This window comes from Vreelandella sp. L-15, assembly GCF_056857635.1.
The window spans coordinates 1-55,743 of record NZ_JBSXNN010000024.1 but is presented as its reverse complement, the minus strand read 5'-3'; the positions used below and the strand labels follow the sequence as shown (position 1 = coordinate 55,743).

General features: G+C 56.5%; 53 protein-coding genes, 3 tRNA genes and 2 pseudogenes (1 of these 58 only partly in view). 41 read left to right on the top strand and 17 right to left on the bottom strand.

The window, feature by feature from the left end; all coding sequences use genetic code 11:
* Positions 1 to 927: the 5' portion of a tartrate dehydrogenase gene (locus AC13CY_RS02320; RefSeq protein ID WP_483052250.1), read on the bottom strand. The gene continues 147 nt to the left of window position 1, outside the view; 927 of the gene's 1,074 nt are visible here — the first part of the coding sequence; it begins with the start codon at positions 925 to 927; its stop codon lies off the left edge, out of view.
* Between the two features lie 131 nt (positions 928 to 1,058).
* Between AC13CY_RS02320 and AC13CY_RS02315 the strand changes: the two genes are divergently transcribed.
* Positions 1,059 to 1,976: a LysR family transcriptional regulator gene (locus tag AC13CY_RS02315; RefSeq protein ID WP_483052249.1), complete on the top strand. Its 918-nt coding sequence runs from the start codon at positions 1,059 to 1,061 to the stop codon at positions 1,974 to 1,976.
* 10 nt (positions 1,977 to 1,986) lie between these two features.
* Here the strand turns inward: AC13CY_RS02315 and AC13CY_RS02310 are convergent, their stop codons facing one another.
* Positions 1,987 to 2,550, bottom strand: a complete 564-nt coding sequence (locus tag AC13CY_RS02310; protein ID WP_483052248.1) for a lipocalin family protein — start codon at positions 2,548 to 2,550, stop codon at positions 1,987 to 1,989.
* Between the two features lie 160 nt (positions 2,551 to 2,710).
* On the opposite strand from AC13CY_RS02310, the gene AC13CY_RS02305 reads away from it, so the two are divergent.
* Positions 2,711 to 3,139 carry a secondary thiamine-phosphate synthase enzyme YjbQ gene (locus tag AC13CY_RS02305; RefSeq protein ID WP_062372734.1) on the top strand — a complete coding sequence of 143 codons (429 nt, stop codon included), beginning with the start codon at positions 2,711 to 2,713 and terminating at the stop codon, positions 3,137 to 3,139.
* A gap of 40 nt (positions 3,140 to 3,179) precedes the next feature.
* Complete coding sequence (locus tag AC13CY_RS02300) at positions 3,180 to 5,444, top strand: glycosyltransferase (protein WP_483052247.1); 2,265 nt, start codon at positions 3,180 to 3,182, stop codon at positions 5,442 to 5,444.
* Between the two features lie 13 nt (positions 5,445 to 5,457).
* Here AC13CY_RS02300 and AC13CY_RS02295 read toward each other — a convergent pair whose 3' ends face one another.
* The 3 genes from AC13CY_RS02295 to AC13CY_RS02285 form a co-directional block, all read right to left on the bottom strand.
* Complete coding sequence (locus AC13CY_RS02295; protein ID WP_289072487.1) at positions 5,458 to 6,150, bottom strand: TVP38/TMEM64 family protein; 693 nt, start codon at positions 6,148 to 6,150, stop codon at positions 5,458 to 5,460.
* A gap of 71 nt (positions 6,151 to 6,221) precedes the next feature.
* Positions 6,222 to 7,160 (bottom strand): ABC transporter substrate-binding protein, encoded by a 939-nt coding sequence (locus AC13CY_RS02290; RefSeq protein WP_058577104.1) that lies wholly within the window; start codon positions 7,158 to 7,160, stop codon positions 6,222 to 6,224.
* 32 nt (positions 7,161 to 7,192) lie between these two features.
* Entirely contained in the window at positions 7,193 to 8,368 is a 1,176-nt protein-coding gene (locus tag AC13CY_RS02285) for a TauD/TfdA family dioxygenase (protein WP_058577109.1), read from the bottom strand.
* Between the two features lie 126 nt (positions 8,369 to 8,494).
* Here AC13CY_RS02285 and AC13CY_RS02280 point away from each other — a divergent pair, with 126 nt between their 5' ends.
* The 4 genes from AC13CY_RS02280 to AC13CY_RS02265 all read left to right on the top strand — a co-directional run bounded on the left by AC13CY_RS02280 (position 8,495) and on the right by AC13CY_RS02265 (position 12,044).
* Positions 8,495 to 9,358, top strand: coding sequence for a LysR substrate-binding domain-containing protein (locus AC13CY_RS02280; protein WP_058577103.1), 864 nt, complete (start codon positions 8,495 to 8,497; stop codon positions 9,356 to 9,358).
* 105 nt (positions 9,359 to 9,463) lie between these two features.
* Positions 9,464 to 10,915, top strand: coding sequence for an alanine/glycine:cation symporter family protein (locus AC13CY_RS02275; RefSeq protein WP_058577102.1), 1,452 nt, complete (start codon positions 9,464 to 9,466; stop codon positions 10,913 to 10,915).
* 188 nt (positions 10,916 to 11,103) lie between these two features.
* On the top strand, positions 11,104 to 11,712 hold the full coding sequence (locus tag AC13CY_RS02270) for an FMN-dependent NADH-azoreductase (protein ID WP_044628476.1): 609 nt from the start codon (positions 11,104 to 11,106) through the stop codon (positions 11,710 to 11,712).
* Positions 11,713 to 11,741: 29 nt separating this feature from the next.
* Positions 11,742 to 12,044, top strand: a complete 303-nt coding sequence (locus AC13CY_RS02265; protein ID WP_058577101.1) for an MGMT family protein — start codon at positions 11,742 to 11,744, stop codon at positions 12,042 to 12,044.
* A 125-nt stretch (positions 12,045 to 12,169) separates the two neighbouring features.
* Here AC13CY_RS02265 and AC13CY_RS02260 read toward each other — a convergent pair whose 3' ends face one another.
* Both AC13CY_RS02260 and AC13CY_RS02255 read right to left on the bottom strand, forming a co-directional pair.
* Positions 12,170 to 13,738, bottom strand: coding sequence for a bifunctional GNAT family N-acetyltransferase/carbon-nitrogen hydrolase family protein (locus AC13CY_RS02260; RefSeq protein WP_058577100.1), 1,569 nt, complete (start codon positions 13,736 to 13,738; stop codon positions 12,170 to 12,172).
* A 43-nt stretch (positions 13,739 to 13,781) separates the two neighbouring features.
* Positions 13,782 to 14,699 (bottom strand): DMT family transporter, encoded by a 918-nt coding sequence (locus tag AC13CY_RS02255; RefSeq protein ID WP_289136775.1) that lies wholly within the window; start codon positions 14,697 to 14,699, stop codon positions 13,782 to 13,784.
* A gap of 231 nt (positions 14,700 to 14,930) precedes the next feature.
* Between AC13CY_RS02255 and AC13CY_RS02250 the strand changes: the two genes are divergently transcribed.
* The 5 genes from AC13CY_RS02250 to AC13CY_RS02230 all read left to right on the top strand — a co-directional run bounded on the left by AC13CY_RS02250 (position 14,931) and on the right by AC13CY_RS02230 (position 23,286).
* Entirely contained in the window at positions 14,931 to 16,952 is a 2,022-nt protein-coding gene (locus tag AC13CY_RS02250; RefSeq protein WP_230834804.1) for an NADPH-dependent 2,4-dienoyl-CoA reductase, read from the top strand.
* Positions 16,953 to 17,092: 140 nt separating this feature from the next.
* Positions 17,093 to 18,145, top strand: a complete 1,053-nt coding sequence (locus tag AC13CY_RS02245) for a threonine aldolase family protein (RefSeq protein WP_172416345.1) — start codon at positions 17,093 to 17,095, stop codon at positions 18,143 to 18,145.
* 273 nt (positions 18,146 to 18,418) lie between these two features.
* Entirely contained in the window at positions 18,419 to 20,341 is a 1,923-nt protein-coding gene (locus tag AC13CY_RS02240; RefSeq protein ID WP_483052246.1) for a PrkA family serine protein kinase, read from the top strand.
* Between the two features lie 72 nt (positions 20,342 to 20,413).
* On the top strand, positions 20,414 to 21,703 hold the full coding sequence (locus AC13CY_RS02235; RefSeq protein ID WP_289136777.1) for a YeaH/YhbH family protein: 1,290 nt from the start codon (positions 20,414 to 20,416) through the stop codon (positions 21,701 to 21,703).
* Between the two features lie 20 nt (positions 21,704 to 21,723).
* The gene (locus tag AC13CY_RS02230; RefSeq protein ID WP_483052245.1) at positions 21,724 to 23,286 is read left to right on the top strand and encodes a SpoVR family protein; all 1,563 of its coding nucleotides are present in this window, start codon (positions 21,724 to 21,726) and stop codon (positions 23,284 to 23,286) included.
* 76 nt (positions 23,287 to 23,362) lie between these two features.
* Here AC13CY_RS02230 and AC13CY_RS02225 read toward each other — a convergent pair whose 3' ends face one another.
* Positions 23,363 to 23,677 (bottom strand): high-potential iron-sulfur protein, encoded by a 315-nt coding sequence (locus tag AC13CY_RS02225; protein ID WP_483052244.1) that lies wholly within the window; start codon positions 23,675 to 23,677, stop codon positions 23,363 to 23,365.
* Positions 23,678 to 23,929: 252 nt separating this feature from the next.
* Here AC13CY_RS02225 and AC13CY_RS02220 point away from each other — a divergent pair, with 252 nt between their 5' ends.
* Together AC13CY_RS02220 and AC13CY_RS02215 are read left to right on the top strand one after the other, a co-directional pair.
* Complete coding sequence (locus tag AC13CY_RS02220) at positions 23,930 to 24,205, top strand: Lrp/AsnC family transcriptional regulator (protein ID WP_044628486.1); 276 nt, start codon at positions 23,930 to 23,932, stop codon at positions 24,203 to 24,205.
* 78 nt (positions 24,206 to 24,283) lie between these two features.
* Complete coding sequence (locus AC13CY_RS02215; RefSeq protein WP_230834805.1) at positions 24,284 to 25,132, top strand: DNA/RNA non-specific endonuclease; 849 nt, start codon at positions 24,284 to 24,286, stop codon at positions 25,130 to 25,132.
* 230 nt (positions 25,133 to 25,362) lie between these two features.
* Here the strand turns inward: AC13CY_RS02215 and AC13CY_RS02210 are convergent.
* From AC13CY_RS02210 to AC13CY_RS02200, 3 genes are all read right to left on the bottom strand, one after another.
* A tRNA-Leu gene (locus AC13CY_RS02210) sits at positions 25,363 to 25,449 on the bottom strand.
* A gap of 61 nt (positions 25,450 to 25,510) precedes the next feature.
* Positions 25,511 to 25,597 (bottom strand) — tRNA-Leu (locus AC13CY_RS02205).
* An 86-nt stretch (positions 25,598 to 25,683) separates the two neighbouring features.
* A tRNA-Leu gene (locus AC13CY_RS02200) sits at positions 25,684 to 25,770 on the bottom strand.
* A gap of 270 nt (positions 25,771 to 26,040) precedes the next feature.
* Between AC13CY_RS02200 and rnr the strand changes: the two genes are divergently transcribed.
* From rnr to AC13CY_RS02155, 9 genes are all read left to right on the top strand, one after another.
* Complete coding sequence (gene rnr, locus AC13CY_RS02195) at positions 26,041 to 28,425, top strand: ribonuclease R (protein WP_483052243.1); 2,385 nt, start codon at positions 26,041 to 26,043, stop codon at positions 28,423 to 28,425.
* Between the two features lie 2 nt (positions 28,426 to 28,427).
* Positions 28,428 to 29,228 carry a 23S rRNA (guanosine(2251)-2'-O)-methyltransferase RlmB gene (gene rlmB / locus AC13CY_RS02190; RefSeq protein ID WP_230834806.1) on the top strand — a complete coding sequence of 267 codons (801 nt, stop codon included), beginning with the start codon at positions 28,428 to 28,430 and terminating at the stop codon, positions 29,226 to 29,228.
* Positions 29,229 to 29,439: 211 nt separating this feature from the next.
* Complete coding sequence (rpsF, locus tag AC13CY_RS02185; RefSeq protein WP_044628490.1) at positions 29,440 to 29,817, top strand: 30S ribosomal protein S6; 378 nt, start codon at positions 29,440 to 29,442, stop codon at positions 29,815 to 29,817.
* Positions 29,818 to 29,850: 33 nt separating this feature from the next.
* The gene (gene rpsR / locus AC13CY_RS02180) at positions 29,851 to 30,078 is read left to right on the top strand and encodes a 30S ribosomal protein S18 (RefSeq protein ID WP_009097135.1); all 228 of its coding nucleotides are present in this window, start codon (positions 29,851 to 29,853) and stop codon (positions 30,076 to 30,078) included.
* A 12-nt stretch (positions 30,079 to 30,090) separates the two neighbouring features.
* Entirely contained in the window at positions 30,091 to 30,942 is an 852-nt protein-coding gene (locus tag AC13CY_RS02175; protein WP_062361667.1) for a hypothetical protein, read from the top strand.
* A gap of 15 nt (positions 30,943 to 30,957) precedes the next feature.
* The gene (gene rplI / locus AC13CY_RS02170) at positions 30,958 to 31,404 is read left to right on the top strand and encodes a 50S ribosomal protein L9 (RefSeq protein ID WP_044628492.1); all 447 of its coding nucleotides are present in this window, start codon (positions 30,958 to 30,960) and stop codon (positions 31,402 to 31,404) included.
* 130 nt (positions 31,405 to 31,534) lie between these two features.
* The gene (locus AC13CY_RS02165; RefSeq protein WP_483052242.1) at positions 31,535 to 34,195 is read left to right on the top strand and encodes a replicative DNA helicase; all 2,661 of its coding nucleotides are present in this window, start codon (positions 31,535 to 31,537) and stop codon (positions 34,193 to 34,195) included.
* Between the two features lie 82 nt (positions 34,196 to 34,277).
* Positions 34,278 to 34,571: a hypothetical protein gene (locus AC13CY_RS02160; protein WP_044628494.1), complete on the top strand. Its 294-nt coding sequence runs from the start codon at positions 34,278 to 34,280 to the stop codon at positions 34,569 to 34,571.
* A 139-nt stretch (positions 34,572 to 34,710) separates the two neighbouring features.
* Complete coding sequence (locus AC13CY_RS02155) at positions 34,711 to 35,013, top strand: DUF6482 family protein (RefSeq protein WP_062361660.1); 303 nt, start codon at positions 34,711 to 34,713, stop codon at positions 35,011 to 35,013.
* Positions 35,014 to 35,033: 20 nt separating this feature from the next.
* Here the strand turns inward: AC13CY_RS02155 and AC13CY_RS02150 are convergent.
* Positions 35,034 to 35,210, bottom strand: a pseudogene (locus AC13CY_RS02150) (DCC1-like thiol-disulfide oxidoreductase family protein); the annotation flags it as partial.
* A 68-nt stretch (positions 35,211 to 35,278) separates the two neighbouring features.
* Between AC13CY_RS02150 and hemH the strand changes: the two are divergent.
* The 10 genes from hemH to rloA3 all read left to right on the top strand — a co-directional run bounded on the left by hemH (position 35,279) and on the right by rloA3 (position 44,732).
* A complete protein-coding gene (gene hemH / locus AC13CY_RS02145; protein ID WP_483052241.1) occupies positions 35,279 to 36,358 on the top strand; it encodes a ferrochelatase in 1,080 nt (359 codons plus the stop codon).
* A 200-nt stretch (positions 36,359 to 36,558) separates the two neighbouring features.
* The gene (locus AC13CY_RS02140) at positions 36,559 to 38,907 is read left to right on the top strand and encodes a putative monovalent cation/H+ antiporter subunit A (RefSeq protein WP_483052240.1); all 2,349 of its coding nucleotides are present in this window, start codon (positions 36,559 to 36,561) and stop codon (positions 38,905 to 38,907) included.
* Positions 38,900 to 39,331, top strand: a complete 432-nt coding sequence (locus AC13CY_RS02135) for a Na+/H+ antiporter subunit B (protein WP_044628498.1) — start codon at positions 38,900 to 38,902, stop codon at positions 39,329 to 39,331. Before AC13CY_RS02140 ends, AC13CY_RS02135 begins: the two co-directional genes overlap by 8 nt.
* Positions 39,332 to 39,364: 33 nt before the next feature.
* Entirely contained in the window at positions 39,365 to 39,712 is a 348-nt protein-coding gene (locus AC13CY_RS02130) for a Na+/H+ antiporter subunit C (protein ID WP_044628499.1), read from the top strand.
* The gene (locus AC13CY_RS02125; RefSeq protein WP_483052239.1) at positions 39,709 to 41,310 is read left to right on the top strand and encodes a Na+/H+ antiporter subunit D; all 1,602 of its coding nucleotides are present in this window, start codon (positions 39,709 to 39,711) and stop codon (positions 41,308 to 41,310) included. Before AC13CY_RS02130 ends, AC13CY_RS02125 begins: the two co-directional genes overlap by 4 nt.
* A complete protein-coding gene (locus AC13CY_RS02120; RefSeq protein WP_044628501.1) occupies positions 41,307 to 41,780 on the top strand; it encodes a Na+/H+ antiporter subunit E in 474 nt (157 codons plus the stop codon). Before AC13CY_RS02125 ends, AC13CY_RS02120 begins: the two co-directional genes overlap by 4 nt.
* Positions 41,780 to 42,049, top strand: coding sequence for an MrpF/PhaF family protein (locus AC13CY_RS02115; RefSeq protein WP_044628502.1), 270 nt, complete (start codon positions 41,780 to 41,782; stop codon positions 42,047 to 42,049). Before AC13CY_RS02120 ends, AC13CY_RS02115 begins: the two co-directional genes overlap by 1 nt.
* Positions 42,042 to 42,446 (top strand): monovalent cation/H(+) antiporter subunit G, encoded by a 405-nt coding sequence (gene mnhG / locus AC13CY_RS02110; RefSeq protein WP_044628503.1) that lies wholly within the window; start codon positions 42,042 to 42,044, stop codon positions 42,444 to 42,446. The genes AC13CY_RS02115 and mnhG overlap by 8 nt, the downstream gene beginning before the upstream one ends.
* 367 nt (positions 42,447 to 42,813) lie before the next feature.
* Positions 42,814 to 44,106: a lytic murein transglycosylase gene (locus AC13CY_RS02105; RefSeq protein WP_054641073.1), complete on the top strand. Its 1,293-nt coding sequence runs from the start codon at positions 42,814 to 42,816 to the stop codon at positions 44,104 to 44,106.
* A 71-nt stretch (positions 44,107 to 44,177) separates the two neighbouring features.
* The gene (rloA3, locus tag AC13CY_RS02100) at positions 44,178 to 44,732 is read left to right on the top strand and encodes a retropepsin-like aspartic peptidase RloA3 (protein ID WP_172514719.1); all 555 of its coding nucleotides are present in this window, start codon (positions 44,178 to 44,180) and stop codon (positions 44,730 to 44,732) included.
* Between the two features lie 22 nt (positions 44,733 to 44,754).
* Here the strand turns inward: rloA3 and AC13CY_RS02095 are convergent, their stop codons facing one another.
* On the bottom strand, positions 44,755 to 45,465 hold the full coding sequence (locus AC13CY_RS02095) for a 16S rRNA (uracil(1498)-N(3))-methyltransferase (RefSeq protein ID WP_172514718.1): 711 nt from the start codon (positions 45,463 to 45,465) through the stop codon (positions 44,755 to 44,757).
* A gap of 135 nt (positions 45,466 to 45,600) precedes the next feature.
* Between AC13CY_RS02095 and phaR the strand changes: the two genes are divergently transcribed.
* From phaR to AC13CY_RS02070, 5 genes are all read left to right on the top strand, one after another.
* Positions 45,601 to 46,065: a polyhydroxyalkanoate synthesis repressor PhaR gene (gene phaR / locus AC13CY_RS02090; protein WP_044628507.1), complete on the top strand. Its 465-nt coding sequence runs from the start codon at positions 45,601 to 45,603 to the stop codon at positions 46,063 to 46,065.
* Between the two features lie 78 nt (positions 46,066 to 46,143).
* Entirely contained in the window at positions 46,144 to 47,430 is a 1,287-nt protein-coding gene (gene purD, locus AC13CY_RS02085; RefSeq protein ID WP_483052238.1) for a phosphoribosylamine--glycine ligase, read from the top strand.
* 47 nt (positions 47,431 to 47,477) lie between these two features.
* A complete protein-coding gene (locus tag AC13CY_RS02080; RefSeq protein ID WP_089675398.1) occupies positions 47,478 to 47,918 on the top strand; it encodes an acyl-CoA thioesterase in 441 nt (146 codons plus the stop codon).
* Positions 47,918 to 48,790: a phosphoribulokinase gene (locus AC13CY_RS02075; protein WP_062361629.1), complete on the top strand. Its 873-nt coding sequence runs from the start codon at positions 47,918 to 47,920 to the stop codon at positions 48,788 to 48,790. Before AC13CY_RS02080 ends, AC13CY_RS02075 begins: the two co-directional genes overlap by 1 nt.
* A 59-nt stretch (positions 48,791 to 48,849) precedes the next feature.
* The gene (locus tag AC13CY_RS02070; RefSeq protein WP_230834812.1) at positions 48,850 to 49,191 is read left to right on the top strand and encodes a histidine triad nucleotide-binding protein; all 342 of its coding nucleotides are present in this window, start codon (positions 48,850 to 48,852) and stop codon (positions 49,189 to 49,191) included.
* A gap of 95 nt (positions 49,192 to 49,286) precedes the next feature.
* Here the strand turns inward: AC13CY_RS02070 and ettA are convergent, their stop codons facing one another.
* The 4 genes from ettA to AC13CY_RS02050 form a co-directional block, all read right to left on the bottom strand.
* Entirely contained in the window at positions 49,287 to 50,948 is a 1,662-nt protein-coding gene (ettA, locus tag AC13CY_RS02065) for an energy-dependent translational throttle protein EttA (protein WP_062372782.1), read from the bottom strand.
* 199 nt (positions 50,949 to 51,147) lie between these two features.
* Entirely contained in the window at positions 51,148 to 51,360 is a 213-nt protein-coding gene (locus AC13CY_RS02060) for a PA3496 family putative envelope integrity protein (RefSeq protein ID WP_044628513.1), read from the bottom strand.
* Positions 51,361 to 51,522: 162 nt separating this feature from the next.
* Complete coding sequence (locus tag AC13CY_RS02055) at positions 51,523 to 51,960, bottom strand: PAS domain S-box protein (RefSeq protein WP_273423165.1); 438 nt, start codon at positions 51,958 to 51,960, stop codon at positions 51,523 to 51,525.
* A gap of 186 nt (positions 51,961 to 52,146) precedes the next feature.
* Positions 52,147 to 53,460 carry an MFS transporter gene (locus tag AC13CY_RS02050; RefSeq protein WP_253505872.1) on the bottom strand — a complete coding sequence of 438 codons (1,314 nt, stop codon included), beginning with the start codon at positions 53,458 to 53,460 and terminating at the stop codon, positions 52,147 to 52,149.
* A 157-nt stretch (positions 53,461 to 53,617) separates the two neighbouring features.
* Between AC13CY_RS02050 and AC13CY_RS02045 the strand changes: the two genes are divergently transcribed.
* The 3 genes and pseudogenes from AC13CY_RS02045 to AC13CY_RS02035 all read left to right on the top strand — a co-directional run.
* Positions 53,618 to 53,887, top strand: coding sequence for an Rdx family protein (locus AC13CY_RS02045; protein ID WP_253505870.1), 270 nt, complete (start codon positions 53,618 to 53,620; stop codon positions 53,885 to 53,887).
* On the top strand, positions 53,884 to 54,771 hold the full coding sequence (locus tag AC13CY_RS02040) for a DMT family transporter (protein WP_474787604.1): 888 nt from the start codon (positions 53,884 to 53,886) through the stop codon (positions 54,769 to 54,771). The genes AC13CY_RS02045 and AC13CY_RS02040 overlap by 4 nt, the downstream gene beginning before the upstream one ends.
* A gap of 739 nt (positions 54,772 to 55,510) precedes the next feature.
* Positions 55,511 to 55,743 (top strand): annotated as a pseudogene (locus AC13CY_RS02035) (ISL3 family transposase); the annotation flags it as partial.

Below are 55,743 nucleotides of genomic sequence, written 5' to 3'. Positions count from 1 at the left end.
CAGATGTTCCAACATCATGGCGCCTGACCAGATTTGGCCGATGGGGTTGGCAATGCCCTTGCCCGCAATGTCGGGTGCGCTGCCATGAACCGGCTCGAACAGGCTGGGGAACTTGCCTTCCGGGTTGATATTGGCGGAGGGCGCAATGCCGATGGTGCCGGTGCAGGCCGGGCCTAAGTCGGAAAGAATATCGCCAAACAGGTTGCTGCCTACCACTACATCAAACCAGTCCGGGTGCAGCACAAAGTTGGCGGTCAAAATATCAATGTGGAACTTATCCACGGCGATCTCTGGGTACTGTTTGGCCATCTCGGCCACGCGCTCATCCCAGTAGGGCATGGTGATGGAGATACCGTTGGACTTCGTGGCCGAGGTAAGCTTTTTACGCGGGCGAGTTTGCGCTAGATCGAAGGCGTACTTTAGTACGCGGTCGACACCGGTACGGCTCATCACCGTTTCCTGAATGACGATTTCACGCTCGGTGCCTTCATACATCTTGCCGCCGACGCTCGAGTACTCGCCCTCGGTGTTTTCGCGCACGACGTAAAAGTCGATGTCGCCGGGCTTGCGGCCCGCTAGTGGGCTTTTGATGCCGGGCATCAATCGGCAGGGGCGCAGGTTGATGTACTGGTCGAACTGGCGACGAAACTGCAGCAGCGAGCCCCATAGCGAAATATGGTCGGGCACTTTGTCTGGCCAGCCCACGGCTCCGTAAAACAGTGCATCGAACCCTTTGAGCTGGTCGAACCAGTCGTCGGGCAGCATCTTGCCGTGTTCCAAGTAGTAGTCACAGCTGCCGAACTCGAAGTTGGTGAACGCCAGCTCGATATTGAAGCGCTTGGCGGCGGCTTCCAGCGCGCGAATACCTTCGGGCATCACTTCGGTACCGATACCGTCGCCAGCGATGACTGCAATACGATGGGCCATGGAAGATCCTTATGTGGTTGGATGTCGCGAAAAGGATGGAGTGTGATTGCTTAGTAGGAGTGTAGCGCCTGTTGGCGACGAGATAATCAGGCTATTATGCAAGCTATTGTTGCCTAAAAGTGAATAATCCCATGATGTTGGATGACCTCGCCTTTTTTCAGCAGCTAGCGCGAGCGGGAAGCTTGACCGCCACTGCTCGCGAGCTTGGGCTGTCTCTCTCAGCCGTGAGTAAACGTTTGAAGCAGCTAGAGGCTCGGCTGGGGGTGACGCTGGCGGCGCGCACGACGCGCCGGCTGACGCTTACTCTCGAAGGCGAGCGCTACCTGTCTCAAGGTGGTCTCATTCTGGAGGAGTTACAAACGCTCGAAAGCTCACTCAGCGAGACCGCGAATCAAGGACTAAGTGGTCGGCTGAGGGTCAACGCGACCTTCGGCTTTGGCAGGCGGCATATCGCGCCGCTGCTATCGCGGTTTTGCGCCGAGCACCCAGGCGTGGAGAGCTGGCTTGAGCTGACCAACTTCCCCCTCAATTTGAGCGATCACGGCTTTGACGTCGGCATCCGTATTGGCGAGCCACCGGATTCACGCCTCGTCGCCAAGCGTATCCTACCCAACCGCCGCGTCTTGTGCGCTGCGCCTAGCTATATGAACAAAATGCCGCCGCTGAAGGCTCCGAGCGATCTTACTCAGCACCGTTGCCTGGTGATTCGTGAAAACGATAGCGACTTCCCGCTATGGCGCTTCGAGCACCGGCAATCCCAGCAGCGCCAGGCCGTGAAGGTCAGGGGACCATTGGCGAGTAACGACGGCGAGGTCATTACGCGCTTAGCGCTGGATGGCCACGGCGTGATGCTGCGTTCATGGTGGGATGTGAACGAGCATCTATCCAGTGGGACGTTGCAAACGCTGCTACCGGAGTGGCAGGGCATACGCGCTGACTTTTACGCCGTGTTCGAGCATCGCCGCCATGTGCCGGAAAGGATCAGCGCGTTGATCGACTTCTTACAGCGAGAAATGGCGGGCCGTGTGCCCGCCTTGCCCAATGGCTAACGTGGGTCCGTTAGCGGCCTGGGCAGGTTTGATCCTGCACCACGTCGATCAACTCGTCGGTGGGAAAGTCCAGCTCGGCGGCGCGCTGACGAAGGCGCTGCTCCACGTCGCCTGCTATCGTGGGGGTGCGTGCCAGAATCCACAGGTAGTCTCGGTTAGGGCCTGCCACCAACGCCCACTGGTAGTCATCGTCGAGTTCGAGAACGTTGTAGCCGCCGTAAAACGGGCCGAAAAAGCTGACTTTCAGCCGCCCCACGCTCTCGTCATCGATGAAGTAGGCGCGACCCTCGGCTTCGTCCCAGGCGCGTTCTTCCAGGTCGTAGCCTCGGTTGATCACCTTGACGCCCCCATCGTCGCGCCTACTGTAGGTAGCGGTTACGCAGTCTAGTCCCTCTTCGAAGGAGTGATCCAGGCGAGCGATTTCGTACCACTCGCCCAGATAGCGCTCGAGCTCGAAGTCAGTCACCGGTTCCGTGCCATCGGGAATGCCGGTGCAACCCATCAAGAATGTGCCGGTCACGGCCAGGGTTGCCAGCGTGGCCATGCTCCTTGGCCGCCATGCGGATGTCATCATCTCGCTCCTTTTAATGTCAGACCATCACAGCGCTCAATTTATCAGGGTAGGTGGCACCACGCCACGCGGTCCTCTTGGTACTGTTCGGCAGGTAGTGGAAATAGGCTATGGTATGTCTGTTAACGTATCCTCTGACAATGCATATAACAAAGGAGTGTTTATGTGGCATCAACAAGAGATTCACTTGCCGGAAATGTCCCGCGGTTTTCATTTGATTACTGATGAGATCGCCAGAGCACTGCCCTGTTTGGCGGAGTGCCATCAGGGGCTTTTGCATCTACAGCTCATGCATACCTCCGCGTCGTTGACGCTCAATGAAAACACCGACCCGGACGTGCGCCATGATCTGGATGCTTTCATGCGACGTTTGGTGCCAGAAGGACTGAGCTACTTTCAGCATACGTTAGAGGGCCCCGACGACATGCCCGCCCATGTGGCGTCTAGTCTATTGGGCACTCAGCTCAGCCTTGCGGTACGCGATGGCCGCTTGGCCCTTGGCACGTGGCAAGGGGTGTGGTTAGGTGAGCATCGTGAGCAGGGTGGTTCGCGCCGCTTGCTGGCCACCTTGAACGGCTGTGCCGCGCTTTAGTCACAGCCACCGAATGACTCTTTGAGATAAGCGCCTCTACATGCCTCGACGCCTTTTTCGCCTCTCCCGCCAGCGCTGGTTGAGGCTGTTTTTCGTTTTGAACCTTGCGCTGGTGGCGGGGTTGATCATTCACCAAGTGTGGCTCTACGTGGCCGAACCCGAGTTCGAATCGCTGCATACCGTAGAAGTCGCCGAGGTACGCGACCGACTAGCAGGCCGAGATGCCTACCGCTTTGCGGTGGTGGGCAACATCAATAACTCGGTAAACGTCTTTCAAGACGAGATCGTTCCGCTGCTCAACCAGGGTGATATCGATTTCATGGTGTCGGCGGGCAATGCGGTGAGTGGCGGCCAGCAGGAGAGTTATCAGGCGATTTATCACAGCCTCGAACTGCTCGACATGCCTTATCTCTTGACCTACGGCGATAATGAAGACAGCGATTTCGGCAGCTACCTGTTTTACGACTACTTTGGCCCGCATTTCTATGCGTTCGTGGCGGGCAACAGCCACTTCATTTTTCTTGATGGTACCGGCAAGTCGTCGACTTCCTGGCAGTTGGATTGGCTGGAGCGCGAGCTAGCCGCCTCTGACGCGGCTCATCGGTTCGTGTTCGTGGGCCTGCCACTGCATAACGTCATCCAGGATGCCCCGCTGTTCGAAGAAGATAACTACCTCAACGATCCCCGGCTTGCTGAAGGCATCATGCGTTTGGCCGAGCGCTATGGGGTCGATACGGTGTTTTCCGCGAATCTCTCGCTATACGCCCAGCAAACCGTCAACGGGGTGACGTACGTGACCACCGGCGGCGCGGGCGGCCTGCTGCTGGATGCCGATGAGAGTTTTCATCATTACGTCGTCGTCGAGGTGGCCGGTGACAGCGTGGGCATCTCGCCGGTGCGATTGAACGTCGACCTCCCCGGCTGGTGGCGCATGCTGAGCAGCGTGGGCTCGACGATTTATGCCTTCTTCTACGTCAGCTATCCACGGTTCTTGCTGATCGTTGGGCTGCTGACACTGCTGGCCATGCGCCTGTATCGGCTGATTTTCGAAGAGCGCGACTACTATCCCGACTTCGACATCGACCCCACGCCCTACCTGGAAAAAAGTCTGCGGGTGGCGATGGTGTCGAACAACTACTTTCCGTTTGTTTCTGGGGTGTCGGTTTCTGTGGAGCGGCTGCGCCAGGGGCTGGGCGATCTCTCGCATCGGGTGCAGCTGCTGGTGCCGCGCTACCGGGAGTCGTGGCAGGACGATGACACCATCCTGCGGGTACCCACTCTGATGGCGTTTGGCGAGAAGCGTGAATTTCGCTTGACCAACCCGTTCAGCGCGCGATTTCGCCGCTGCCTGCGTGAGTTCAAGCCCGATGTGATCCATGTACATCACCCGTTCTGGCTGGGGTCGATGGGGCTGTGGATGGGGCGTCGTTTGAAAGTGCCGGTCATCTACACCTATCACACGCGCCTGGAGCACTACGCCCACTTCGTACCGCTGCCGGGGGCACTATTTCGCAACCTGATCTCTCATTATTTGATCAAGCGCTTCTCCAATCGTTGCCAGGGGGTCATCGTGCCGACCTACTCGGCAGAGGAGTACCTGCGCATGATTGGGGTCAAGACGCCGACGATGGTGCAGCCCACGGGGATCGACGCGGCGCGCTTTGCCGATGCCGACGAGGAGGCCGTGGCGTCGCTTCGCCAGCAGTTGGCTATCGCGGCCGACGATACGGTGCTGGTAAGCGTTTCTCGCATCAGTAAAGAGAAGAACATCGGCTTCATGCTGGAAGCGTTGGCAGAGTTGAAGCGCCAGGGAAAGACCAGCCTACGCTTGCTGTTGGTCGGCGACGGCCCGGACCGACACGCGATCCAAACACAGATCGACACGCTGGGTTTGGAAGCACAGGTCACCTTGGTGGGGGCCGTGCCTCCTGAAGAGATGGCGCTCTACTATCACGTAGGCGATGTCTTCGTCTTTGCCTCTACCTCGGAAACACAAGGTATGGTGATTCTAGAGGCCATGGCCGCTGGGCTTCCGGTGGTCGCCGTACGCTCGAGCGGTATCGATGACGTGGTGCGCGATGGCCACAACGGCTTCAAGACGCCGCAAAACCGCCAGAAGTGGGGGCAGCGAGTGGTGGAACTGGCCGAGAATGACGCGTTGCGCAAAACCCTCGGCGATCAAGCCAAAGCGTTCGCCGCTGACTACGATATCGGCAAGTTTGCCGCCGCGGTGGCGCACTTTTATGCCGAGGTGCTAGCGAAACATCACACGACGCATCAGACCCACGAGCGTCAGCCCAAGTGATGCAAGCGAGAGGCTAGCCGTCGTTTCGAGGACGGCTCGTCCGAGCGGTGGCCACGCGCTTGAGTAGCCAGAGTAGCCCCACCCCGACGACCACGCCTGCCACGGCCAGCACCAACTCTTGTTGTGAGGCAGCGGTGAACAGCGCCCCTAGCTGGCTGCCGAGCAGGATGACGGCGGCCAGTCCCGGCACGATGCCCAGCGTCGAGCCGATCATGTAGTCGCGGAAATTGAGATGAAACGCCCCGGCCAACATATTGGTGAGCGTGAAGGGAGCCAGCGGCAGCAGGTTGATCACCGTCATCGTACGAATGCCGCGTTGGGAGAGATAGCCGGAAAGGCCGCGTAGGTGGCGGCCACCGTAGCGCATGAGGGCATCTCGCCCCAGCCAGTGGCCCACCCAGTAAGACACCACCGACGAACTCAGCGTGCCCAACGTAGCGTAAGCCAATCCCCATACCGGGCCAAACAGCAGGCCGGTCAACACGACCAGCAGGCTTAGCGGAAACATCACTAACAGCGAACCGGTATAGACGGCCATGACGGCGGCAAACATCCAGGGGGCACGCTGCCACTGGCTAATGGTGGTAGTGAGTGCTTCGAGCTGCGCCTGAGTCAGCAGCCCTTGCTGCTGCAGGTAGCGCCACATCACGCCCAGTATCACCAGCGTGATCAGTAAGCCTAGCCCTTTTAGCAACGTTCGTGACATTCCATCCCCACCGCCTATCTGGCAAAAGAGCGTTAGCATACGCCACTGCGGCGGTGGGGTGAACGAACGCGTTATTGTAGACGCGCTTCAATGACAGGCCAGGCAGCGTCACCCTCGGTGGTCGTCACATCGGCCAGCATGGCTTCCACGCGCTCGGGGTGGTCGTTGATCCACTGCTGGGCCACCTCGGCAAGGTCACGCTCCTCTTGGCCAAAGGCTTGGATCATCCAGCTCTGCTCGTCGGCGGTAAAGCTAAACTGCTCAAAGAAGGTAACCAGCGCCGGGTGGGCATCGGCGTAGTCGCTGCGCAGTAGGGTGCGTACGTCGCTTTCGCCGTTGTTCTCACCGAACAGGTTTTCCGGGTCTTCCAGGTAGCGCATGGGCAGCTCAAGGTTCATCCAGTGGGGCGTCCAACCGACCCACACAATGGCCTCTTCTCTGGAAATCGCATCTTGAGCGGCGGAGAGCATGCCCACTTCGCTGGTATCCACTAAGCTCCAGTCGCCCAGTCCCCAAGTGTCGTTATCAATCGCGTTATGGAGAATCTCGCTCGCCGCCGACCCTGCGCCAAAGCCATGAATTTGGCTGTTGAACTCATCACGGTGTTCATCTAAATCCGCGAAGCTTTGAATGCCGCGCTCATGCAGGTACGTCGGTACGGCCAGCGTCATCTGAGCGCCATCGACGTTGTTGGCGACATCGGTAAGCACGCCAGAGGCTTTGCGCGGTTCGAACATCTCTTTTTGTGCGGGTAGCCAAGCGCCTAAAAAGGCGTCGACGTCGCCACTCTCCATGCCTTGGTAGATCACCTGCAGGCCGATTTCGTGGGTTTGAGTGTCGTAGCCCAACGGATTAAGGAGCTGCTCAGCAATTTCGGTTTTTACCGTAATACCGGGCCAGGCCGGGACGCCGAAATCGAGCGTGGCGTCATCGGCAAGGGCGGCTTGGGTGGTAACGCCTGCCAAGCTTAGGGCAATCGTAGAAACGAGTGGACGGGTTAAGCGCGTCATGGAAGAGGATCTCCTTGCTTAGGTTATTGTGATTACGCGGCGGTACGAGCGAGAACACGCAGGCGCGAAGCCAGCATGTCGCGGTCTAGATAGGTTCCCTGAAGATGGCGAGCACCGCTATTGGGATCGAACTCCCGGCGGCCGTGAAGCACGCGACGATTATCGAACGCCACCATCTGGCCCGGTTTTAAGGTGAACTCCAACTGATGGGCGTCGCTGTGGAAGAGTTGCCACAGCACTTTATAAGCGCGGTACCAAGCCGCCATTTTTTCAGCGGGCAGGTGGAGGGTGTCGCGTATCCAGTTATTAAGGCGTATCTCCACTAGCTCGCCTTGGCTATCTAGGGTGATCACTGGGGCTTTGATGGCGATATCGTGGGTGTCGTCCTGAAAGCGAAAATCGATGGGCGTTTCGCTGAGAATAACGAGCGCTTCCGGGTCCTGTTCGCGTAGGGCATTGATCACTCGGGCACCATCAGCAAACAGCGACTCGCCACCGCTGGCGTCGTTTTGCAGGCAGTAGAGCAGTTGAATATCCGGCGGCTGCTGCCAGTTGGGCAAGTCGATATGCAGCGGTAGACCGGCAGCGGTATAGGCCGCGTTGTTGGGGTTAGGCTTGGAGCGAACATTAAAGCGCCCGCCAAAGTTGGTAGCGCGTTGCGGGCCAATGCGCTCGGCAAGGCGGCTGACTTCCTCTTCCACCAGCGGTGCGTCGGTGACCAGCGCCAAGCCGTCGCGTAGCATGGCGGTCAGCCAGGTTTTCTCGCCTTCTGGGGTCAGAAAGTCGGTGTGGCGAACGCCTTCGGGGAAGAAGTCGTCGCGCCACGGCTGCGGGGCGGGCAGTGTAGAAAAGCGCGTCGCCTCAGGGCGGCGCTGGTACAGCCAGCCGCTATGAAAGGCGCTCACATGACCATCCTGCCACTGTAAATAGAGGTGACCATCTGCCAGGGTAACGCTGGGTGCCTGTTCGATATCGTCTAACGGTAGGTAGAGGCGCTCGCGGGTTTGCGGATGGCGACACTGGGCGCAGGCGCAGTGGTCGCGCAGCCATAGCAGTGGCAGCGTTGTGTGAGTGCTGTCTTCCCAGGTCAGCGCAAGGCTGCTGTCGGTGAGCGTGGCATCGCTGAGTGCCGGGCCGTGTTCATAAGGCGTGAGTTCACTCATTTGAGGGGCTGAACGCTTTTCCGTCGCTGCTAGTGCGCTGGTCATAAAGGCCTCGCTGTAGGTTGATGACATGTTGTTGAATGCTTCTATATAGGATGCGGAGTCCTCTGTGCAGTGACAAACGATTAATCTGGCCCCAAAGACTTTGTTTTATTTATAGGTAGCTTTTTCATGATCCAATTACCACCGCTGTTATGGCTACAAGCCTTTGAGTCTGCTGCCCGCACCCTGAGCTTTACTGCCGCCGGTAGTGAGTTAGGAGTTACCCAGGCGGCCATCAGTCAGCGTATTCGGTTGTTAGAGGACCGCTTAGGCCAGAAGCTGTTTGTGCGCCATGCCCGAAGCCTCACCCTGACACCTGCCGGGCAAGCGTGGCTGCCTAGCATTCATGATGCGTTTTCCCGCATTAGCGAGGGCACCACGGAAGTATTTGGGATGACTAGTGAAAAACCAGTGACGCTGCGCGCAACGCCGGTCATTCAGCAATCCTGGCTAGCACCACGGCTGGTGGCGCTGCATCAGCAAAAGCCCCATCTATTACTGCGTTTGGTGAGTGCGATCTGGCCTGACGACTTTGGCCCGGAAGGGGCGGACATTGAAATCCGCTATGGCCGTGGCGAGTGGAGTGGACTAGAGATGCTGCCGCTGGGCGACGAGCAACTGCTGCCAGTATGTACTCCGGCGTTGGCCCGTGAGTTAACCAAACCCAGCGACCTAGCAGGGCATACGCTGCTGCACGCGGTAGGTTTTGGCGTAGGTTGGCCCGGCTGGCTGCAGGCGGCGGGTATCGCCCATTTGGAGGCCGAGTGTCTGTCGCTTACCTGCGATAACCAAGTGATGACCTTGGCATTAGCCAGCCAGGGGGGCGGTGTGGCGTTAACCCATCGCCGTTTGCTGGATCAACGACAGGATTTAGTGGCGCCGTTTAACGTAGAGGTGCCCAGCGATGAGCGCTTCTGGCTGGTGCGGCCCAGTAAGCGGCAGGTAAGCGAAGAAGCTGGGGAGGTGTGGGATTGGTTAGCCACTTCCGTTTAATTGGTTTTTTTGCTGATAATGAGTAAATGCACCAATTTTCTTGCCATTTTGGTGCAACCGTGAAGAATGATGCGCCTTCTTTGTTTTAAAAAAGGTGTGTTTGGTATGGATTTTACTCTTCCTCCCCTGTTGACCGTGATGGTGGACCGCGGCAATGGGCTGTTATGGGGCAGTGTGCTGATTTACCTGCTCATCGGTGCTGGCCTCTATTTCACGGTCATGACCCGTGCTATTCAAATTCGTTATTTCGGACATATGTTCAAGCTGCTGCGCGGTTCCCGGCAGTCCAACGGCGGTATTTCCTCGTTTCAGGCGCTCTCTACCAGTCTCGCCGCGCGGGTGGGCACGGGTAACCTAGCGGGCGTTGCGGTGGCGATCTACTTCGGCGGCCCCGGCGCGATTTTCTGGATGTGGATGACCGCCATGGTGGGCATGGCGACCAGCTTTGTGGAGTCCACGCTGGCTCAGGCCTACAAAACCGACCATGGCGATAACACCTTTCGCGGTGGCCCGGCGCGCTACATCGAACGCGGCTTGGGGCTGCGCTGGCTGGCGGTACTGTTTTCTATCTGCCTGATTATTGCGTTTGGGTTGGCGTTTAACAGCGTACAGGCCAACTCCATCGCCCAGGCCATGGAGCAGGCATTCGCCATTCCCACCTGGGCCATGGGGTTAGTCTTGATGGCCATCGTCGCGCCGATTATTTTCGGCGGCTTGAAGTCGATTGCGAAAGTGGCCGAGTTAGTGGTGCCGCTGATGGCACTGCTGTACCTGATCTTGGCGCTGGTCGTGGTGGCGCTGAATATTAGCGACCTGCCCGCTGCCATCATGACAATCGTGCAGAGCGCTTTTGGTATTGAGCAGGCGGCCGGCGGTGCGATGGGCTATGCCATTTCCCAAGCGATTATGAACGGTATTCAGCGCGGCTTGTTCTCTAACGAAGCGGGTATGGGCTCTGCGCCTAACGCGGCAGCGACTGCCAGCACCCGCCCGGATCACCCGGCAGCTCAGGGTTTTATTCAAATGCTGGGCGTTTTTCTGGATACCCTGGTGATCTGTACCGCGACGGCAGCAATCATCATTATGGCGGGCCCGGAACTGCTGGCCAGCGAGGAGAGCAACGGCATCCAGCTGACCCAGATGGCGCTCTCCAGCCATGTGGGCGAATGGGGCGGCATGTTCATTGCGGTAGCGATTCTGCTGTTTGCGTTCACGTCCGTGATTGCCAACTACTCTTACGGTGAGTCCAACATCGAATACCTGGCTGGCCGCCGGGCACCCCTGGCGGTGATGCTGTATCGTCTGGCCGTGCTGGGCATGATCATGGTGGGCTCTGTGGCCAGCCTGGGAGCTATCTGGAATTTTGCGGATCTCTCCATGGGTATGATGGCGATCATTAACCTGGTGGCGATTCTGCTGCTATCGCCCATTGCCTTTGCGCTGTTCAAAGATTACGACACGCAGCTCAAGGCGGGTAAAGAACCGGTCTTCGACCCTAGCCAGTTTCCGAAGCTGGCGAACAAAGTAGATCCGAACGCCTGGCCGACTAAGAAATAGCCACGTATCTGCTTGCTAGTCGTCATCTGCCCCACGCGTTGCTGCGATTCAAGCAGCCACGCGTGGGGCTTTTTCATGGGTGAATAGTTCGATTTTGTCGAATGTAGATCGGAAAACGTTGCGCTTTTGCTCACCGAAAAGCGCCGTAGAATAGCGCCTAACCTTCTCTCTGTTTTTAAGGAATTTTCATGACCACTCGTGCCCTGTTAGTGACCTCTTCTATCCTCGGCGACAACGGCCAGTCCAACGCGCTGGCGAGCCATTTTCAGCAGCAGGCCGCTGCACGTGATGGCGTCGCCGTTACCCACCGCGATGTGGTTGCCAACGCGCTGCCGCACCTTGCCATCGAAGAGCTGGGCGCGTGGCAGACCCCGGCTGACGAGCGCACCACCGAGCAACAGGCGCTGGCCGCGCACTCGGATGAGCTGCTGGCAGAGCTGCGCGCTAACGACGTGCTGGTACTGGCGGTGCCGATGTACAACCTGGGCATTCCGTCACAGCTGAAAGCGTGGTTTGACCGCGTGCTGCGCGCCGGTGAAACCTTCCGCTACACCGAAAACGGCCCCCAGGGGCTGATCGAAGGCAAGCGAGCTATCATTCTGGCCGCTCGTGGCGGTCAATACGCGGGCACCGAGTTCGATAGCCAAACGCCGCACCTGAAAACCATGTTGGGCCTGATGGGCATTCGCGATGTGGAAGTGGTGTTTGCTGAAGGTTTGAACATGGGCGACGCTCACCGCGATGCCGCGATGAAAGAAGCCTTCCAAGCCATTGATCAGCTTGTCGAAGCGCTCTAAACCAACGCCATAAGCCAAACGAGGTTGTCATGCCGCGCCCGGAACTGCTCGAACAGATTTACACTATTGTCGATCAAATTCCGGCGGGGCGGGTGACGACCTATGGCCGCATTGCCAAGATGACCGAAGGAGCAACGGCGCGCATGGTGGGGTCGGCCATGCGTCACCTGCCCGAGGGGCATCAGCTACCCTGGCATCGTGTCATTTCCGCGTCACTCAAACTGGCTGACCACGGCGGCGCGGCACGCCAGCACGAAAAGCTGCGTGCCGAGGGCGTCGCGTTCGATGCCAAAGGCCGCGTGCCGAGCCACCTTGTTTGGCCGGATGAGTAGCTCTTGGGTGAGTGGTTAATAGGGAGGTGTGAATAGAAAGCTGTGAATAGCGATTTGTGAATGACAAAACGCCGCCCGGTGGGCGGCGTTGGCGTACTTATGCGTAGTGGGTCGCAGGTTGAGCGTTAGTCTTCTTGCCTACTGCCGGACTTCAGCGACCAGTCCCGCCAGCGCAGGTCGAAGAGATCCTTGCGGCGGTCCTTGAGGTTGGTGACCGAGCCTTCTGCACGCACTACGGTCAGGCGGGTCAAGTCCAGGTCCGAGAAGATGATCATCTCGGTGTTGGGCGTGGTTTCGGCCAGCACTGCGTCATGGGGGAAGGCAAAGTCGGAGGGGGTGAATACCGCCGACTGGGCATACTGGATATCCAGGTTCTCGATGGACGGCAGGTTGCCGACGCTTCCGCAGATGACCACGTAGCACTCGTTCTCGATAGCCCGCGCCTGAGCGCAGTGTCGCACACGCAGGTAGCCATTTTTGGTGTCGACCCAGAACGGCACGAACAGAATGTCCATGTCCTGGTCGGCCAGCAGGCGGCCCAGTTCCGGGAATTCCACGTCGTAGCAGATCAGGATGCCGACACGGCCTGCATCGGTATCGAACACCTGCAGATCGTCGCCGCCTTCGATCACCCAGTCGCGCCGCTCCTGCGGGGTGATATGCAGCTTGGACTGTTTCTCCACCTCGCCGTCCCGATGGAACAGGTAAGCCACGTTATAAAGACGGTCATCCTCACCCACCTCGATCATCGAACCACCGACGATGTTGATGTTGTAGGACACCGCCATCCGCGACAGCTCGCTCTTGAAACGGTCGGTGAAGCCCGCCAAAAAGCGGATGGCAGCGGTCTGGTCTTTCTGCGCGGCGCGATCCTGCAGGCCCATGAGTGGCGTGGTGAACAGCTCCGGGAAAACGGCAAAGTCGCTCTGATAATCCGACAACGCATCGACGAAATACTCGATTTGCTGCAGCGCAGCCTCCACGGAGGCGAACTCACGCATTTGCCACTGCACCGCGCCCACGCGTACCTGAGTGGGGCGAGTGTCTAGCACGTTTTCAGCGGGCTCGAACAGAATATTGTTCCACTCCAACAGCGTGGCGTAGCCTCGGGACTGCTCGTCTTCCGGCAGGTACTTGCGTAACAGACGTTTGACCTGGAAGTCGTTGGCAAGCTGGAACGACAGAATCGGGTCGTAAATCTCTTTGCGGGAGACTTTGTCGATGTACTGGGCAGGCGTTAGCTCGCTGGCGTGCTGGTGATACTCGGGAATACGTCCGCCCGCCAAAATAGCCCGCAGGTTGAGCGAACGGCACAGCTCTTTACGCGCTTCGTATAGGCGGCGGCCCAGGCGGTAGCCGCGATAGTCTGGGTGGATCAGTACATCCAGCCCGTACATGGCATCGCCTTCCGGATCGTTCAGGATGATTTCACGATGGCCGATCAAATCGTCGTATTTGTGCGGGTTGGAGAACTCGTCGTAATCCACCTGCACGGTGAGGGCGACGCCCACCAGTACGCCGTCGTCTTCAATGGCAATCTGGCCGTCGGGAAACTCCTGGATCAGCTTATCGATGGTGTGCTTAGGCCAAGCGCCACCAATATCGTGATACACCGCATCCATCAGCGATTTCAGCTGCTCGTAGTCGTCGCTGGTGAGGTTACGCAGATTGAGGTGCAGGTCTTCTAGGGACATAGGTCAGGGGTTCCCATTCATAAAATGAAGTTGGCCTATTGTATCACTGCTGTACGCTTTGCGTTTTACGGGCGGCTGCCGCGCGTACCAACGGACGTGTCAGCGTTTGCGCCATGATCACCCCGGCAAGGATTAACAGCCCACCTATAAAGTGGAACCCCGATACCTGTTCACCCAGTAACGCCATGGCAATCAGCGCGCTAAATAGCGGCATCAGGTTGATAAAGATACTCGCCTGGTTAGCGCCGATTTGGCGGACCGCTCGCATCCACAAGAACGTGGTAATAACGGAAGCAGGAATGCCTGCGTACAGGATCAGCCAAACGTTCTTCCCATCCACCGGCGTCATGGGGCCCATCAAGTAGGGTGGCAGCAAGAACAACACGGCAAAACAGACCTGGGCATAGAGCATGACCCAAGGAGGCAGATTCATCGCCCAGCGTTTGAGCATCACGCCATAAAGCGCATAGCAGGTGGCGGCGACCACCATTAGCGCGTCGCCCTGCGCCACCTCTAACTGCAGCAGAGAAAGTGGGTTGCCGCGGCCCAGCAGCACGGTGACGCCGATAAAGGCGAGCACGCCGCCTACGACGCCGCCTAATGTGGGTGGTTCCTTCAAAATTAGCGCGCTCAATAGCACCGTGAGCAGCGGCACCATTGCTGCAAGAATGCCCATATTGGTGGCGGTGGTAGTTTCCGCAGCGATATAAGCCAGCCCCTGCCATAGCCCCATCCCTAAAAGCCCTAGCAGAGCTAGCTTTGGCCAGTTACGCACGATCTCATCTTGGTGACGCAGTACGGCCGGCAGCACAAAAGGAGTCATGACGACGAGGGCGAGCAGCCAGCGTAAAAACGCGATACTGCTAGGAGCGATGGCATCTACCGAAAGCTGGTTGATGGTCATATTGCCGGACCATATCAGTACGGTGGCCAGCGGCGGTAAAAAGTAAATCAATGGCATAGCACATTCCCTAGATTCAATCCCTGATCGTTAGCCGGTTAATGTGACGCGCTTTGCCGCCAGGGGCAAGGGGGAAGGTAGTCGATATAGCGACTATCGTCTGGATAAAAAGGCGATACAGTTGCGTGGTAAAAGTCTGTACGTAGCCAGCGCTATGTCATACGCTTGTTTGAATGTGAGTGGCAAGCCATTGATTGCCCGCCGTACTAATAACAGTGAAGGAGCACCGTGATGCGCCAAGCGCCAGCTTATCCGCACCTATTTCGTCCATTAACCGTGGGACATTTAACGCTGCCTAACCGCGTATTGATGGGGTCCATGCACACCAATTTAGAAGAAGCGCCGAATGGCTTTGAGCGCTTGGCAGCGTTCTATGCAGAGCGCGCGCGTGCAGGGGTAAGCCTGATTGTGACGGGTGGCATTGCGCCCAATGCCGAAGGGGCGGTATTTCAAGGTGCCAACGCGCTGACAGAGGAGTCTCAAGTGGCGGAGCATCGCCACGTTGTCGATGCGGTACATGCCGCCGGTGGGCACCTATGCATGCAAATTTTGCATGCCGGGCGCTACGCTTACTCACCAGAGCTGGTGGCCCCCTCGGCGCTGCAAGCCCCCATCAACCCGTTCACCCCCCGAGCGCTCTCCAGCGACGAGGTAGAGCAGCAGATTGCCGACTACGTGCGCTGTGCCACGCTGGCCCAGCAGGCGGGCTACGATGGGGTTGAGGTGATGGGCTCGGAAGGCTATTTGATCAACCAGTTTATTTGCCGCCGCACCAACCAGCGTGACGACGACTGGGGCGGAGATTTTGAGCGGCGTATGCGTTTCCCTGTCGAGATCGTCAAGCGTATTCGCCAAGCGGTTGGCGAGCGCTTCCTGCTGATCTTCCGCCTGTCGATGATTGATCTGGTGGAAGAGGGCAGCTCCTGGGAAGAGGTCGTACAACTGGGCCAGGCCATTGAAGCCGCTGGCGCGAACGTCATCAATACCGGCATTGGCTGGCACGAGGCACGGGTGCCGACCATCGTGACCAGCGTGCCCCGGGCCGCGTTTACCGAAGTCACCCGCCGCATTCGCGCGGCGCTGTCGATTCCGCTGATTACCACCAACCGCATCAATATGCCGGAGGTGGCTGAGCGCGTACTGGCCGAGGGCCATGCGGATATGGTGTCGATGGCGCGTCCGTTTTTGGCTGACCCCGAGTGGGTGCGTAAAGCCGAGGCGGGCTTGGCGAAGGAGATCAATACCTGCATCGCCTGTAACCAGGCCTGCTTGGATCACACCTTTATGGGCAAGCTGACTTCCTGCTTGGTCAACCCCCGTGCCTGCCACGAAACCGAGATCACCCTGGCGCCTGCGCAAACACCTAAGCGGGTAGCGGTGGTAGGCGGCGGCCCAGCGGGGCTTGCCACAGCAGTAGCGGCGGCCAGTCGTGGGCATGCCGTGGTGCTCTTTGAGCGGCGCAGCGAGCTGGGTGGGCAGTTTAACTACGCTCGCAAAATCCCCGGTAAAGAAGAGTTTAACGAAACTCTGCGCTACTTCCGCGTCATGCTCGAAAAGCACGCGGTGGACGTGCGCTTAAACACCGAAGCCACTGTAGGCGCCCTGGCAGATTTTGACGAAATCGTGATTGCCACGGGGGTGGTGCCCCGTGAACTGGCGTTACCTGGGGCCGACCACCCCAGCGTGCTGAGCTATGCAGACGCCATTGAGCAGCCTGAACGAGTAGGCAAGCGCGTGGCGGTGATTGGGGCAGGCGGCATTGGTTTTGATGTTTCGGAGCTGCTTTCCCACGAGGGGCACCCCACCATGGAGGTGACCGCATGGTGCGATGAGTGGGGCGTGGATTTAGCAGTGGGCGAACGTGGCGGCTTAAAAGCGCCGCAGCCGCCACGTTCACCGCGCAGCATTGTGATGCTGCAGCGAAAAAGCTCTAAGCCAGGCAAAAACCTGGGTAAAACCACGGGTTGGGTGCATCGTGCCTCGTTAAAGCAGCGTGGCGTAGAAACACTGGCCGGCTGCGAGTATGTGCGCATCGACGATGCGGGCTTACACATCCGCCGCGAAGGGCAAGAGCAGGTGGTCGAGGTGGACACCATTGTGGTGTGCGCAGGCCAAGAGTCGGTACGCGACTTGATTTCGCCGCTGGCCCAAGCGGGTAGCCGCGTGCATGTGATTGGCGGCGCAGATGAAGCGGCCGAATTGGATGCTAAGCGCGCTATTGATCAAGGCACCCGGCTGGCGGCCTCGCTGTAACTCGCGTGGGGGGCGTGACGTTAACGCTAAAATGGCGATAGACTGATGGATCACCCTAACTACTAAGCCACGTTAGGGATTTAAGGCGCGGGTGGCACCCAGCCTGCGCCGCACGACCGTCAGACAAAAGGATTATCGTCATGCCCTCGGAGTGTACCCCACGATTTTTAGCCAGTGACAACACCTCCGGTATCTGCCCGGAGGCGATGCAGTACTTACTCGAAGCCAATCAGGCCGATGATTTAGCCTACGGCAACGACCGCTGGACCGCCCGCGCCGCCGACCGTTTTCGTGAAATGTTCGACTACGATTGTGACGTATTTTTCGTGTTCAACGGCACTGCAGCCAACTCACTGGCGCTCTCCGCGATGGGGCGCAGCTACCACAGCGTGATTTGCCATGAGCTGGCGCATATTGAAACCGATGAGTGCGGTGGGCCGGAGTTCTTCTCCAACGGTGCCAAGCTGCTGACCTCGCCGGGAGCGAACGGCAAACTCACGCCGCAAGGGATTGAGGCGCTGGTGACCAAGCGCAGCGATATCCACTACCCAAAACCGAAGGTGGTATCGCTCACTCAAGCCACCGAAGTGGGCACTGTGTACTCCCGCGAAGAGCTGCTGGCCATTCGCGCCATGGCAGATAAGCATGACCTTCGGCTGCACATGGACGGTGCACGCTTTGCCAACGCTTGTGCCAGCTTGAACGCCTCACCCGCAGAGTTGACCTGGCAAGTGGGCGTCGATGCACTGTGTTTCTCGGGCACCAAGAACGGCTTGGCGTTTGGTGAGGCGATATTGTTCTTCAATCGCGAGCTGGCGGAAGACTTCTCCTACCGATGCAAGCAGGCGGGGCAGCTAGCATCGAAAATGCGCTATGTCTCTGCGCCTTGGCTGGGCCTGCTGGAAAGCGGTGCTTGGCTAACCAATGCCGAACATGCCAACGCCATGGCGCGTTATCTATCGGAAGGGCTACAGGCGTTGCCGGGTGCTTCGCTGATGTTCCCCACCCAGGCCAACAGCGTATTCGTTGAATTGCCACCTCACGCCATCGAAGCGTTGAAAGCCAAAGGATGGACCTTTTATACCTTCATCGGTGCCGGCGGAGCGCGGTTCGTCTGCGCTTGGAACACCACCGTTGAATTGCTCGATCAGCTGTTGGCCGATGTGAAAGCCGTGCTTGACGTTCGTGCTTGAGCAATACCGCCGCTAAAAGCTAAAAACTGCTCTGACGTTGAGCTCTCAAGCGCCGCCTTCTCAGGCGGCGCGTTGCGTTGTGGGGTTGCCACAATATTTCACGCAACTAACCCCCCTGTTGCTGTGCTCATATCGTTAACAGCGCTGCGTTGAAGGTTTAGTCATCACTTTTTGCTAATGCTGACTACGCTGATAGAGCGACACCTCGAATAGCACACCGTCTGGGGTATTGGCTTGGCGGTTGCGCTGGGGGATGGGCCACAGGAGAGTTCCATGAGCATCTTTGATCACGTTCAAGACCGTTTTGCCCGCGTTCAGCAAGAGGACATGAGCCTGGAGGAGTATCTGGCGCTGTGCCGCCGTGATCCCAAGGTGTATGCCAGCGCCGCCGAGCGCATGCTGGAAGCCATAGGCGAGCCTGAGGTGATCGACACGGCGAAAGACCCGCGTCTGTCACGTATCTTTTCCAACAAGGTGATTCGCCGTTACCCTGCGTTTGCCGAATTTCATGGCATGGAAGAGGCCATTGAGCAGATCGTGGCCTACTTCCGCCACGCGGCCCAGGGCCTGGAAGAGCGCAAGCAGATTCTCTACCTGCTGGGGCCGGTGGGCGGCGGTAAATCGTCGCTGGCCGAGCGTTTGAAGCTGCTCATGGAGCGTATCCCGTTTTACGCTATCAAGGGCTCGCCGGTGTACGAATCCCCGCTGGGGCTGTTTTCACCGGAAGAGGACGGCAAGCTGCTGGAGCAGGAGTACGGTATTGCCAGCCGCTATTTGCGCAGCGTCATGTCACCCTGGGCCGCCAAGCGCTTGAAGGAGTACGGTGGGGATATCTCCCAATTCCGCGTGGTGCGGCTCTATCCCTCGCGCTTGAACCAGATCGCCATCTCCAAGACCGAGCCCGGTGACGAGAACAACCAGGATATCTCCTCGCTGGTGGGCAAGGTGGATATCCGCCAGTTGGAGCTCTACTCTCAGGACGACCCGGATGCCTACAGCTTCTCGGGCGGGCTGTGCCGCGCCAACCAGGGCCTGATGGAGTTTGTGGAGATGTTCAAGGCACCCATCAAGGTGCTGCATCCGTTGCTGACCGCCACCCAGGAGGGGAACTACAACCCCACCGAAGGCATGGGCGCGATCCCCTTCGATGGCGTCATTCTGGCCCACTCCAACGAATCCGAATGGCAGGCCTTCCGCAACAACCGCAATAACGAGGCGTTCCTCGACCGTGTATACATCGTCAAGGTGCCTTACTGCCTGCGCGTCTCCGAAGAGATCAAGATCTACCAGAAACTGCTCGAAGACTCGTCCCTGAACGCCGCGCCTTGCGCCCCGGATACGCTGCGCATGCTGGCCCAGTTCTCCGTGCTGTCCCGGCTGAAAGTGCCCGAAAACTCCAGTATCTACTCCAAGATGCGGGTCTATGACGGCGACAACCTCAAGGATACCGACCCCCGCGCCAAGTCCATTCAGGAGTACCGCGACGCAGCAGGCGTCGATGAAGGCATGCAGGGGCTGTCGACCCGCTTTGCCTTCAAGATCCTTTCGCGGGTGTTCAACTTCGACAGCCAGGAAGTGGCAGCCAACCCGGTGCACCTGCTGTACGTATTGGAGCAGGCGCTGGAGCGCGAGCAGCTGCCTTCCGAGGTGTTCGAGCGCTACCTGGGCTTTATCAAAGAGTTTCTTGCCCCGCGCTATGTGGACTTTATCGGCAAGGAGATTCAAACCGCTTATCTCGAGTCCTACAGCGAGTACGGTCAGAACATCTTCGATCGCTATGTCACCTACGCCGATTTCTGGATCCAGGATCAGGAGTACCGTGATCCCGAGACAGGCGAGCTGCTTAATCGCCAATCGCTGAACGAAGAGCTCGAGAAGATCGAGAAGCCAGCAGGCATTTCCAACCCGAAAGACTTCCGCCATGAAGTGGTGAACTTCGTACTGCGGGCGCGGGCGCAAAACAACGGTATGAACCCTAGCTGGCAGTCGTATGAGAAGCTGAAAGGCGTCATCGAACACAAGATGTTTGCCAACACCGAAGAGCTGTTGCCGGTGATCTCGTTCAACGCCAAAGCGTCGAAGTCGGATCAGAAAAAGCACGAGGATTTCGTGGCGCGCATGGTGGACCGTGGCTATACCGAGAAACAGGTGCGGCTGCTTTCAGAGTGGTATTTGCGCGTGCGTAAGTCTCAGTAGCGGGCTCGCTGTCGGCCCGCACACAAGAGCGCCAAGAGTCGGCGCTTAAGATCGAGGTGTTGAGGAGGTCGAATGACCTACTTTATTGATCGCAGACCTAACGCTAAGCATAAAAGCGCGGTCAATCGGCAGCGCTTTTTGGAGCGTTACCGCAAGCACATCAAGCGCTCGGTGGAGGAGGCGGTCAACCGCCGCTCCATCACCGACATGGAGCGCGGCGAGAAAATATCGATTCCCACCAAGGACATTTCCGAACCCGTGTTTCAGCACGGGCCGGGCGGGGCACGCAACATCGTCGCGCCGGGTAATAAGGAGTTTTTGGAAGGTGACAAAATCCGTCGACCTAGCGGCCAAGGGGGTGGTGGCGGTGCCGAGGAAGGCGGCGCTTCTAACCAAGGAGAGGGGAACGACGAGTTTGCGTTTACCCTTAGCCGCGAGGAGTTTCTGGAGTTCGTCTTCGATGGCTTGGAGCTTCCCCATTTACAACGCAAGCCGCTCAAGTCGTTGGAAGAGATCAAAATGGTGCGGGCAGGGCTTGCGCGAGATGGCGTGCCGTCACGCATTAGCATTACCCGCTCGATGCGCGAAGCCTACGCACGACGTATTGCCATGCGTGCACCCATCAAGCGTGCTTTGAAGGAAGCCCAAGAAGCGCTAGCGGCCGAGGAGCGTAAAGATCCGGTACTGCGTAATCCTGCTCGCGTCGTGGAGCTCAAGGCCGAGATCGAACGGCTGGAAAAACGTATCGACGCCATTCCCTTCATCGATACCTACGATTTGCGCTATCACCAGCTCGCCGCCCAGCCGCAACCATCGAGCCAAGCGGTGATGTTTTGTGTTATGGACGTGTCGGGCTCCATGACGCAGAACCATAAAGACATCGCTAAACGGTTTTTCTTACTGCTCTATCTTTTTTTAGAAAAGCATTACGAGAAAGTCGAGCTAGTGTTCGTGCGCCACCATACGGCTGCTAGAGAGGTGAATGAAGAGGAGTTCTTTTACTCGCGAGAAACCGGCGGCACCATCGTCTCCAGCGCGCTGAATTTGGTCAACAAGATCATCGAAAAACGCTACCCCGCCGGGCAATGGAATCTCTACGTGGCCCAGGCCTCCGACGGTGACAACTGGGACGACGATTCCAATATCTGTCGTGATCTGTTGGTGAAGCAGTTGATGCCCCAGCTGCAGTACTACGCCTACGTGGAGATCACCCCGCACGATCATCAATCGCTGTGGCACGAGTACGAAGCCGTAGCGGCGCAGTTTCCCGAGCGTTTCGCCATGCGCCAGATCGTCGATGCGGGAGATATCTACCCCGTTTTTCGTGAGCTATTCAAGCGCCGCATGAGCCAAGAGCGGTAGTGCGAGTCGAGGAGTGCGCCATGAGTGTAAACCGCAAGCCCATCGCCACTGGGTCGGACTGGAATTTCAGCGTGCTGGAGCGTTTTGATGAGGAGCTCGCCAGGCTCGCCGATGAGTATCGGCTGGATACCTACCCCAATCAGATCGAAGTCATCACCACCGAGCAAATGATGGATGCCTACGCCAGCGTTGGCATGCCAGTGGGCTACCATCACTGGTCGTTTGGTAAGCAATTTCTCTCTGTGGAGCAGGCCTACAAACGCGGGCAAATGGGGCTTGCCTATGAGCTGGTCATCAACTCCAACCCCTGCATTGCGTACCTGATGGAGGAAAACACCCTGATGATGCAGGTGTTAGTGATTGCCCACGCTTGCTATGGCCATAACTCCTTCTTCAAGGGCAACTACCTATTCCGCACGTGGACCGATGCGGAATCCATCGTCGATTACCTCGTGTTCGCCCGCAAATACATCGCCCAGTGTGAAGAGCGCCACGGCGTGCACGCCGTCGAGCAACTTTTGGATGCCTGTCATGCGCTACAAAACTACGGGGTAGACCGCTACAAGCGGCCATCACCCATCTCGGCCGAGGAAGAGGCCAAACGCCAAGACGAGCGCGAAGCGTACCTGCAAACCCAGGTCAACATGTTGTGGCGAACGATCCCCGAGCCGCCAGCTGGCGTCGCGCCGCCCCCGGGAAGCCTGCACAGCGACGATGACCCCTTAGGGCTGCATACGGGGGGGCGCTATCCCTCCGAGCCCCAGGAGAACCTGCTCTACTTCATCGAAAAGAATGCCCCGCTGCTGGCCCCTTGGCAGCGTGAAATCGTGCGTATCGTGCGTAAGTTGGCTCAATACTTCTATCCTCAACGGCAAACCCAGGTCATGAACGAGGGGTGGGCGTGCTTCTGGCACTATACGCTAATGAATCGGCTTTACGATGAGGGCAAAGTAGATGAGGGACTAATGCTGGAGTTCTTACAGTCGCACGCGGCGGTCATCAATCAGCCGGGGTTCGATAGCCCTTATTATAGTGGCCTTAATCCCTATGCACTGGGCTTTGCCATCTTCATGGATATTAAGCGTATTTGCGAAGCGCCGACGGCTGAAGACCGTGAATGGTTTCCTGATATTGCAGCTAGCCCCTGGCGGGAAACCCTTGAGTTCGCGATGCGCAACTTTAAGGATGAATCCTTCATACAGCAGTTCTTGTCACCTAAGGTGATTCGCGACTTAAAGCTGTTTTTAATTGTCGATGACGACCAGGTAGAGATGCTTGAGGTTGCTGCTATTCACGATGACCGTGGCTACAAACGCATACGTGAAGCGCTTTCAAGCCAATATGCTCTGTCGGTGCGTGAGCCGAATATTCAGGTGGTAGAAGCTGCCATTCGCGGTGATCGCTCATTAACGCTGCATCACATTCAGGATAGTCGTCGGCCACTGGGGAGAAGTGTCTATCCGGTGATTCGCCATTTACAGCAGCTATGGGGCTTCCCTGTACACTTGGTATCCATGGAAGATGGGAAAGTCACCCGCCGTTATCACTGGCCGGTAGAGGAAGAGAGCAAAGGGGCTGGCTAAAAACAGTGACCCCGCGCAGGGCGCGGGGTCATGGATATCGCAGTAGCCTAAGGTTTGCTTACACCTTGGGGGTTGCTTACGCTTTGGCCGTCCACGATTGGCACCAGCCTTCCGGTGCAACGCTGTTTTCTGGGAAGAGCTGGCAACCTTCGGTGTCTACATTGAAGAACATGCAGTTAGAGCAGAGTTCGCCCTCTTCATAAGCGGGATGGTCACTCGCATCGCTGGCCACTTCGACGTAGTTAAGCGCCTGAGCGGTAGGAGAGGACGGATCCAAGCGCGGGAGTTCCTGGGCAAAAGCACTCTTCGACAGAATGCCAGCACCAAACGGTAGGGCAGCGAGGCCCAGCACACTGTTACGCATGAACTTACGACGGCTCTGATTAGCCATGGTGTCTCCTTATCGTCACGGTCTGACGTTTTGCTACGGTTGTCGGGTGGTGATCCACCTCTTAATACTCCGACAAATCTTATAAATCGGAGGTATACGGTACATGCTAGCGCATGCTCAAAATTAGTGCGAATAACCTTATAAATAGCGCGACAATTAGCCACGCTGTCAGGCAGCGCTTGGCCGTACCTAGCAGGCTGCTATACTCGCCCCGTAGCGTGATATCCACAAGACATGATTAGTGAGGGCGCCATGCAAAACGCAGTGATCTTGATTAATACCGAAAAAGGCCAAGTAAAGGCAGTGGCTGAACGCCTAGCCGATGTGGAAGGGATCAGCGAAGTGTACTCCACCTGCGGCCGTTACGACCTAGTCGCCATTGCTCGCACCCGCGATTTTGAGAGCCTAGCGGAGCTGGTGACCGAGCGCCTAAATGCCGTAGAAGGGATTAGTGATACCGAAACGCTGAATGCCATGCAGGTTCACTCTCGTCACGACTTGGAAACCATGTTTTCACTCGGCTGGTAACGTTAGCTACCTACTAAAAAAACATACTGGTCTATCTAAAAAGCTTGTAGGGGAGTGACTCCGTTGGGGAAATCGCTTGTGCACTGGCGTCGTCAGGGGCGACGCCTGGGCATCGCTGTGCTGTTTGTAATAGTGGGAACCGGGTTATGGGAATTCCAGGGGCGCCAACATCAAGATGCCTATACCTGGCAAGGCGTGCCCACTTGGGAGGAGTTTCGCCCCACCACGTTTCATCGCGTTTTACGCAACGATGGCTTTTTAGTGGGATGGTCGGATGTTCGTGTCGGTGCGCTATGGGTGAGCTATCAAGTGAAGGCCGTACCGGACAATACCCGGATCGGCGGGCGGCCCAACTTTCAGGCTGACTGGCGCACGCTATGGCCGGTGGATACTGATAGCTACTCAGGGAGCGGCTACGACCGCGGGCATCTGGCGCCTAACTACGCTATTGCTGCCGTGCATGGGCGTAGTGCGCAAATCGACACCTTCTTAATGAGTAATATGGCTCCGCAGCGGCCCAACTTAAATCGCCAACTGTGGCAGCGTTTAGAAGAGTCGGTGATGGACCACTTCGCGCCGCGTTTTGAGCGCTTACAGGTGATCACCGGGCCGATCTACCCTGAGCGCTTTATGGATAACGTGTTTAACCGCGTCGGCTTTGTGGAAGTGCCTCAGGCGTTCTACAAAATTATCGTTGCGCCTCACGACGAAGCGCCTTTAGCGCTGGCATTTATTATGCCCCAAGACGTCAGAGGCAATGAGCCGCTGGATGACTACCTCGTCACCATTGATGATATCGAAGCGCAAACGGGACTGAACTTCTTTCCTGACTTACCCCCTACCATGGAAGCCGTGCTAGAAGGCGAGCTGCGGACACAAGGATGGGCGCTGGAAGAAATTGCTCGCCGCCCTGGGCGCTATCAATAAGCACGGAGATGCATTAACCAGCAATCACGGCGGGCGAAGCCGCATTAATGTTTCGCCCGCTTGACATGTTTGGCAAGTAAGTTAAGGCGGTAGGGTGCAATCGCAGTCATGAAGATAAGACGCAAAAAAGCGCCATACAAAGATGGTTCTCTATTAAGAATAACTCTGAGTGAGGCATTTATTGAATATCTGTTAGGAAGATAAAGAGTGATGCGGATGGAACCATAAAATGGTGCCCAGGAGAGGACTTGAACCTCCACGTCCATACGGACACTAGCACCTGAAGCTAGCGCGTCTACCAATTCCGCCACCTGGGCGCATCATTCTTTTTACAACTAAAATTTTACAACTAAAACAGTTGTAGCGTCTGTATTCGTATGGTGCCCAGGAGAGGACTTGAACCTCCACGTCCATACGGACACTAGCACCTGAAGCTAGCGCGTCTACCAATTCCGCCACCTGGGCGAATACAAACTAACTGCTTTCACATCTACTTCTTGCTTGCCGCTGCACCTTACGACTTCATGAAAAGGGGATAACATGAAGTGGTTTGGTGCCCAGAAGAGGACTTGAACCTCCACGACCATACGGTCACTAGCACCTGAAGCTAGCGCGTCTACCAATTCCGCCATCTGGGCAAGTGGCGCGTATGATACCGAGGCCGTGGTTAAATGCAAGCCCCAAGGCGCTTTTTTTAATACTGAAATCGCATTAATGCGGTGTTAGGTGGTTGGGTGATTGAGCGGGCAGCGCTATACTGCGCCTATGACCAAACAAAACATGACATGCTTCAGCTTATTAGCAGCTGACAACGGCGCTAACGCCGTCGAAGACAACTCCCACCCGCAGTGCACCACGCCTGCGCTAACTGTCCGCCTCCCGCAAACGCCACCAAGGATGTTGATCGCATGAAGTACTGGACGTTGAGTGATGATCCGCACGCCGAGCGCGAGGCGCAAAAGTACGATAATCCTGCGCCCAGCCGCGAATATCTACTGGCTGCCTTAGAAAGCTACGGTAAACCGATTACTCATGAAAACTTGAGTAGAATGCTGGGCATTGAAGATGAAGACCACCTAGAAGCCGTGCGTCGGCGCCTGGCCGCTATGGAGCGCGACGGGCAAGTGCTGCGTGATCGACGAGGTGCTTACGCGCTGATCGATAAGCTCGACCTGATTAAAGGTAAGGTGCTTGGGCATCGCGATGGTTTTGGCTTCGTACTCAGAGATGATGGCAAAAAGCCAGATCTCGTCCTGCCGCCTCGTCAAATGCGGCGTGTATTTCACGGGGACCACGTGCTGGTACGCATTAGTGGTCGTGACCGTCGCGGTCGTGACGAAGCGACCATTGTCGATGTGATTGCCCGCAATACTCAAACCATTGTCGGTGTGTACCGTAGTAACACGCCGGAATTTGGCGTGCTGATTCCTGAAAACCCGCGTATTACGCAAGAGGTGATCATCCCACATACCGCCTGTGGGGGTGCCAAAGACGGCCAGGTCATTTCGGCCAAGATCGTGCAGCAGCCCGCCACGCGGGTGCAGCCGGTGGGTGAAGTCATCGAAGTGCTGGGGGAGCGTATGGATCCTGGCATGGAGATCGACATTGCCATTCGCAGCTATGACATCCCCGCCGAGTTTCCGCCAGAGGTGCTGGATCAAACCAGCGAAATCTCTGCCGAGGTCTTGGAGGAGGATAAAAAGCATCGCGTCGATCTGCGTGACATTCCGCTTGTCACCATTGATGACGAATCTGCCAAAGACTTCGACGATGCTGTCTGCGCTTGGAAGACCAAATCCGGTAGTTGGAAGCTGCTGGTAGCGATTGCCGATGTGTCGCACTATGTTCGACCCGGCACTGCGCTGGATGATGAAGCGCGTACGCGTGGAAACTCGGTTTACTTCCCCGGTCAAGTCGTCCCGATGTTGCCGGAGCTGCTCTCCAATGGCCTCTGTTCGCTGAATCCGCATGTCGACCGCCTGGTGATGGTGTGCGAGATGAACATCTCCAAAACCGGCGCCATTAGCCGCTACTCGTTCTATGAAGCCGTGATGAACTCCCATGCTCGCCTGACCTATAACAAGGTGGCGGCGATGTTGGATGGCGAGAGCGAAGAGGGTGAGGCGCTGCGTCGTGAGCATGCGGAATTAGTCAAGCCGCTCAAAAACCTGCACGAGCTTTATGGCCTGCTGCGCTCTGCTCGGGAAGAGCGCGGAGCGATCGATTTTGATACCACTGAAACGGCGATCATCTTTAACGATGAGCGCAAGATCGAAAAAATCGTGCCGCGAACGCGTAACGACGCTCACAAGCTCATCGAGGAGTGCATGCTGGCCGCCAACGTAGCCACGGCGCGCTTCTTGGATAAGCATGACCTGCCTGCGCTTTACCGTATTCATGAGCGGCCCACGCCCGAGCGCTTAGACAAGCTGCGCTTGTTCTTGAGTGAGCTGGGGCTTTCCTTGGGTGGGGGCGACGAACCCACGCCGCAAGATTATCAAGTGCTACGCGAAGCCATCGCTGACCGACCGGACGCCGATATCATTCAGACGGTCATGCTGCGCTCGATGAATCAGGCGGTCTATTCACCGCAAAATGAAGGGCACTTCGGTTTGGCGTACCAGGCGTATGCGCACTTTACGTCACCGATTCGCCGCTATCCCGATCTCTTGGTTCACCGCGCAATACGTTCGGTCATTCGCGGGCCGCGCCAGACCAATACGGTCGTGCGGGTAGAAGGGGCACCGATAGAGCCGCCGAGCAAGTGGTGCCCCTATACCTTCGAGCAGATGCTGGAACTGGGCGAGCACTGCTCGATGACCGAGCGACGCGCGGATGAAGCGACCCGCGATGTCGAGAGCTGGCTCAAGTGCGAGTTCATGTCCGATAAGCTTGGGGAGACGTTCGAAGGCACGATTGCTTCGGTAACGCAGTTCGGTCTGTTTGTTCGTCTGGACGACTTCTATGTAGAAGGTCTAGTGCATGTCACCTCGCTGCCGTCGGACTACTATCATTACGAAGCCGAGAAGCATCGCCTAAAAGGGGAGCGCACGGGGACTACGTACCGCTTGGGCGACGGTTTGACCGTGCAGGTAGCGCGTGTCGATATGGATGATCGGAAAATCGACTTTGGCCTCGCCGACGATAAGCCACGCCCGCGCCGCCAACCGCGCAAGCGCCGTGGTGAGAGCGGCGGCCCGAAAGCCGCTGCTGCAACCGATAAACAGCCGACTCGTCGTGGCCCGCGCCGTACCCGGAACGGCCCGCGTAAACCATCAGTGAAAAAGGGTTGAGCATGAAGTCGTCGTCATCTCGACGTAACCCGCGTAATGCCGCCATTCGCACGCCGGATGGCTTGGATCAAGTGTATGGTGTTCATGCGTTAGAGAGTCTGCTCGAACGTGGTGAAGCTCCGCGCGAGCTTTGGGTTCAGCAGGGGGCGGGCAACCGCCTAAAAGACGTGGTAGCAAATGCCCAGGCAAGCGGTGCGCGTATTAAAGAGCAGCCTCGCGAGGTGCTTGATCAGCTCACCCAGGGTGCGGCGCACCAAGGCGTGGTGGCGTTTTGCGCGCCACTAAAGCCGGAAGGCGAAGAATCGTTATGGCTGAAGTTGCGCGCCTGGCAAGCGCCTACACCGCCGCTACTGCTGGTGCTGGATGGTGTCACCGATGTGCATAACTTCGGTGCCTGCCTGCGTAGTGCCGATGCTGCAGGGGCTCATGGCGTGATTGTCGCAAAAGACAAAGCCGCACCTTTGAATGCCACGGTCAGAAAGGTGGCCTGTGGGGCGGCGGAAGTCGTTCCGGTCTATCAGGTCACTAACCTTTCCCGTACCTTGGCCAAGCTCAAAGATGCGGGCGTTTGGATTACCGGCACCGCCGGTGAAGCAGAAGCCAGCGTGTTTGAGATTGATATGACTGGCCCCACCGCGTTGGTGATGGGGGCAGAAGGGAAGGGCATGCGCCGTTTGACCCGCGAAGCCTGCGATAATCTTGCCAAGCTGCCTATGGCAGGGCAGGTGTCGAGTCTTAATGTCTCGGTGGCTACCGGTATTTGTTTGTTTGAAGCCGTTCGTCAGCGGCAGCTTGCAAGTTAGCGGCCAGCCCACTAGAATGCTTGCGCCCGTTTATTCATAAGCGGGCGTTCGTATTGGTAAGTGACTTATACGATCAACAGTTCTGCTTGATGTCCTGTCTCGGCTGTTCGCGGCCTAGAAAGGGCATTTCAGTTAACTCCTTGCTTCCCTGTCGCGGTTAAGGCATTTGCCCTAACGCACACCGGAAGCTGCCAAACCGCAAGGAGATTCCATGCGTCATTACGAAATCGTGTTTATGGTCCACCCGGATCAGAGCGAGCAAGTGCCGGCTATGGTCGAGCGCTACACCAGCATCGTTACCGAAAACGCTGGTACTGTGCATCGCCTGGAAGATTGGGGCCGTCGTCACCTGGCTTACCCGATCAACAAGATCCACAAAGCCCACTACGTGCTGATGAACGTTGAGTGCACCGGCGAGACTCTCGAAGAAATCGAGAACATCTTCCGTTTCAACGACGCCATCATCCGCAGCCTGGTTGTTCGCTGCAAAGAAGCGATCACCGAAGCTTCCCCGATGATGAAGCCGGCAGAAGAGAAGCGTCCGCGTCGCGAAGAAAAACCGCGCGCTGAAGCTGAAGAGACTGCCTGATTTTATCCACCGCACGTTTTAAGGAGCTAGTCCATGGCACGTTTTTTCCGTCGCCGTAAGTTTTGCCGCTTCACCGCTGAAGGCGTCAAGCAGATCGACTATAAAGATCTCGACACGCTGAAGGCTTACATCACCGAAACCGGCAAGATCGTTCCGAGCCGCATCACCGGCACCAAAGCACGCTATCAGCGTCAGCTGGCGACCGCTATCAAGCGTTCACGCTACCTGGCACTGCTGCCCTACTCCGATAGCCACCAGTAAGCGTTTGACGTGATGCTGGCACTCGCAAGATGGCTGATGCGTGGCACGCCCTATGCCGCAGGCGGGGCAGCGCTAGCAGCGTTAGTGCCCTGGCTGTTTTGGTTGGGTGCGGCCATCGCGGCGTTAGTGACCTTGCGCAAGGGCTTTGCTCCCGCGCTTCCGGTGATTATCGCTGCGGCATTACCAGCTGGTTTCTGGTGGGCGCAGGGTGATGTGATTCCGCTGGCGAGCGTATTACTCGTCTCGTTAATGGCGGTCATATTGCGCGAAAGGATACGCTGGAGCGAAGCTCTGATCGTTGGCACCTTAGCGGCCGCGATCATGGTTCAGCTGGGCATCTTCAGCCCGCCGGGTGGCACCGAACTCATGCTGGAGCAGCTGCGCGAGAGCTCGCAAGAGATCGACCGCATGCTCACGGAGTTTGCCAACCAAGGCATCGATACGACGACTCTGGCCGCCATGGTCATTGGCGGCGTCACGGGGTTGGTTGTGCTGTTAGCGGCCATCGCATGTTTGGCGCTAGCACGCAGCTGGCAGGCTGGGCTTTATAACCCAGGTGGCTTTCGTGAAGAATTCCATGCGCTGCGCCTGGCCCCTAAAGAGCTCGCTATTTTAGTAGTGCTTGGGGTGGCAGGTATGGTGCTGGGAGCGCAGGCGCTGGCCATGCTGAGTTGGATTCCGCTGCTGATAGCCGGTATTGCGTTAGTGCATGGGTTTATTGGAATTAAGGGGATGAACGGGCTGTGGCTGGTGGCATTTTATGTGCTGCTGATCACGACCTGGCCCACGATTCTCATTGTGCTGCTGTTGGGGCTGATTGATACATTCGCGAACGTTCGCGCACGCCTTGCCCGCAGCAATTGACAAGAGGTTTACGAGATGGAAGTCATTCTGCTCGACAACATTGGTAAGCTGGGCGGCCTGGGTGACAAGGTCACTGTTAAGCCTGGTTATGGTCGTAACTACTTGGTGCCTTACGGTTTAGCCGTACCGGCTACCAAAGAGAACGTTGAAGCGTTCGAAGCGCAGCGTGCAGAGCTTGAAGCTCAAGCCGCTGAGCGTAAAGCAGAAGCCCAAGCACGTGCTGAGCAGCTTAACGACATCGAACTGTCGTTGGTTTCTAAAGCGGGTGATGAAGGTAAACTGTTTGGTTCTATCGGTCCGCGTGACCTGGCCGACGCGATCTCCTCTGCTGGCATTGAAGTTGCCAAGAGCGAAGTCCGTATGCCGCAGGGCCCGATTCGTCAAACTGGCGAATACGACATCGACCTCCACCTGCATGCAGAAGTGGACGCCGTTGTACGCGTGGTCGTTGTCGCCGAGTAATCTCGCTCGCCAACGCTAACGCCTCTAAGGGCGCGGGATATCCCGCGCCCTTTGTCTTTTTAAGCTGCTACTGATTCGCTATGCCAGTGGTACGAAGGAAGCTGCCCGGCTAAGATAAGCGCCGTTGGCAATGCGTTATTTTAAGGAGCTCGCTATGCAGGACCAGCCTTCTGCTGATCAAGAAACGGCGGCGCTTAAGCTGCCGCCGCACTCGCTAGAGGCGGAGCAGTCGGTGTTAGGCGGGCTTATGTTGGACAATCAGGCGTGGGACAACGTCTCTGAGCGCTTGGTAGCCGACGATTTTTATCGTTATGAGCACCGGTTGGTGTTCAATGTCATGATTCATCTAGCGGAGTCAGGGCAGCCGCTAGACGTAGTCACGCTTTCCGAAGCGCTGGAAGCCCGTGACCAGTTAGATACTGTAGGTGGGCTCGGGTTTTTGGCAGAGCTGGCCCGCAATACACCCTCAGCCAGCAACATTCGCGCCTATGCAGATATTGTTCGCGAACGCGCCACGCTGCGTAAGCTGATTCGGGCAGCCAATCAAATTGCTGAAGGGGCGTTCTCTCCGCAAGGGCGGCCCGCCGATGAGCTGTTAAACGAAGCCGAGCGGCTAGTGTTTCAAATTGCCGAAGAGCGCCCCAAAACGGGTGGCCCCATTGGTATGAGCGACCTGCTTACCAAAGCGGTCGACCGTATCGATGAGCTCTTCAACCTCAAAGGCGAGATGACCGGGCTATCGACCGGCTTCCGTGACCTGGATGAAATGACCTCCGGCCTGCAGCCCTCGGACTTGGTGATCATCGCCGGGCGTCCGTCGATGGGTAAGACGACTTTCGCCATGAATTTAGTAGAGCATGCGGTGATTGCCAGCGATAAGCCCGTCATGGTGTTCTCTATGGAGATGCCTGCTGAATCGTTAATGCTGCGTATGCTCTCTTCGCTAGGGCGCATTGACCAAACGCGGGTCCGCTCGGGGCAGTTAGAAGATGAGGATTGGCCCCGCCTTACCTCAGCGGTGAATCTACTTAAAGACAAGCAGCTGTTCATCGATGATACCGCCGCGCTCTCACCCAATGAGATGCGCTCACGCTTGCGCCGCGTGGTACGCGAGCACGGCAATATGGCGCTGATCATGATCGATTACCTTCAGCTGATGCAGATCCCAGGCTTTTCTGAAAACCGCACCGGTGAGATCTCTGAAATCTCCCGCTCACTCAAAGGGTTGGCAAAGGAGTTCAACTGCCCGGTCGTGGCGCTTTCGCAGCTGAACCGCTCGCTAGAGCAGCGCCCCAACAAGCGCCCCGTGATGTCGGATTTGCGCGAATGTGTCACGGGAGACACGTTGGTCATGCTGGCTAATGGAGAGCGACAGCCCATTCGCGAGCTGGTGGGGAAAACGCCTAGCGTTGTCTCGTTAGGGGAGAACGGTAGGCTCCATCGCTCCGCCACGGATCTAGTGTGGTCAGTGGGTGTCAAACCCATATTTGAAGTCTCCCTCGCTAGTGGGCGGCGTATTCGTGCCACTGCTAAGCATCGCTTAAAAGCACTGTGGGATTGGAAAACCGTGGCCGAGCTGAAGGTGGGTGACCGTATTGCGTTAGCAAGGCAACTCCCCGAGCCAGAGAACCCGGTGGTATGGGAGGAGCACGCGCTTATCCTGCTAGCCCATTTGTTGGGCGACGGCAGCTATGTCAAAGGCCAACCGCTACGTTACACCACGGCCAGCGAGGCGAATAGTGAGGCTGTCCAGTGCGCCGCTGAGCAATTTGGTTCAACCGTTACCCGCCATGCCGGGCGTGGTAACTGGCATCAGCTCGTCATTGCTGGTAATGGCAATCGATGGCATGCACAAGGGGTAGGGCGTTGGTTGAAATCATTGGGGATTTTTGGGCAGCGCTCTGCTGAAAAATATATTCCTAGCGATGTTTTCAAGCTCTCCAATCAGCAGCTGGCGCTATTTATGCGTCATCTGTGGGCAACCGACGGCAGCATTACGACGGATAAAAATGGCCGAACCCGGCTCTACTTCGCAACGGTTAGCCGTCGCCTTATAGATGATGTTAGCGCCCTGCTGCTGCGCTTCGGTATTGTGGCCAGAATTCGTCACGTTCTATCGGGTGAAGGTGGCGGATGGTATACCGCAGATGTATCGGGAAGCGAGCAACAGCAGCGCTTCGCCCGGCTGATTGGTACATTTGGTCATCAGCAGCCAGCGCTGGAGCGAATTAAAGCGTCAACGATGACGGCCAACACCAATATCGATACTTTGCCGCAGGAGGTATTTGATCACGTTAAACAAGCCATGGCGGCGAAAGGGATAAGCCAGCGGCAAATGGCGGCGATGCGGGGTACGGCCTATGGAGGCGCATCGCACTTTAGCTTCGCACCTTCACGTGCCACGCTCAGCAGTTACGCTGACGTGCTCGGTGATGCTGCTTTATCGCAAATAGCCTCCAGCGAGCTATTTTGGGATCAGGTCGTCGAGATACGTTCCTGTGGGGAAGAAGAGGTGTTTGACTTAACCGTACCGGGGGATGCGTGCTGGTTAGCCGACGGTATCGTGAGCCATAACTCGGGAGCGATCGAGCAGGATGCTGACGTCATTGCCTTCGTTTACCGGGATGAGGTGTATAACCCGGATAACCCTGACAACCAGGGGATTGCGGAGCTGATCATCGGTAAGCAGCGTAACGGGCCGATTGGTACGGTGCACATGGCCTTTATTGGTAAATACACGCGCTTTGAGGACCTGGCTCCCGATAGCTACGGCGAAGCGTTTGGCGATTAACTTGAGCGACATGGGGGAGAACGTATAATGCGCACCCTCATGAGCAGTTCGCCTCGAGCAGATAGAGAGACAGGAGTAACAAATGGCAGGTGGTTTTAGGCGCGGTAACCGCAAACGTCTTCCTAAGCTGGAAGGCCGCGGTGAACTCCAGTCGCTAGAGCGCGAGGGGCCTTTTAAAGAGTGGCTGGGCATGCCCGACCTTTATCGCTACTTTCTGGTAGTGGAGGGAGAGAAGTACAGCTACCAAACGGAAGATGCTGAGCTTCCCGTCGCGGTCGGCGACAAAGTAGTGTTTCGGTACAAAGAGACCAAAGGCGGTAATTGGATTGACCGCAACTCGCTGGGTAAGGCGATTGACCCGTCCGAGTATCAGTAAATCGACCATAAGTTGACGAATTGGTCAGGAACTCTTTTCTGTTATTGCCCTCTTAGGCAGTTAGTGCCACGGTAATATTATTGTCATGGGGCCGCGTCATGCTGTGCTCCATGACGATGACCAATAACAGGAGGGAACCATGGAACTGAAAGAGCTAAAACAGTTCGTCGCAAGCCACGACAACTTTGAGATTCGGGTGATTACCCATTCGGGAAGCCGCTTCTACCAAGTAGAGCTAGAAGATGTAGAAGGCGAACGCCATATACTGATGCAACGTAATAAGCCGATGCTGTTCCGTTCATTAGATGACGTTTATCTGGAGCTAAAACGTGCAGGCATCCATCGCGCTTACCTGGTGCAACATGTGCCGCAGGATGAAGTGATTGGTCACGACGCCCATTACAGCTCGCCGCTGACCTCGCGTATGCCGCTAGTTTTTTAATCACTGGTTAACGGTTTAACCTAACGCTTTTCCCACCACAGCCCCAGCCGGATACGGCGTCGGGCAAAAAAACGGTAGCCTGCATCCATCATGCTTCGCAGGCCCGGTAAGCAAGAAAGTCTTACCAGCCGCCGGTAGCCCAACACCGCATACAGGGCCCGGCTGGCGTCCATGCCGATAAACCATCTCCCCTGATTATGCCGCGACTTTGCCGAAAAGTGTTAAGATTTTGCCCATTATGTACTGCACCTAAGGAGTGAGCGAGATGGCCGATAGCGTTGTAAAGGATCAACCCGGTGAGGGGCGTTTAACTCATGCGCCCAGCAGTCACCCTGCGGTTCCCCGCGCCAAGGTGGGCGTAGTTCTGGCCAACCTGGGAACACCCGATGCCACCGACTACTGGTCCATGCGCCGCTATCTCAGCGAGTTCTTATCCGATAAACGGGTTGTGGATTACGCCAGTTGGAAATGGCAGCCGCTGCTGCAGCTGATCATTCTCACCAAGAGGCCTTTTTCATCTGGCCATGCGTATAAAAGTATTTGGAATAATGAGAAGAATGAAAGCCCGCTGCTAACCATCACGCGTTCCCAAACGGAAAAAATGACCGAGCGCTTAAAGGCGTTGTATGGCGATGATGTAGAAGTTGATTTCTGCATGCGCTACGGCACCCCCTCCACCGATAGCGTGCTAAAGCGTATGAAAGAGAAGGGCTGCGAGCGCATTGTGTTCTTCCCGCTTTACCCGCAATACGGCTCGCCCACCACCGCGACGGCGAATGATCAGGCGTTTCGCACGCTGATGAAGATGAAGTGGCAGCCCTATATTCGCACCGTGCCCGCTTATTTTGAGCATCCTGCCTATATCCAGGCGCTGGCGAATTCGGTACAGGAAGCTTATGACGGGTTTGAGAGCCGCCCGACCAAGTTAGTTGCCAGCTATCACGGGGTGCCTGAGCGTTATTTAATGGAAGGCGACCCCTACCACTGCCAATGCCAGAAAACCACACGGCTGCTGCGTGAGAAGCTGGGCTTAAGCAAGGAGGAGGTGGATACCGCCTTTCAGTCGCAGTTTGGCCCCGAGAAGTGGGTTGGCCCGCAAACAGTGGAGCACGTTGCCGAGCTGGCCAAGCAGGGGCATAAGCATATTGCGATTCTTTCGCCAGCATTCTCTTCTGATTGTGTGGAAACCCTTGAGGAGATCAAAGAGGAGATCCATGACAGCTTTATGGAAGCGGGTGGCGAAACCTTTAGCTATATCCCCTGTTTGAATGACCGCGATGACCATATAGATGCACTGTTAGCAGTGGTCAATAACGAGCTCTCTGGCTGGTTGTCGACACCGTAAAGTCGCGTATTTGCTATAAAAACCGTCTAGCGTATTACGTTAGGCGGTTTTTTATTGGGGCCGTCTTTTCTAGAAATGTGAGAAACGCTAGTATAAGGTTTGTGCATATAAAATCACACTTATTCAACGTTTAAGCGGCTTGTGCATCTGTATAGGCGGCTTATTGGGATGAATGAACGTCACTAGGGAGAAAGCGCCGGATGCAATTTGCCGTGTTAATGGGCTTCGTGTTGGCAGCGTCTTCACCGCTGCTCAACCGTTGGTTTGGGGAGCGAACAAGCCTGCTGCTTGCGCTGTTTCCGGCGTTGCTGGCTGGTTGGCTTTTTAGTCAAGCGCCCCTGGTGTTGAGTGACGGGCCTCAGTTACTTGAGTGGTCGTGGGTGCCTTCGCTAGGCATTAGCCTTAGCTTTTTACTGGATGGCCTTTCTCTGCTGTTTGGCTTGCTGATCACGGTGATTGGCACCTGTGTCCTGGTGTATGCGGGTGGCTACTTAAAAGGCCACCAAGATATTGCCCGTTTTCACCTCGCCCTCGTCGCCTTTATGGCCTCTATGCTGGGGCTTGTGTTAGCGGACGGCCTGCTGACGCTGTTTATTTTCTGGGAGCTGACCAGCATCACCTCGTACCTGCTGATTGGCTTTAACCATACCGATATTGAAGCACGCAAATCCGCTCGTCAGGGGCTTTTTGTGACGGTTGCTGGTGGCTTGGCGTTAATGGCAGGTTTGGTGCTATTGGGTATCGCCAGCGGCAGCTGGTCTCTGAGTGAGATTTTGCAGTCAGACGATGACCTGCGCCAGCATGCGCTTTATGTCCCTATGCTGATCTGCTTATTGCTAGGAGCCTTTACCAAGTCGGCGCAGTTCCCATTCCACTTCTGGTTACCTAACGCTATGGCGGCGCCGACCCCTGTGTCGGCCTACCTGCACTCCGCTACCATGGTGAAAGCGGGGATTTACCTGCTGGCACGCCTACAGCCGGAGTTGGGTGGCACGGCCATGTGGGTGACAATACTCTCAGTGGTGGGGGCGACCACCATGCTGACGGGTGCCTTCTTAGCCATTCACCATACCAATATCAAAAAGCTGCTGGCCTACTCCACCATTATGGCGCTGGGAACGCTCACCATGCTGCTGGGGATTGGCTCCGAATACGCCATGACCGCTTTTGTCACCTTTCTGCTCGCCCACTCCATGTATAAAGGGGCGCTGTTTATGGTGGCGGGCATCCTTGACCATGAAACCGGCACGAAAGACGTCACCGCCATGGGCGGATTACGGAGCGTTATGCCTGTCACGGCAGTGATCGCTTTTGTGGCGGCGCTCTCCTTGGCAGGGGTGCCGCCGCTGTTTGGCTTTATCGGTAAGGAACTCATGTTGGAGGCAGCGTTAGGCGCCGAGCGCGTTCAACTGTTGCTGGTGCTGTTTGCCTTCCTGGCAGCCATCTTGACCATTGCGGTGGCGGCGATTGTTGCGCTACGGCCGTTCTACGGCGCACGCCATGAAACTCCCCAAATACCCCATGAGGCGCCGTTGAGTATGCTGATAGGCCCAAGCCTATTGGCATTCGGGTCGCTCGCGCTTGGCTTGGCCCCTGCTGTGCTAGGGGCCGATGCGCTCTTGACCTCGGCAGCAACGGCGGTTGCGGGGGAGACGCTGCCGGTCTCGCTTTCGCTGTGGTACGGCGTCAACGTGGCGCTGATTATGTCGGTGGTGAGCTTGATCCTCGGCTTTTTGCTGTTCAAGCGGTGGGACAGCGTACGCGCCCAGTTAGCCAGGTTGGCACCGGTGATGCGTCATGGCCCCGAGGCGGGGTACGAAGGCTTGATGAATGGCATCGTGCGCTTCTCCGAATGGCAGACACGCCTGCTGCAAAACGGCTATATGCGCAATTACATCCTGGTCATGCTTGTAGTGCTGATCGCGCTGATTGGCAACTCAATACTGCTGCGCCACTCTCCGCAGCTGGCGCTCTCCCTAGACGTGCGTTTCCATGAAGTCATTGTGGTGGGCACCATGGCAATGGGGGCGCTGTTTGCCACAATTTCACGCTCCCGCTTAGGCGCCGTGGTATCGGTGGGCATTATGGGCTTCTCTATCGCGCTGATCTTTATTCTGTTTAGCGCGCCAGATTTGGGGATTACCCAACTGCTGGTAGAAACCATGACGGTGATCCTGCTGGTATTGGTACTTTTCAGATTGCCGCGTTTTTCAAATCTCTCCACCAATCTTGAGCGCATCCGTGATGGGGCCGTTGCGGCCACCATGGGGGTGTTAATCTTCTTGCTGATCATAACCGCTTGGAGTATCGACCAGTTTGAATCGATCTCTACCTATATGGTGGAAAACAGCGCGCCGCTTGCCTATGGTCGCAATATCGTCAACGTCATTTTGGTGGATTATCGTGCCCTCGATACGCTCGGCGAGATGTTTGTTTTAGCGTTAGCCGCGATTGGTGTGATTGCGATGCTAAAGCTGCGTCATGGGGAGACAGAAGGCAAAGCGGCGGATAGCGACAAAGCCAGCGTGAAGGAGCCCTACGATGGTTAAATCAGGCACGATTATTCTGAATACGGCAGCGCGGTTCCTGATGCCACTGCAACTGATGTTCTCGGTTTTTCTGCTGCTGCGTGGCCATGACGAACCGGGCGGCGGCTTTATTGCCGGATTGGTAGCAGCTGGGGCGTTCACTCTTTACCTGTTTGCCTTCGGGGTTAGTGCCACCAAAGAGGTGCTGCGCATGGTCGACCCGCGAGACTTGATCGGCGCAGGACTCTTTTTTGGGATGATCTCGGTAGTGCCTGCTTGGTTTATGGGGCAGCCTTTTCTGACTGCTCAGTGGTGGACGATTCCGGTGATCGACTTTAAAGCGTCTACGCCGCTGATTTTTGATATCGGAGTGTATCTGGCGGTGTTGGGGTCGGTGATGGGCATGGTCATGGCATTAATGGAGGTGGATAAGGATGAGCCATAAGTTACCCAACCCGCTGTTTGCAGGAGGCCGTCCATGGAACCGTTAATGGCACTGGCGATTGGCCTGTTATACGCCACCGCTATTTTTATGATGCTACGCCGCTCTATCGTCAAACTCGTGATTGGCTTGATGCTACTCTCTAATGCCGCCAACCTGCTGATTTTTACTACCGCCGGTATGACTCGTGGCGCACCGCCGCTGATTCCTGAAGGGATGATGCAGCCTTTGGGCGATGTCGCTGACCCACTGCCTCAAGCGGTGGTGCTTACCGCTATCGTGATTGCCTTTGGGGTATTGGCGTTTGCGGTGGTATTGATCCGCCGGGCCTACGAAATCGTTAAGGCAGATGATTTAGACAAGATGAAGGATACCGACACGTGAGGCCTGAAGTCGCACTTCCCGTTTTGCTGCCGCTGCTTTCCGGGGCCATTTCGCTGATGTTTTGGCGCTCGCGGCCCATGCAGCGCTTTATTGCCGTGGCTGGCAACGTCGTACTATTTATCGTCAGCCTGTGGCTGTTCGTTGCGGTCTTAGAAGATGGCTACATCACCATTCAAATGGGCAGCTGGCCAGCACCGTTTGGGATAACGCTCGTCGCTGACATGCTCAGCGCTGTGATGATTCTGCTCACCGGAATCATCGGCTTGGCCATGGGGATTTACTCCCTGGCGACGACTGGCCGCGGCCACGAAAAATTTGGCTACTACCCCCTTATGCATCTGCTGTTGGCGGGTGTGGCGGGTGCTTTTTTAACTGGCGATATCTTCAACCTCTATGTCTGGTTTGAAGTCATGCTGGTGGCTTCGTTTGCGCTCCTGACGCTGGGAGGCGAGCGCGCGCAGATGGAGGGCGCCATCAAGTATGTGACGCTCAATCTGCTGGCATCGGTCATTTTTCTCACTGCGGTAGGCCTGCTTTACGGCACGGTGGGCTCACTCAATATGGCCGATATCGCGCTGCGCATGGATGAAGCCGAGCACAGCGGCATGGTCGAAGTGCTGGCGGTGATGTTTATGGTGGCCTTTGGTATCAAAGCCGCTGCGTTTCCGCTGTTTTTCTGGCTACCTGCTTCTTATCACACGCCTCCGGTGGCGGTATCCGCACTGTTTGCAGGCCTGTTAACCAAAGTGGGCGTTTACTCACTGTTCCGGGTATTTACGCTAATCTTCGATCAGACCATGGGCTACCTACAGGACATCATGCTGTGGGGGGCCGTTCTCACTATGGTGACCGGCGTGCTGGGGGCGGCCGCCCAGTATGAATTCCGGCGTATCCTCTCGTTTCATATCGTCAGCCAGATTGGCTATATGATCCTGGGGCTGGCGCTCTATACACCACTGGCGATTGCAGGCGGTGTGTTTGCCATCATGCACAACATCATTGTGAAGACGAACCTGTTCTTAATTAGCGGGATTACCCACCGCCTACAGGGCACTTACCAGCTTAAAAAGATGGGCGGGCTATATCGTGAACGCCCTTGGCTGGCCGTGGCGTTCTTTATTAGCGCCTTCTCTCTGGCGGGCATTCCGCCGCTGTCGGGTTTCTTTGCCAAATTCGTGCTGGTGCGCGCAGGCTTTGAGGCAAAGGCTTACGTGGCGACCGGCATCGCCCTGGCAGTGGGTTTGATGACGCTCTACTCCATGGTGAAGATCTGGAACGAAGTGTTCTGGAAGGCGCTACCTGAAGAAAACCAGGTGCCCGAAACACCGACACCGACAGGCGATGATGGCCGGTTGCTGAAGCCCAGCCTGTGGATGATGTATCTGCCTGTCGTGGTGCTGGCCATGATGTCCCTGCTCATCGGCGTGTTTGCCGAACCCATCATGCTGGTGATGAACCAAATAGGCGATCAATTGATGGCGCCCTCAGGCTATATCGAAGCGGTACTCGGTGCCTCCGCAAGTGCGGAAGCAGCGCTACTGGATCCCATTGAGATACAGGCCGAACGTGTCGATGACCGCTTGGAGGAAACACCATGACCGGCGCCATTTGGAACCTCTTGCTTGGTTTGGCCTGGGTGCTGCTGAGCGGCGACTTCTCCGGGTTGAATTTGTTGGTGGGGATGATTTTTGGCTATATCGCGTTGCTGCTGATTGAGCCTCAAGTCGATGGGTTGAAAGGCTATCCTGCTCGTGTGCCGCGCTTCATCGGCTTTCTCGGTTTTTTCATCAAAGAGTTGGTTCAGGCCAACTTACGCGTGGCATTCGATATCCTGACGCCGCCTTGGCACATGCAGCCGGGGGTCATTGCCTTACCGCTGTCGGCACGCACCGAAATGGAGATCACCCTGGTGGCGAATCTGATTTCGCTCACACCGGGTACCCTGAGCCTAGACGTGTCCGATGACCGTAAAGTGTTGTATATCCATGCGATGTTCCTGGACGACGAAGAGGAGCTTCGACGCAATTTGAAAGAGATGGAACACAGGGCACTGGAGTTATTTCGTTAATGGAAACCGTGATTTTAATTAGTCAGGTGATCATGGGCTTGGCGCTCGTGCTGACCTTCGTTCGCGTGGTGCGCGGACCTAGTCTGCCAGATCGCGTAGTGGCCCTAGAACTGTTCTCGACAACAGTCGTGGGGTTGGTCGGTGTGTATGCGATTCAATCGGGCGTCTCGAGCTTCTTGGACGCCGCGATCGTGATTGCGCTGATGGGCTTTTTAGCCGCCATTGGCTTTGCGCGCTTTTTAGAACGTGGAGGGCCGCGGGATGATTGATGTAATTAAAGGGGCCATGCTGCTAACAGGGTCTAGTTTTATGCTGTTAGCCGCCGTTGGTTTACTTCGCTTGCCTGACTTGCTGACGCGTATGCACGCCACCACCAAGGCGGCGGCGCTCGGGGTGATTTTAATCATGCTGGCATCGGCCATGCATTTTGCTGAAGTGGGCGTAGTGGCACGCTCGTTTGCCATTATTGTGTTTATCTTAATCACTGCGCCGATTGCCGCCCACGTGATTGGGAGGGCCGGATACTTCGTGGGCTCAAGGCTGTGGAGCGGCACGGTGAAAGATGAATTGCGTCCTAACTACGACCCGCTTACCCATGAGCTTAAAAGCGGCATGGAAACCCAGGAAAACGCCAAGCGACACCCGCGTAACACCGACCCAGATTAGCGCGATGAGCACTACCAACGACTTCTTTAAGCCACCTCGTTGTGGCTTTTTTTATGCCTAAAAAACCCGAAATAGAGACGCTATTCTGAAAAACTGTTATGTCAATTTATGTACAATAATTGTACTGTATAAGATGTTTTGTCCATGTATTGCGGCGTGGCGTGGCAGCGACTCCGCGACCCACGCCAAGCTAGATATTTCAACGTATTAAAGCAAGCGGGCCATTACGACCCCAAAGGGCTTTACGTGGCATACTGGCTGCCAGCCCCTGTTCTCTGCCCTTCGGTTTAGCGGCCTAGGGGTGGTATCTCCCTCATTTCTGAGCCATCATCCAGCTCACGCCAAGGATTGCTGAGAGAAGAATGCTATGCCGTTAATACCCGTGTCATTACCCGCCGTGTCGCTGAAACATAACAATTCGTTGAATACTCGCCGAGCCGCTGTATTCCCGTTGTTATTCGTTGCCGCTACGACGCTTGCTCTCCACAGCCCTGCCACACACGCCAGCCCGCAACTAATGACCGAGGTAGATGCAGGAGCCGCTGAAGAGGTGCGCTATGCCAACTTCAATCAGTGGTTAAGCGAGTTTCGTCGCTATGCCGCCAACCAAGGGATTAGCGAAGCGACGCTAGCCTCCGCCTTTGATGGCCTGCGCTACCGCGAGCGGGTGATTGAATTAGACCGCTACCAGCCTGAGTTCGTGCGTGCCATTTGGCAGTATTTGGATAGTGCCGTGTCTACCGCGCGTATTACCAATGGTCAGGAGAAGTACGCGCAACACCGTGAAACAGCCCAGCAGATGCAGCAGCGCTATGGCGTACCAGCAGAAATCATCGTGGCCATCTGGGGCGTTGAGAGTAATTACGGCAGCAACTTTGGTGATTTCTCGACGCTAGAGTCCCTCGCCACGCTGGCCTATGATGGCCGTCGGCGAGACTTTGCTCGTGGGGAGCTGCTAGCAGCACTACGTATTATTGACCAGGGCGACATTGCCGCAGAGCAGATGAAAGGCTCTTGGGCGGGAGCGATGGGGCATACCCAGTTTATTCCCAGCAGCTTTGAGGCCTACGCGGTGGATGGCGATGGCGATGGTCGCCGCGATATTTGGGGTAGCATACCCGATGTGATGGCCTCTACCGCGAACTATCTGGCGCGGGCGGGCTGGCAGGCCGGGCAGCCGTGGGGTACCGAAGTTGTGCTGCCTACCTCCTTTGATTACGCCCAAACCGGCCGCAAGAGCAGCGCTGAGTGGGCCGCGCAAGGCGTGCGTGCGGTGAACGGTGACCTGCCTTCCTTCGATAGTGCAGCGGTGATTGTACCGGCCGGGGCGAATGGCCCCGCGTTTATCGTAGGTCCCAATTTCCGCGCTATCTTGCGTTACAACAATGCCACTAGCTATGCGCTGGCGGTTGCCACGCTAGCCGACGCCATTGCTGGGCGAGAGGGCATTTCGCAAGCATGGCCACGCGATGAGGCACCTTTAACCCGTGATGATGTCAGAACGCTCCAGCAGCGTTTGAACAACGCCGGTTACGCGGTAGGCACTGCCGACGGCATTATGGGGCCGAATACTCAGGCGGGGCTGCGTGCCTTCCAGCGCGACCAAGGCCTAGTGCCGGATGGCTTTGCTACTCAGTCGCTGTTAGAGCGGTTGCGCTAGCTCAGGGCGCTTTCATCGCTGTTTGAATCTCTTTGATAGCTAGGCAAACTTCTCACCAAGGATGAGTCGCAATGGGAAAAACATTTCTAGGGGTGTTGGGGGCGAGCGTATTGGCTGGTTCCCTGTTGGTCAGTGCTACCGCACAGGCTGAGGATAAGGTCTTCGGCTGGGTGGAAAATGCTTACATCGAGCCATGGGGGATTGCCGTCAAAGCCAAGCTGGACAGCGGGGCGTTGACCTCTTCTCTGGATGCCCGAGACATTGAAATGTTTGAGAAAGAGGGTGAGGAGTGGGTGCGCTTTCGTTTGAAGCTGGAAGATCAAGAGAGCGGTGACACCTTTAGCGACCAAATCGAGCGTCCTCTCTATCGCGAGCAAACCGTGCGCGGCGCTGGGGGTCGTGACGAGCGCCCGGTGGTGCTGATGGACGTGTGCATGGGGGATACCATCTACGAGGAGCAGTTTAGCCTGCGTGACCGAGAAGAGATGATCTATCCGCTACTATTGGGGCGTCGTACCATCAGCCACCTGGGCTTGTTAGACGTACGCAATACGTTTCTACAGGAACCCGAGTGTGGAGAAAACGCTGTGTACGTTCCCCACGACCCCGAAGACGACCAGTCTTGATCCTTTATTAGTCAGGTAGCACTCAAAACAGCCGTGACAGCAGCGCTGTGACGGCGGTTTCGACCCGTAGGATGCGAGGGCCTAAGTGCATTCCCTCGCAGCCTGCCGCCAGTAGCTGCTCCACTTCCCACGGGATAAAACCGCCTTCGGGCCCCACCAGTAATAGCGTTGGCTCATCAATACCGCGCGGGCAGGCATTCTCCATGCCTGGGTGGGCAACTAATCCTCTTCGTTCTGTTAGAAGTGCCGGTAGCTGCTCTTCCATAAAAGGACGAAACCCTTTGCAGAGCGTCACGTTAGGCAGTTGAGTATCCCGCGCTTGTTCTAGCCCAAGTATCAAATGCTGATGAATTTTTTCTGGCCGCAGTTCTGGCGACTGCCAGTAACTCTTTTCAACCCGCTTGGTGTGCAGCAGGGTAATCTCTTTGACTCCTAACGCCGTGACGTGCTCAAGCGTGCGTGCCAGCATACGCGGGCGCGGCAGCGCCAGGACAAGATGAACGGGCAGGGCAGGCGGCGGCGGTTCGTTGATATCTTCCAGCGCAAACAGAGCCTGCGTTTTGTTGAGCTCCGTTAGCGTGGCCTTACCCATAGCGCCGCCTTGAATACCCACGGTTAAGCGATCGCCTTCGTTAGCGCGGTGTACTTCATGCAGATGGGTCAGGCGGCGCGCATCGGTAATACGAGCGTGGTGACCATCGACCTCGCTCGGGTCTAGCAGTATCAAATTCATAGTCGTCGTCTATTGGTCATAGGAAAGGCGTACTTAACAGCACTAATCCGCTAAGCTGGCTTGCATGGGCGCGTGTTGCAGGCACAATAGCAGCAACGGCGACAAAAGCCTCTATCGTGTTTAAGGAGATGCGCTGTGCGCGTAATTCGCAAATATGCCAACCGCAGGTTGTACGATACTCAGCAGAGTCGTTATGTCACTCTTGAAGACTTGCGGCGTTTAATCATTGAAGAAGAGCCGTTTCGCGTTGAAGACGCCAAGAGCGGCGAAGATCTGACGCGCACCATTTTGCTATCGATCATTATCGAACAGGAGCAGGCGGATAGTGAAGCCGAAGTGTTCTCGAACGACCTGCTGGCCCAGTTGATCCGTGTGTACGATATGTCCTCACCGCTGCCGCTGGCGCGTTATTTGGAGCAGGGCACCCAACTGATGCTGGAGCAGCAAAAGCGCATGCAGACCCAGTGGCAGCAGGCGATGCGCCACTCACCCATTGAGTTTATGCGTGAACTGGCCGAAGAGAATATGCGTTTCTGGCAAAATGCGCTGAACCAGCCTACCCAGACGGATGACGACGATAAAACGGACAAAAACTCCTAATCCCCCTTTAGGCCACGTTAGGGACGCGTTGTGGCATAATGCGCCCCAACGACGCTCTCCCGTTTGAGAAGGATACCCATGAAAGTTTTGATGATCGGTGGCGGTGGCCGCGAACATGCCCTTGCTTGGAAACTTGCCCAATCCAATGATGTCGAGCAAGTGTTTGTGGCACCTGGCAACGCAGGGACCGCCACAGAACCTAAGCTGACCAATATCGCTATCGGCGCAACCGACCTGGATGCCTTGGTGGCGTTTGCCCAGCAAGAGCAGATTGCGCTAACCGTGGTGGGCCCAGAAGCTCCGCTGGTGGAAGGCGTAGCGGATCGGTTCCAAGCCGCTGGTTTGACTATCTTTGGCCCCAGCCAGCGCGCGGCACAGTTGGAAGGCTCCAAATCGTTCACCAAAGACTTTCTGGCCCGCCATCACATTCCCACCGCCGATTACCAAACCTTTACCGCTGTCGAGCCAGCATTGGCGTATTTAGCTGATATGGGCGCGCCCATCGTCATCAAAGCGGACGGTTTGGCGGCAGGTAAAGGCGTGATTGTCGCCATGAGTGAAGCGGAAGCCGAAGCGGCGATCCGCGATATGCTTGAAGCCAACGCCTTTGGTGACGCTGGCGCGCGAGTCGTCATCGAAGAGTTTTTGGAAGGTGAAGAAGCCAGCTTTATCGTGATGGTGGATGGCGAAAACGTCGTGCCCATGGCCACCAGCCAAGACCATAAGCGTGCCTACGATGGCGACACCGGCCCCAATACCGGCGGTATGGGAGCCTACTCCCCGGCACCGGTAGTGACACCGGAAGTAGGTGCGCGGATTATGGAGCAAGTGATTTTGCCCACCGTGCGTGGCATGGCGGAAGAGGGCAACGCTTACACCGGCTTCTTGTATGCGGGGCTAATGATTGACCCGCAAGGCAACCCCAAAGTAATCGAGTACAACTGCCGTTTTGGTGACCCGGAAACCCAGCCGATTATGATGCGCCTTACCTCCGATTTAGCGGCGCTCTGTTTAGCAGGTGCCAAGGGCGAACTGGCAGACAAGCAGTGCGAGTGGGATAGCCGCGCAGCGGTGGGCGTGGTGTTGGCGGCAGGTGGCTACCCCGGCAGCTACCGCAAAGGTGACGTGATTCACGGTCTAGCCGATGCCGAGCAGGCGCAGTGCAAAGTCTTCCATGCAGGGACGGCGCAAAACGCAGAGGGTGATATCACCACTGCTGGCGGTCGCGTGCTGTGTGTGACCGCCCTGGGCGATAGCGTCTCAGCTGCCCAGCAGCAGGCGTACCAAGGGGTTAAAGCGATTCACTGGGATGGCGTTGAGTTCCGTCGTGATATCGCTTTCCGTGCCATCGCGCGCGAGCAGTAATTACCGGCCTTTTAAGGTCAAACCGTCACCCAGCAAGGAGTTGAACTATGGAGCGTGTTTCGCAGGAGTTCCCTAACGCAGCGGTTATCCATCGTCATCCGCTGACTGTGCGGGTGACGGATATGAACTACGGCCGCCATCTGGGGCATGATGCGCTGGTATCGCTGCTTCATGAGGCTCGTATGCAGGCCTTCGCCGCCCTCGATCTGCCCGAGTGGGATATACACGGCTACCCAAGCGTTGTGGTTGACCTCGCCGTGCAGTATCAACAGGAGGCCCGCTTTCCCGATGCGCTGGTGATAGAAACGGCAGTGCCCGACCCAGAAGGCAAAGCCTTAACGGTGTTCCATAGGGTGACTAAGGCGGAAACGGGCGATGTGGTGGCTACCGCTCGGGTAAATAAACTACTGATTGACTTGGCTGCTGGCCGCCCGGTAGCGATTCCCGATACGGTGAAGCAAACGCTTGCTGATGCAAGGGGGGGATAATGTCCCGAGAATATCCCATCATCGCGGTAACGGGTTCGTCAGGGGCGGGTACTACTACCGTGCGCCGCAGCTTCGAGCGCATGTTCCTACGTGAAGATGTGCATGCTGCCATGGTGGATGGGGATGCGTTTCACCGCTATACCCGCGATGACCTAAAGCGCATTTTCCGTGAAGAGCCAGAACGTAAAGATGAGCTATCCCACTTTGCCGTAGAAGCCAACTTGCTTGATCGCCTGGAAGGTCTGTTTATCGAGTACGGAGAGCACGGTGCTGGCATCTTCAGGCACTATATCCATGCGGAAGATAAGCAGAAAATTGAAGCCGGGTATCGGGTGGGCACCTTCACCGAGTGGCAGTCGCTGCCTTGCGGCACTGACTTGTTGTTTTACGAAGGGCTGCACGGTGGGTTAGTGACCCAAGAGTACGATATTGCCCGCCATGTGGATCTATTGGTGGGTGTTGCGCCGACCATGAATCTGGAGTGGATTCAAAAGATCGACCGGGACACAAAGCTGCGCGGCTACTCTCAGGAAGCGGTGATTGACACTATCTTGGGCCGTATGGATGACTATGTGCGCTATATCCAGCCACAGTTTTCCCGTACCCATATCAACTTCCAACGGGTGCCCACGGTCGATACGTCCAACCCCTTTGAAGTGCAGGATATTCCGACCGATTCGGAGTCGTTTGTGGTCATCCGTTTCCGCGACCCTTCAACGGTGGATTTCCCTTGGTTACTGGCGATGATTAAAGACTCCTTTATGACCCGCCCGCATACCCTGGTGGTGCCCGGCGCTCGTATGTCATTGGCGATGGAACTGATTCTGGCACCGCTGGTTCGCCACTTACTGTCGCAGCGCCGTTTTCGCTAACGGGGTAAGCGGGGCTGCCTTTTATCGATAATAAACGCGCCAAACCTAAGGAGGCCGCGATGGAGTGCCTGTTCTGCAAAATTATTAACCGCGACATTCCCGCTGATATCGTGTTTGAAGATGAGCACGTGCTGGCGTTTAATGATATTAATCCCCAAGCGCCGACCCATCAGCTTATTATCCCTAAAAAGCATATCTCGACGCTTAACGATATTGCCTCTGACGACTTAGCCCTTGTGGGCCGCTTGCAGCACACCGCCGCGCAGCTCGCCAAGCAGCAAGGGTTTGCCGAGGATGGCTACCGCGTGGTGATGAACTGCAACGAAATGGGCGGGCAGACCGTCTACCATATCCATATGCACCTCATGGGCGGGCGTGAGTTTACTTGGCCAGCTGGTTAAACTGTCTCAAAAGCTAACGATACACAGCACTCCATAAAAAAGCCCTGCGGCGGGAAACGCCAGCAGGGCTTTTGCATTGCATAACGCCTAAAACATTAGGCGTCGATGCGCTTGTACTTCATGCGCTTGGGCGTGTCATTACCGACGCGTTTCTTGTGATCTTCTTCGTATTCGGTGTAGTTACCGTCGAAGAACACCACTTCTGAATCGCCTTCAAACGCCAGAATATGCGTGGCGATACGATCCAGGAACCAACGGTCGTGAGAAATCACCATGGCACAGCCAGGGAAGGCGAGCAAGGCTTCTTCCAGGGCGCGCAGGGTTTCGATATCCAGGTCGTTAGAGGGCTCATCCAGCAGCAGCACGTTAGCACCCTGTTTTAGGGTTTGCGCAAGCTGCAGGCGGCCACGCTCACCACCGGAAAGCTCATCCAGACGCTTCTGCTGGTCGTTGCCTTTGAAGTTAAAGCGACCAACGTAGGCTCGCGAAGAAACTTCATAGCCATTGATGTTGAGAATATCCTGGCCATCGGACACTGCTTCCCAGACAGTTTGCTTGTCGTCTAGGGCGTCGCGCAGCTGTTCAACGTAGGCAATGTCGACGGTTTCGCCGATTACCACTTCGCCAGCATCCGGCTGCTCTTTGCCGGTTACCAGCTTAAACAGCGTCGATTTACCGGCACCGTTACCGCCCACAATACCCACAATCGCCCCTGGGGGAATAGTAAAGGAGAGATCCTGGTAGAGCAGTTTTTCGTCAAAGCGCTTGGTAACGTTGTGGAACTCGATCACTTTGTCACCCAGGCGCGGGCCTGGCGGAATGTAGATCTCGTTGGTCTCATTACGCTTCTGGAAATCGCCAGACTGCATCTCTTCAAAGCGGTTAAGGCGCGCTTTGCTCTTCGCTTGGCGGCCTTTGGCGTTGCTGCGCACCCACTCAAGCTCTTGCTTGATGGCTTTCTGACGAGACGCTTCCTGTTTGGCTTCTTGGGTCAGGCGCTGCTCTTTCTGCTCAAGCCACTGGGAGTAGTTGCCTTCAAACGGAATACCTTGGCCGCGGTCCAGCTCAAGAATCCAGCCCGCGACGTTATCCAAGAAGTAACGGTCGTGGGTAATCGCAACGACAGTGCCGTTGTAGTCATGCAGGAAGCGCTCCAGCCACGCCACGGATTCAGCATCCAGGTGGTTGGTGGGCTCGTCCAGCAGTAGCATGTCCGGGCTTGAGAGCAGCAGGCGGCAAAGCGCCACACGACGACGCTCACCACCAGAAAGGTTGCCTACTTTGGCATCCCACGGCGGAAGGCGCAGCGCTTCTGCGGCTACCTCCAGCTTACGCTCAAGGTTGTGGGCATCGGCAGCTTCGATAATATTCTCAAGCCGTGCCTGCTCGCTGGCCAGGGCGTCAAAGTCGGCATCGGGTTCGGCGTAGGCAGCGTATACCGCGTCTAGTTTTTCCTGCGCCTCTTTGATGGCGCCTAAGGCCTCTTCGACGGTATCCCGAACGTTTTTCTCGTCGTCCAGCTGCGGCTCCTGGGGCAGGTAGCCCACGTTGATGCCGGGCATCGGACGAGCTTCACCTTCAAACTCTTTATCGACACCGGCCATAATGCGCAGTAGCGTGGATTTACCGGCACCGTTTAAGCCCAGTACACCGATCTTGGCGCCAGGGAAGAACGAGAGCGAAATATCCTTGAGAATTTGCTTTTTGGGCGGCACTACTTTGCCAACCCGATTCATGGTGAATACGTATTGCGCCATGGAAATCCGTTAGGTTGTGGTAAAAGCGAGACCAGCAAATATGCTGGCTTGGTGCACAGATGATAGTGCCCAGCGCGGCTAAAGGCCAGCAAAGCAGTGGGGCAAACGTAGAGTGGTCAAGCCGCAAAGATAAGGGGCACTCATTTGGGTGCCCCTCGGGTATGTCCACCTTAAAAACGCTTAACAGATTGGCAAGGCGCTACTCTTCTTCGTCCCAGTCATCTTCAATCGCGCGCTGTAAGCGACGCTCTTCAAGCCACGCTTCTACCTGACGGCGAGCGCGCAGAGTATCCGCTTTACTGGGTTTGCTTTTACCGTAGTGATCGTCGTTGACTGCATCCAAGTTATCAAACTCGTCAGCATCAAGCCCATCGTTGGTGTAGGTTTCACGATTTAAGGGGTCACGGCTCATGGTATGCCCTCCAACCCAAGCCGGCGCACCGGCATCACAACGGCTCCTTACCCAACAGAAGCAAAGTAAGAAGCGCCTAACGCTAAACAAGCGCCTTGCCGCTATATAACGCCACTTGGATTGAAGTTCAAGCCCTATCTTTGTTTTTATGATGGCAAATGTTTATTTGGCGTTTTCTTGCTGATTTTTTAGCGCTGCCAGTGCCAATTGGGCCTCAACTCGTTCGGTCACATCTTTCTGAACGCCGATGTAGTACATCAATTTGTCGGCTTCGTCATAAACTGGCGTAATTGACAGCTCATTCCAGAACATAGTGCCGTCTTTACGGTAGTTACGCAGCACTTCCCGCGAGGGGCGGCCATCCTGTAACGCTTCGCGGATCGACGATAGCGCATCCTGGTCGCGGTCTTCGTTTTGCAGAAAACGGCAGTCGCGATACAGAATTTCATCCGCACTGTAGCCCGTTAAGCGCTCAAAGCCCTTGTTCACGTAAATCAGGATGTTTTCGTCACCTTCCTGCTCCGCAACGACGATGCCATCTTCAGAAGCGTCAATAATGCGCTCAAGTAACTCCGGGTTGATCAAGGGAGATCGTTTCATCAATGGATTCCTGTTGCTTTCGTTCTTTCGTAGCCATGGCGCTGTTGATCAGCGCGGGGCTCTCTTACTGCAGGACGATGCGGAATTTCACACTACCGAATAGAGGTAGAATAGCAAAAAAACAGCTCTCTACCGCCAACTGCTGCCCATCATGGCGAGCGTTGAGGTGCTTTGCAATCAACAACGCTATTCGGCTTCCGGTAACCGCTGTGCGCTGAACATCGCCCCCACTGCCGTGAGCGCCAAGACCACCAGCAACATGGCGCTTCCTAGCCATTGCGCCAACGCGCCGATAATACCCCCGACAACCAGCATCAGTACGCCCGTAAGCGTATTGGAAAGCGCTACGTAAAGGGCGCGATTGTCTTGGCTGGCAATATCCACCAAATAGGTTTTGCGACCCAGGCGAACACCGTGATGCACAATCACCAATAGCGCATAAATCGCGGCATAGGGTAAAACGCTCTGCGTCCAGTCACCCGGCAACCAAGCTAAGGCCGCGCCTAATAGGCAGCACAACACCGTACCCACGGCAGCGTCGCGCATGACCCGGCGGCTGGACTGATCCGCGCGTTTTCCCCATATCGGGCTTGCCACCATAGCGGCTAGGCCGGATACCACCACTAAAATGCCTAGGCCGCCCAGCTCGGTTCCGCTCTGCTGCTGGCCGAGTAGCGCCAGGTAAGGCAGCGCCAGCGCGCTTGAAAGTAGCAGGGCCCTAGCGACATTGAAGTGTAAAAACGTGCGGTCTTCACGCAGTAGCGATAGCCCCAACTTAATGCTATCCCAGGCGTTTTCGCCGCCCTCGATGGAACCTGGCACCTCTTTAATGCGGGCTGCGCACAGCGCATTGAGTAACCAGCCAGCGGCCGCTACGCCAAGCAGTATGGCCAATGCCAAATTGCCGGGTCGGTCACCGAACCACATCAATACACCGCCGGCAACCAGCGTTGCACCACCCGCGACGCTGCCGCTCCAGCCCATCAAAGTGCCTCGGCGGCGCTTGGCGATGGTTTTGCCGAGCACGTCCTTGGTGGCAATGGAGGAGAGCCCCCGTGCCAAGGAGAGCATGACCAACGCGGCCAACACCAACAAGCCGCCGATAGCCCCGCTGCCTATCAGGGCCAGTAACGCCAAAGCAATAGCCGCCACCGCCTGCAGCACGGCCCCCACCACCCACACCCACTTGCGCTGGGGCTTTAGGCGAATAAAGCCAGCCACAAACAGCTGGGGGAGGAGGGCGCCTGCTTCACGAATCGGTACTAATAACCCCACCATCCATACCGGAGCGCCGATAATACCCAGCAGCCAGGGCAGCACTAAGCGGGCGCTCGACAGCTCATCCGCTAACTTATTACCTAACGAAGCGAAAAGGTGCAGGAAAAAGTTGTGCGGCTGCTCTTGGCAGGCATCGTCAGGTATATCGTCGCACATACGGCTATCGTCATCGCCTGTCAGCCACTCGTATAACTGCGTCTGTGAAACTTCCGGTTGAGCCATGTCGGTTCCTTGGCGATTGCTAATTTAAGATGACAGAATGCCTACTTAGGATGCCACACTGTATTTTAAAACCTGTATTTAAAAAGCCCTGTGTTCCAAAAGCCTGTGCTTTAAAAACCTGTGTTTCAAAGGAACGGATAGATAAGGACGCAAAAAGATGACCCGCATTCACATTCGCTACTGTACCCAATGCCAGTGGCTGTTGCGTAGCGCCTGGTATGCCCAAGAACTTCTCTCCACGTTTGGCGAGCAGCTAACAGAGGTCGCGCTCTCCCCCTCCCGCGGCGGTACGTTTGAGATCTGGTGTGGCGACACGCTGCTATGGGAGCGCAAGCGCGATGGTGGCTTTCCCGACATCAAAACACTCAAGCAGCAAGTGCGTGACCAGATCGACCCTGCGCGCGACCTGGGGCATATCGACCGATGACCCAAGACCAACAGGCGATGCTGTATGGATTGGGCGCTGTAGCGCTGTGGTCGACCGTTGCCACCGCCTTCAAGGTAGCCCTTGCATGGATGAGCCCCCTGGAGCTGATGTGGATAGCGGCGCTGGTTTCCTGGCTGTTGATGGGCGCACTGGTCATCAAACAGGGCGATATGGCGCTAGCGCTGCGCCAAGGCTGGCGAACAGCGCTCTGGGCCGGGCTAATGAACCCCGTGGCTTATTACTTAGTGCTATTTGCCGCCTATGACCGGCTGCCGGGTCAAGAGGCCATGGCGCTGAACTACACCTGGGCGCTTGCTATGGCGTTTCTGGCAGTGCCGCTGCTGGGGCACCGCTTAACTCGACTGGATGTGGCGGCGGGGCTGGTGGCCTATAGCGGCGTTTGGGTAATTGCTACGCGGGGCAATGTCTTCAATGTGGCGTTTGAAGACCCTTTGGGCGTGCTGCTGGCGCTCTCATCAACCCTATTGTGGGCACTCTACTGGCTGCTCAACGCGCGGGATCAACGACAACCCCTGGTAGGCCAGTGGCAAAATTTTAGCGTTGGGTTACCGGTGCTAACCATGTTGTTACTGCTTGGCCCCGGCGTGCAGTGGCATGGCTGGCCCGCGATAGGCGCAGGCGTTTACGTCGGCCTGTTTGAAATGGGCGTAGCCTTTGTACTTTGGCAACTGGCCGTACAAAAAGTGTCCCGCACGGCTAAAGTCTCTAACCTGATCTTCCTATCTCCGCCGGTATCGCTGCTGCTGCTTTATCTTGTAGTTGGAGAGCCAATGCTGCCTTCCACGCTGGTGGGGCTAGTGCTTATTTTATGCGGGCTTGGAATACAGCAACTGCCAGGTAAACGAGAAAAGCGCGCAGCCTAAAGATGGGTTAAATCGTCAACCTACGACCTCTTTGTGTAATAACGCCATGCTATTAGGTATTATTGACATCCTCCCCACCCTCAGCTTGCGCTGCCGTCTAGCGACGGAAAGGAAGGGGGTTCCCAGGTTGTTACCTTCCTGGTTTCTGCTTCCAAGACGATTGCCCGAGGGAATGGCTTGGTTATCGCCGTAAAAGTCCCACAGTGGGGATTTTTACGGTGGCGAACCAACTCATATCCCCCAGGTCTCACATCGTCTCCACAGACGTCACTTTCCGAGTGCCCCTCGGTAGGTCGTGTCGACGTGAGCAGTATAGCACTGTGCAAATCATCAGCAAGGGCATCCTGCGGATGCCGCGCTATCCATCCGCTCACTAAAAGTAAGCGGTTTTTCGCGCTGATTGATAAAAACTCCCTCCTACAGCAGTTTATCGGGGCATTGCCGAAGGCAGGTGTAGGAGGGCACCTGATTAGGCGATGAAGACACGATTGTGGGAGGCCAATTTATTGGGCGACGGCGGCACGTTTTCTTGTATGTTTAGGAGAGATTATGCCGATTGCGCCAGGTAATTACCCAATCATCGAGCCCAACACACCACTTGGGCGCGCGCTAGTTGAGTTTTTTGATGTGCTCGTGCCTGTCTATGGGAGCGGAGAAAAGGGGCTCTTCGTCGTTGGGTGTGGAATTCGCCCCCTGAGCTGGGCCAGGATATGACCTCCACGACGACAGGAGGCATGGCATCGACGGCACCCAGATTCTGACCCTCGGCGTGGGCCTGGAAGCGCCCTGGATCGTCAAGGACCAGCACCTGGATACCTCCGTGTTGCCCGATCGCCTGGACCTCTACGTCGAGGCCGAGCGAGCCAGCCTCTACCCTTGTGCTGAGTGCGCCAAGGCCTGCCCGGCTCACGACTTCCCGGACAAGACCTGGCGGCACCTCAATTTCTTCCAGCACCACTGCTACCTGCATGC

Bases quoted from the DNA above. Each gene is read 5' to 3' on its own strand.
- AC13CY_RS02060 (WP_044628513.1), bottom strand. From the start codon at position 51,360: ATGAGCCGTGACCCCTTAAATCGTGAAACCTACACCAACGATGGGCTT.
- rpsR (WP_009097135.1), top strand. From the start codon at position 29,851: ATGGCACGTTTTTTCCGTCGCCGTAAGTTTTGCCGCTTCACCGCTGAA.
- AC13CY_RS02115 (WP_044628502.1), top strand. From the start codon at position 41,780: ATGGAAACCGTGATTTTAATTAGTCAGGTGATCATGGGCTTGGCGCTC.
- AC13CY_RS02275 (WP_058577102.1), top strand. From the start codon at position 9,464: ATGGATTTTACTCTTCCTCCCCTGTTGACCGTGATGGTGGACCGCGGC.
- rloA3 (WP_172514719.1), top strand. From the start codon at position 44,178: ATGGGAAAAACATTTCTAGGGGTGTTGGGGGCGAGCGTATTGGCTGGT.
- AC13CY_RS02165 (WP_483052242.1), top strand. From the start codon at position 31,535: ATGCGTTATTTTAAGGAGCTCGCTATGCAGGACCAGCCTTCTGCTGAT.
- AC13CY_RS02080 (WP_089675398.1), top strand. From the start codon at position 47,478: ATGGAGCGTGTTTCGCAGGAGTTCCCTAACGCAGCGGTTATCCATCGT.
- AC13CY_RS02240 (WP_483052246.1), top strand. From the start codon at position 18,419: ATGAGCATCTTTGATCACGTTCAAGACCGTTTTGCCCGCGTTCAGCAA.
- AC13CY_RS02075 (WP_062361629.1), top strand. From the start codon at position 47,918: ATGTCCCGAGAATATCCCATCATCGCGGTAACGGGTTCGTCAGGGGCG.
- AC13CY_RS02225 (WP_483052244.1), bottom strand. From the start codon at position 23,677: ATGGCTAATCAGAGCCGTCGTAAGTTCATGCGTAACAGTGTGCTGGGC.
- AC13CY_RS02260 (WP_058577100.1), bottom strand. From the start codon at position 13,738: ATGTCCCTAGAAGACCTGCACCTCAATCTGCGTAACCTCACCAGCGAC.
- AC13CY_RS02255 (WP_289136775.1), bottom strand. From the start codon at position 14,699: ATGCCATTGATTTACTTTTTACCGCCGCTGGCCACCGTACTGATATGG.
- purD (WP_483052238.1), top strand. From the start codon at position 46,144: ATGAAAGTTTTGATGATCGGTGGCGGTGGCCGCGAACATGCCCTTGCT.
- AC13CY_RS02140 (WP_483052240.1), top strand. From the start codon at position 36,559: ATGCAATTTGCCGTGTTAATGGGCTTCGTGTTGGCAGCGTCTTCACCG.
- hemH (WP_483052241.1), top strand. From the start codon at position 35,279: ATGGCCGATAGCGTTGTAAAGGATCAACCCGGTGAGGGGCGTTTAACT.
- AC13CY_RS02135 (WP_044628498.1), top strand. From the start codon at position 38,900: ATGGTTAAATCAGGCACGATTATTCTGAATACGGCAGCGCGGTTCCTG.
- AC13CY_RS02160 (WP_044628494.1), top strand. From the start codon at position 34,278: ATGGCAGGTGGTTTTAGGCGCGGTAACCGCAAACGTCTTCCTAAGCTG.
- AC13CY_RS02040 (WP_474787604.1), top strand. From the start codon at position 53,884: ATGACCCAAGACCAACAGGCGATGCTGTATGGATTGGGCGCTGTAGCG.
- AC13CY_RS02315 (WP_483052249.1), top strand. From the start codon at position 1,059: ATGATGTTGGATGACCTCGCCTTTTTTCAGCAGCTAGCGCGAGCGGGA.
- AC13CY_RS02250 (WP_230834804.1), top strand. From the start codon at position 14,931: ATGCGCCAAGCGCCAGCTTATCCGCACCTATTTCGTCCATTAACCGTG.
- AC13CY_RS02285 (WP_058577109.1), bottom strand. From the start codon at position 8,368: ATGACCAGCGCACTAGCAGCGACGGAAAAGCGTTCAGCCCCTCAAATG.
- AC13CY_RS02305 (WP_062372734.1), top strand. From the start codon at position 2,711: ATGTGGCATCAACAAGAGATTCACTTGCCGGAAATGTCCCGCGGTTTT.
- rpsF (WP_044628490.1), top strand. From the start codon at position 29,440: ATGCGTCATTACGAAATCGTGTTTATGGTCCACCCGGATCAGAGCGAG.
- AC13CY_RS02095 (WP_172514718.1), bottom strand. From the start codon at position 45,465: ATGAATTTGATACTGCTAGACCCGAGCGAGGTCGATGGTCACCACGCT.
- AC13CY_RS02295 (WP_289072487.1), bottom strand. From the start codon at position 6,150: ATGTCACGAACGTTGCTAAAAGGGCTAGGCTTACTGATCACGCTGGTG.
- AC13CY_RS02230 (WP_483052245.1), top strand. From the start codon at position 21,724: ATGAGTGTAAACCGCAAGCCCATCGCCACTGGGTCGGACTGGAATTTC.
- AC13CY_RS02290 (WP_058577104.1), bottom strand. From the start codon at position 7,160: ATGACGCGCTTAACCCGTCCACTCGTTTCTACGATTGCCCTAAGCTTG.
- AC13CY_RS02105 (WP_054641073.1), top strand. From the start codon at position 42,814: ATGCCGTTAATACCCGTGTCATTACCCGCCGTGTCGCTGAAACATAAC.
- mnhG (WP_044628503.1), top strand. From the start codon at position 42,042: ATGATTGATGTAATTAAAGGGGCCATGCTGCTAACAGGGTCTAGTTTT.
- AC13CY_RS02175 (WP_062361667.1), top strand. From the start codon at position 30,091: ATGCTGGCACTCGCAAGATGGCTGATGCGTGGCACGCCCTATGCCGCA.
- AC13CY_RS02045 (WP_253505870.1), top strand. From the start codon at position 53,618: ATGACCCGCATTCACATTCGCTACTGTACCCAATGCCAGTGGCTGTTG.
- AC13CY_RS02235 (WP_289136777.1), top strand. From the start codon at position 20,414: ATGACCTACTTTATTGATCGCAGACCTAACGCTAAGCATAAAAGCGCG.
- ettA (WP_062372782.1), bottom strand. From the start codon at position 50,948: ATGGCGCAATACGTATTCACCATGAATCGGGTTGGCAAAGTAGTGCCG.
- AC13CY_RS02270 (WP_044628476.1), top strand. From the start codon at position 11,104: ATGACCACTCGTGCCCTGTTAGTGACCTCTTCTATCCTCGGCGACAAC.
- rplI (WP_044628492.1), top strand. From the start codon at position 30,958: ATGGAAGTCATTCTGCTCGACAACATTGGTAAGCTGGGCGGCCTGGGT.
- AC13CY_RS02245 (WP_172416345.1), top strand. From the start codon at position 17,093: ATGCCCTCGGAGTGTACCCCACGATTTTTAGCCAGTGACAACACCTCC.
- AC13CY_RS02220 (WP_044628486.1), top strand. From the start codon at position 23,930: ATGCAAAACGCAGTGATCTTGATTAATACCGAAAAAGGCCAAGTAAAG.
- AC13CY_RS02280 (WP_058577103.1), top strand. From the start codon at position 8,495: ATGATCCAATTACCACCGCTGTTATGGCTACAAGCCTTTGAGTCTGCT.
- AC13CY_RS02300 (WP_483052247.1), top strand. From the start codon at position 3,180: ATGCCTCGACGCCTTTTTCGCCTCTCCCGCCAGCGCTGGTTGAGGCTG.
- rnr (WP_483052243.1), top strand. From the start codon at position 26,041: ATGAAGTACTGGACGTTGAGTGATGATCCGCACGCCGAGCGCGAGGCG.
- AC13CY_RS02130 (WP_044628499.1), top strand. From the start codon at position 39,365: ATGGAACCGTTAATGGCACTGGCGATTGGCCTGTTATACGCCACCGCT.
- AC13CY_RS02070 (WP_230834812.1), top strand. From the start codon at position 48,850: ATGGAGTGCCTGTTCTGCAAAATTATTAACCGCGACATTCCCGCTGAT.
- AC13CY_RS02265 (WP_058577101.1), top strand. From the start codon at position 11,742: ATGCCGCGCCCGGAACTGCTCGAACAGATTTACACTATTGTCGATCAA.
- AC13CY_RS02120 (WP_044628501.1), top strand. From the start codon at position 41,307: ATGACCGGCGCCATTTGGAACCTCTTGCTTGGTTTGGCCTGGGTGCTG.
- rlmB (WP_230834806.1), top strand. From the start codon at position 28,428: ATGAAGTCGTCGTCATCTCGACGTAACCCGCGTAATGCCGCCATTCGC.
- AC13CY_RS02310 (WP_483052248.1), bottom strand. From the start codon at position 2,550: ATGATGACATCCGCATGGCGGCCAAGGAGCATGGCCACGCTGGCAACC.
- AC13CY_RS02055 (WP_273423165.1), bottom strand. From the start codon at position 51,960: ATGAAACGATCTCCCTTGATCAACCCGGAGTTACTTGAGCGCATTATT.
- AC13CY_RS02050 (WP_253505872.1), bottom strand. From the start codon at position 53,460: ATGGCTCAACCGGAAGTTTCACAGACGCAGTTATACGAGTGGCTGACA.
- AC13CY_RS02155 (WP_062361660.1), top strand. From the start codon at position 34,711: ATGGAACTGAAAGAGCTAAAACAGTTCGTCGCAAGCCACGACAACTTT.